The 55338-nt window shown below is 72.0% G+C and carries 58 protein-coding genes and 1 pseudogene (2 of these 59 only partly in view); 15 read left to right on the top strand and 44 right to left on the bottom strand.

Annotated features, from left to right (window positions below):
• From I003_RS0130050 to I003_RS0130040, 3 genes are all read right to left on the bottom strand, one after another.
• Positions 1-441 carry the 5' portion of an FHA domain-containing serine/threonine-protein kinase gene (locus I003_RS0130050; protein WP_051368658.1) on the bottom strand. 954 nt of this gene lie to the left of the window's left edge, so only the first 441 of its 1395 coding nucleotides appear in the window; it begins with the start codon at positions 439-441; its stop codon lies beyond the left edge, outside the window.
• Entirely contained in the window at positions 438-4013 is a 3576-nt protein-coding gene (locus I003_RS33990; protein ID WP_051368656.1) for a protein kinase domain-containing protein, read from the bottom strand. Before I003_RS33990 ends, I003_RS0130050 begins: the two co-directional genes overlap by 4 nt.
• A 150-nt stretch (positions 4014-4163) precedes the next feature.
• The gene (locus I003_RS0130040) at positions 4164-4688 is read right to left on the bottom strand and encodes an NUDIX domain-containing protein (RefSeq protein WP_027774807.1); all 525 of its coding nucleotides are present in this window, start codon (positions 4686-4688) and stop codon (positions 4164-4166) included.
• 242 nt (positions 4689-4930) lie between these two features.
• Between I003_RS0130040 and I003_RS0130035 the strand changes: the two genes are divergently transcribed.
• Entirely contained in the window at positions 4931-7255 is a 2325-nt protein-coding gene (locus I003_RS0130035; protein ID WP_027774806.1) for a beta-L-arabinofuranosidase domain-containing protein, read from the top strand.
• 17 nt (positions 7256-7272) lie between these two features.
• On the opposite strand, the gene I003_RS0130030 is transcribed toward I003_RS0130035, so the two are convergent.
• Positions 7273-8454, bottom strand: coding sequence for a zinc-dependent alcohol dehydrogenase (locus tag I003_RS0130030; protein WP_027774805.1), 1182 nt, complete (start codon positions 8452-8454; stop codon positions 7273-7275).
• Between the two features lie 218 nt (positions 8455-8672).
• On the opposite strand from I003_RS0130030, the gene I003_RS0130025 reads away from it, so the two are divergent.
• Both I003_RS0130025 and I003_RS0130020 read left to right on the top strand, forming a co-directional pair.
• Positions 8673-8996: a hypothetical protein gene (locus I003_RS0130025; protein WP_027774804.1), complete on the top strand. Its 324-nt coding sequence runs from the start codon at positions 8673-8675 to the stop codon at positions 8994-8996.
• A gap of 165 nt (positions 8997-9161) precedes the next feature.
• Positions 9162-10982 carry a thiamine pyrophosphate-requiring protein gene (locus tag I003_RS0130020; RefSeq protein WP_027774803.1) on the top strand — a complete coding sequence of 607 codons (1821 nt, stop codon included), beginning with the start codon at positions 9162-9164 and terminating at the stop codon, positions 10980-10982.
• Positions 10983-11045: 63 nt separating this feature from the next.
• Here the strand turns inward: I003_RS0130020 and I003_RS0130015 are convergent, their stop codons facing one another.
• The 14 genes from I003_RS0130015 to gvpO (I003_RS0129950) form a co-directional block, all read right to left on the bottom strand.
• Entirely contained in the window at positions 11046-11399 is a 354-nt protein-coding gene (locus I003_RS0130015) for an ANTAR domain-containing protein (protein ID WP_027774802.1), read from the bottom strand.
• A 153-nt stretch (positions 11400-11552) separates the two neighbouring features.
• Positions 11553-12449: a short-chain dehydrogenase/reductase gene (locus tag I003_RS0130010; RefSeq protein WP_051368655.1), complete on the bottom strand. Its 897-nt coding sequence runs from the start codon at positions 12447-12449 to the stop codon at positions 11553-11555.
• Between the two features lie 10 nt (positions 12450-12459).
• Positions 12460-14109, bottom strand: a complete 1650-nt coding sequence (locus tag I003_RS0130005) for a phytoene desaturase family protein (RefSeq protein ID WP_027774800.1) — start codon at positions 14107-14109, stop codon at positions 12460-12462.
• Entirely contained in the window at positions 14102-14605 is a 504-nt protein-coding gene (locus tag I003_RS0130000) for an SRPBCC family protein (RefSeq protein WP_027774799.1), read from the bottom strand. The genes I003_RS0130005 and I003_RS0130000 overlap by 8 nt, the downstream gene beginning before the upstream one ends.
• A 290-nt stretch (positions 14606-14895) precedes the next feature.
• Entirely contained in the window at positions 14896-15186 is a 291-nt protein-coding gene (locus I003_RS0129995; protein ID WP_027774798.1) for a gas vesicle protein K, read from the bottom strand.
• Positions 15183-15452, bottom strand: a complete 270-nt coding sequence (locus tag I003_RS0129990) for a gas vesicle protein (RefSeq protein WP_078564582.1) — start codon at positions 15450-15452, stop codon at positions 15183-15185. Before I003_RS0129990 ends, I003_RS0129995 begins: the two co-directional genes overlap by 4 nt.
• Positions 15449-16213 (bottom strand): GvpL/GvpF family gas vesicle protein, encoded by a 765-nt coding sequence (locus I003_RS0129985; RefSeq protein WP_027774796.1) that lies wholly within the window; start codon positions 16211-16213, stop codon positions 15449-15451. Before I003_RS0129985 ends, I003_RS0129990 begins: the two co-directional genes overlap by 4 nt.
• A complete protein-coding gene (locus I003_RS0129980) occupies positions 16210-16563 on the bottom strand; it encodes a gas vesicle protein (protein WP_027774795.1) in 354 nt (117 codons plus the stop codon). The genes I003_RS0129985 and I003_RS0129980 overlap by 4 nt, the downstream gene beginning before the upstream one ends.
• Positions 16560-17564, bottom strand: a complete 1005-nt coding sequence (locus tag I003_RS0129975) for an SRPBCC family protein (RefSeq protein ID WP_027774794.1) — start codon at positions 17562-17564, stop codon at positions 16560-16562. Before I003_RS0129975 ends, I003_RS0129980 begins: the two co-directional genes overlap by 4 nt.
• The gene (locus I003_RS0129970) at positions 17557-18168 is read right to left on the bottom strand and encodes a hypothetical protein (RefSeq protein ID WP_027774793.1); all 612 of its coding nucleotides are present in this window, start codon (positions 18166-18168) and stop codon (positions 17557-17559) included. The genes I003_RS0129975 and I003_RS0129970 overlap by 8 nt, the downstream gene beginning before the upstream one ends.
• Complete coding sequence (locus I003_RS0129965) at positions 18165-18428, bottom strand: gas vesicle protein GvpG (RefSeq protein WP_027774792.1); 264 nt, start codon at positions 18426-18428, stop codon at positions 18165-18167. The genes I003_RS0129970 and I003_RS0129965 overlap by 4 nt, the downstream gene beginning before the upstream one ends.
• 2 nt (positions 18429-18430) lie before the next feature.
• Entirely contained in the window at positions 18431-19207 is a 777-nt protein-coding gene (locus I003_RS0129960; RefSeq protein ID WP_027774791.1) for a GvpL/GvpF family gas vesicle protein, read from the bottom strand.
• The gene (locus tag I003_RS0129955) at positions 19204-19659 is read right to left on the bottom strand and encodes a gas vesicle structural protein GvpA (RefSeq protein ID WP_027774790.1); all 456 of its coding nucleotides are present in this window, start codon (positions 19657-19659) and stop codon (positions 19204-19206) included. Before I003_RS0129955 ends, I003_RS0129960 begins: the two co-directional genes overlap by 4 nt.
• Before the next feature lie 49 nt (positions 19660-19708).
• On the bottom strand, positions 19709-20023 hold the full coding sequence (gene gvpO, locus I003_RS0129950; protein ID WP_027774789.1) for a gas vesicle protein GvpO: 315 nt from the start codon (positions 20021-20023) through the stop codon (positions 19709-19711).
• A gap of 183 nt (positions 20024-20206) precedes the next feature.
• On the opposite strand from gvpO (I003_RS0129950), the gene I003_RS0129945 reads away from it, so the two are divergent.
• Both I003_RS0129945 and I003_RS0129940 read left to right on the top strand, forming a co-directional pair.
• Positions 20207-21691 carry an Orn/Lys/Arg family decarboxylase gene (locus I003_RS0129945; RefSeq protein WP_027774788.1) on the top strand — a complete coding sequence of 495 codons (1485 nt, stop codon included), beginning with the start codon at positions 20207-20209 and terminating at the stop codon, positions 21689-21691.
• Between the two features lie 96 nt (positions 21692-21787).
• Positions 21788-22213, top strand: coding sequence for a CBS domain-containing protein (locus I003_RS0129940; protein ID WP_027774787.1), 426 nt, complete (start codon positions 21788-21790; stop codon positions 22211-22213).
• 189 nt (positions 22214-22402) lie between these two features.
• Here the strand turns inward: I003_RS0129940 and I003_RS0129935 are convergent, their stop codons facing one another.
• From I003_RS0129935 to I003_RS0129875, 13 genes are all read right to left on the bottom strand, one after another.
• Positions 22403-22711 (bottom strand): gas vesicle protein K, encoded by a 309-nt coding sequence (locus I003_RS0129935; RefSeq protein ID WP_037722272.1) that lies wholly within the window; start codon positions 22709-22711, stop codon positions 22403-22405.
• A complete protein-coding gene (locus tag I003_RS0129930) occupies positions 22708-22947 on the bottom strand; it encodes a gas vesicle protein (RefSeq protein ID WP_027774785.1) in 240 nt (79 codons plus the stop codon). The genes I003_RS0129935 and I003_RS0129930 overlap by 4 nt, the downstream gene beginning before the upstream one ends.
• Positions 22934-23788 carry a GvpL/GvpF family gas vesicle protein gene (locus tag I003_RS0129925; protein ID WP_027774784.1) on the bottom strand — a complete coding sequence of 285 codons (855 nt, stop codon included), beginning with the start codon at positions 23786-23788 and terminating at the stop codon, positions 22934-22936. Before I003_RS0129925 ends, I003_RS0129930 begins: the two co-directional genes overlap by 14 nt.
• Entirely contained in the window at positions 23788-24168 is a 381-nt protein-coding gene (locus tag I003_RS0129920) for a gas vesicle protein (protein WP_027774783.1), read from the bottom strand. Before I003_RS0129920 ends, I003_RS0129925 begins: the two co-directional genes overlap by 1 nt.
• Complete coding sequence (locus tag I003_RS0129915; protein ID WP_027774782.1) at positions 24165-25250, bottom strand: SRPBCC family protein; 1086 nt, start codon at positions 25248-25250, stop codon at positions 24165-24167. The genes I003_RS0129920 and I003_RS0129915 overlap by 4 nt, the downstream gene beginning before the upstream one ends.
• A gap of 5 nt (positions 25251-25255) precedes the next feature.
• Positions 25256-25885 (bottom strand): hypothetical protein, encoded by a 630-nt coding sequence (locus tag I003_RS0129910; protein ID WP_486584473.1) that lies wholly within the window; start codon positions 25883-25885, stop codon positions 25256-25258.
• Complete coding sequence (locus I003_RS33985) at positions 25882-26187, bottom strand: gas vesicle protein GvpG (protein ID WP_051368653.1); 306 nt, start codon at positions 26185-26187, stop codon at positions 25882-25884. The genes I003_RS0129910 and I003_RS33985 overlap by 4 nt, the downstream gene beginning before the upstream one ends.
• A gap of 1 nt (position 26188) precedes the next feature.
• Positions 26189-26962: a GvpL/GvpF family gas vesicle protein gene (locus I003_RS0129900; protein ID WP_027774780.1), complete on the bottom strand. Its 774-nt coding sequence runs from the start codon at positions 26960-26962 to the stop codon at positions 26189-26191.
• A gap of 3 nt (positions 26963-26965) precedes the next feature.
• A complete protein-coding gene (gene gvpJ / locus I003_RS0129895; protein WP_027774779.1) occupies positions 26966-27469 on the bottom strand; it encodes a gas vesicle protein GvpJ in 504 nt (167 codons plus the stop codon).
• Positions 27470-27483: 14 nt separating this feature from the next.
• Positions 27484-27843: a gas vesicle protein GvpO gene (gvpO, locus tag I003_RS33980; protein WP_051368651.1), complete on the bottom strand. Its 360-nt coding sequence runs from the start codon at positions 27841-27843 to the stop codon at positions 27484-27486.
• Positions 27844-28025: 182 nt separating this feature from the next.
• Positions 28026-28952, bottom strand: coding sequence for an NADP-dependent oxidoreductase (locus I003_RS0129885; RefSeq protein WP_027774778.1), 927 nt, complete (start codon positions 28950-28952; stop codon positions 28026-28028).
• A 220-nt stretch (positions 28953-29172) separates the two neighbouring features.
• Complete coding sequence (locus I003_RS0129880) at positions 29173-30204, bottom strand: LacI family DNA-binding transcriptional regulator (RefSeq protein WP_027774777.1); 1032 nt, start codon at positions 30202-30204, stop codon at positions 29173-29175.
• On the bottom strand, positions 30201-32672 hold the full coding sequence (locus I003_RS0129875; protein ID WP_027774776.1) for a glycosyl hydrolase 2 galactose-binding domain-containing protein: 2472 nt from the start codon (positions 32670-32672) through the stop codon (positions 30201-30203). The genes I003_RS0129880 and I003_RS0129875 overlap by 4 nt, the downstream gene beginning before the upstream one ends.
• Positions 32673-32864: 192 nt before the next feature.
• Between I003_RS0129875 and I003_RS0129870 the strand changes: the two genes are divergently transcribed.
• From I003_RS0129870 to I003_RS0129860, 3 genes are read left to right on the top strand one after another with little or no spacing between them, the layout of a single operon-like run.
• Positions 32865-34184, top strand: a complete 1320-nt coding sequence (locus tag I003_RS0129870) for an ABC transporter substrate-binding protein (protein ID WP_027774775.1) — start codon at positions 32865-32867, stop codon at positions 34182-34184.
• On the top strand, positions 34181-35065 hold the full coding sequence (locus I003_RS0129865; RefSeq protein WP_027774774.1) for a carbohydrate ABC transporter permease: 885 nt from the start codon (positions 34181-34183) through the stop codon (positions 35063-35065). The genes I003_RS0129870 and I003_RS0129865 overlap by 4 nt, the downstream gene beginning before the upstream one ends.
• A complete protein-coding gene (locus tag I003_RS0129860; RefSeq protein ID WP_027774773.1) occupies positions 35062-35892 on the top strand; it encodes a carbohydrate ABC transporter permease in 831 nt (276 codons plus the stop codon). The genes I003_RS0129865 and I003_RS0129860 overlap by 4 nt, the downstream gene beginning before the upstream one ends.
• Before the next feature lie 64 nt (positions 35893-35956).
• On the opposite strand, the gene I003_RS0129855 is transcribed toward I003_RS0129860, so the two are convergent.
• Entirely contained in the window at positions 35957-36679 is a 723-nt protein-coding gene (locus tag I003_RS0129855; protein WP_051368676.1) for an IclR family transcriptional regulator, read from the bottom strand.
• A 10-nt stretch (positions 36680-36689) separates the two neighbouring features.
• Between I003_RS0129855 and I003_RS33975 the strand changes: the two genes are divergently transcribed.
• Positions 36690-37766: an NAD(P)-dependent oxidoreductase gene (locus I003_RS33975; protein WP_486584472.1), complete on the top strand. Its 1077-nt coding sequence runs from the start codon at positions 36690-36692 to the stop codon at positions 37764-37766.
• Here the strand turns inward: I003_RS33975 and I003_RS0129845 are convergent.
• From I003_RS0129845 to I003_RS33960, 6 genes are read right to left on the bottom strand one after another with little or no spacing between them, the layout of a single operon-like run.
• The gene (locus I003_RS0129845; protein ID WP_027774771.1) at positions 37662-38378 is read right to left on the bottom strand and encodes a sulfite exporter TauE/SafE family protein; all 717 of its coding nucleotides are present in this window, start codon (positions 38376-38378) and stop codon (positions 37662-37664) included. The two genes, I003_RS33975 and I003_RS0129845, sit on opposite strands and share 105 nt — an antisense overlap.
• Positions 38375-39436 (bottom strand): dipeptide ABC transporter ATP-binding protein, encoded by a 1062-nt coding sequence (locus tag I003_RS33970; protein WP_051368647.1) that lies wholly within the window; start codon positions 39434-39436, stop codon positions 38375-38377. Before I003_RS33970 ends, I003_RS0129845 begins: the two co-directional genes overlap by 4 nt.
• Positions 39436-40410, bottom strand: a complete 975-nt coding sequence (locus I003_RS0129835) for an ABC transporter ATP-binding protein (protein ID WP_027774770.1) — start codon at positions 40408-40410, stop codon at positions 39436-39438. The genes I003_RS33970 and I003_RS0129835 overlap by 1 nt, the downstream gene beginning before the upstream one ends.
• The gene (locus tag I003_RS33965) at positions 40407-41420 is read right to left on the bottom strand and encodes an ABC transporter permease (RefSeq protein ID WP_486584471.1); all 1014 of its coding nucleotides are present in this window, start codon (positions 41418-41420) and stop codon (positions 40407-40409) included. The genes I003_RS0129835 and I003_RS33965 overlap by 4 nt, the downstream gene beginning before the upstream one ends.
• 10 nt (positions 41421-41430) lie before the next feature.
• On the bottom strand, positions 41431-42336 hold the full coding sequence (locus I003_RS0129825) for an ABC transporter permease (protein ID WP_486584470.1): 906 nt from the start codon (positions 42334-42336) through the stop codon (positions 41431-41433).
• On the bottom strand, positions 42266-43951 hold the full coding sequence (locus tag I003_RS33960) for an ABC transporter substrate-binding protein (RefSeq protein WP_078564581.1): 1686 nt from the start codon (positions 43949-43951) through the stop codon (positions 42266-42268). The genes I003_RS0129825 and I003_RS33960 overlap by 71 nt, the downstream gene beginning before the upstream one ends.
• Positions 43952-44163: 212 nt before the next feature.
• On the opposite strand from I003_RS33960, the gene kdgD reads away from it, so the two are divergent.
• Genes kdgD through I003_RS0129800 form a run of 4 tightly spaced genes read left to right on the top strand, consistent with a single transcriptional unit; the run spans position 44164 to position 48250 of the window.
• Positions 44164-45078, top strand: coding sequence for a 5-dehydro-4-deoxyglucarate dehydratase (kdgD, locus tag I003_RS0129815; protein WP_027774768.1), 915 nt, complete (start codon positions 44164-44166; stop codon positions 45076-45078).
• Position 45079: 1 nt separating this feature from the next.
• A complete protein-coding gene (locus tag I003_RS0129810) occupies positions 45080-45880 on the top strand; it encodes an aldehyde dehydrogenase family protein (RefSeq protein WP_027774767.1) in 801 nt (266 codons plus the stop codon).
• Positions 45858-47279, top strand: a complete 1422-nt coding sequence (locus I003_RS33955; protein WP_051368645.1) for an enolase C-terminal domain-like protein — start codon at positions 45858-45860, stop codon at positions 47277-47279. Before I003_RS0129810 ends, I003_RS33955 begins: the two co-directional genes overlap by 23 nt.
• Positions 47276-48250, top strand: a complete 975-nt coding sequence (locus I003_RS0129800) for a 2-hydroxyacid dehydrogenase (RefSeq protein WP_027774766.1) — start codon at positions 47276-47278, stop codon at positions 48248-48250. Before I003_RS33955 ends, I003_RS0129800 begins: the two co-directional genes overlap by 4 nt.
• A gap of 148 nt (positions 48251-48398) precedes the next feature.
• Here the strand turns inward: I003_RS0129800 and I003_RS0129795 are convergent, their stop codons facing one another.
• The 3 genes from I003_RS0129795 to I003_RS0129785 all read right to left on the bottom strand — a co-directional run bounded on the left by I003_RS0129795 (position 48399) and on the right by I003_RS0129785 (position 51577).
• Positions 48399-48953, bottom strand: coding sequence for a DUF4360 domain-containing protein (locus tag I003_RS0129795; RefSeq protein WP_027774765.1), 555 nt, complete (start codon positions 48951-48953; stop codon positions 48399-48401).
• Positions 48954-49297: 344 nt separating this feature from the next.
• Entirely contained in the window at positions 49298-49945 is a 648-nt protein-coding gene (locus I003_RS0129790) for a DUF4360 domain-containing protein (RefSeq protein ID WP_027774764.1), read from the bottom strand.
• 1032 nt (positions 49946-50977) lie between these two features.
• Entirely contained in the window at positions 50978-51577 is a 600-nt protein-coding gene (locus I003_RS0129785) for a TetR/AcrR family transcriptional regulator (protein ID WP_027774763.1), read from the bottom strand.
• Positions 51578-51681: 104 nt separating this feature from the next.
• Here I003_RS0129785 and I003_RS37220 point away from each other — a divergent pair.
• Both I003_RS37220 and I003_RS37215 read left to right on the top strand, forming a co-directional pair.
• Positions 51682-51810 (top strand): annotated as a pseudogene (locus I003_RS37220) (SDR family NAD(P)-dependent oxidoreductase); the annotation flags it as partial.
• Between the two features lie 47 nt (positions 51811-51857).
• Entirely contained in the window at positions 51858-51974 is a 117-nt protein-coding gene (locus tag I003_RS37215) for an SDR family oxidoreductase (protein WP_486584469.1), read from the top strand.
• Positions 51975-52247: 273 nt separating this feature from the next.
• Here I003_RS37215 and I003_RS33950 read toward each other — a convergent pair whose 3' ends face one another.
• The 3 genes from I003_RS33950 to I003_RS0129765 form a co-directional block, all read right to left on the bottom strand.
• Positions 52248-52919, bottom strand: a complete 672-nt coding sequence (locus tag I003_RS33950) for a restriction endonuclease (RefSeq protein WP_158689058.1) — start codon at positions 52917-52919, stop codon at positions 52248-52250.
• A gap of 226 nt (positions 52920-53145) precedes the next feature.
• The gene (locus I003_RS0129770; RefSeq protein ID WP_486584468.1) at positions 53146-54357 is read right to left on the bottom strand and encodes a glycoside hydrolase family 5 protein; all 1212 of its coding nucleotides are present in this window, start codon (positions 54355-54357) and stop codon (positions 53146-53148) included.
• 369 nt (positions 54358-54726) lie between these two features.
• Positions 54727-55338: the end of a family 43 glycosylhydrolase gene (locus tag I003_RS0129765; protein WP_027774761.1), read on the bottom strand. The gene runs 816 nt beyond the window's last position; the window shows 612 of its 1428 coding nt (coding positions 817-1428); its start codon lies off the right edge, out of view — the gene reads right to left on this strand; the stop codon is at positions 54727-54729.

Genomic DNA, 55338 nt, shown 5'->3' with positions numbered 1-55338 from the left:
GGCGCAGTACATCCGGGTCGGCTCCAGCGTGGTGGCGCCGGTGACGGTCTCCACCCGCAGCAGCGTCCGGCCGATGCGCACCTCGTCGCCGTGGGCGAGGTCGCGTTCCGGGAACTCGGTGCGCGCCGCCTGGCCGGGTTTCTGGTCCGGCCGGCGCCTGCCGATCTCCTCCCCGTTGACGAAGGTGCCGTTCAGGCTCCCGAAGTCCCGGATGCGCACGTCGGGCGGGTTGATGTCGAAGAGGCAGTGGTGACGTGAGACGCGCCGGTCGTCCTCCGGCAGCCTGGGCCTGCAGTCGGAGGCCCTGCCGAGCACGCAGGTCGTGCGTTCGGTGAAGTGGAAGGCCCGTTGCGCCGACGGGCCTTCCCGCACCGACAGGATGACGGCTGCCCGGTCCTCGCCGGCCGCCGCGATCTCCGCGGCCTCCCGGTCCTCGCTCATGCCGTGTCGCCTTCAGGAGCGGGCGGCGTGGGTTGCGGCGTCGGCTCTTCAGGGAACCGGTACTCCCAGTCCAGCTCCCAGACGCAGGTGACGCCCCTGCGGTCGGTCGAGGTGACGAGGTGGCCGTTGTCGCTGATCCCCAGCCACATGACCTCCCCCTCGTGGTCGTCCAGGCTGCGCAGGCAGGCGCCGGTGCCGAGGTCCCACACCCGTACCAGACCGTCGCCCCCGCCGGTGACGGCGAAGTGGCCGTCATCGGCGACCAGAACCTGGTGGACGGGAGGGCGCACCGCGTTCCTGACGACATGCCGGCTCCGGCCCGAGGCCAGGTCCCAGATGCGCAGCGTTCCGAAGCCGTCGACGGACGCGCCGGTCGAGCCGTCCGCGGAGGCGTCCACGCGCACGGAGGCTGCCACGGCACCGGGGTGACGTTCGTGGCCCGTCAGTACGTGGCGGCACGTTCCCGCCGGTGCGTCCCACACCTCCACCCTGCCGTCCCCGTGGGTCGACAGCAGCAGGTTCCCGACGACGTTCCAGGAGATCAGTGAGTCGCTCCCGCTTCTCAGCTCCTGGAGGCATTCCCCGGACCGCACGTCCCAGACCCGCCGTTCCCCGGGCAGCCCCTGGGAGTAGGCGATGTGCCCGTCGGCGCTCACGGCCACGTCGAAGACCGTGCCGGTGTGGCCGGCGAGCGTGCGCCGGCACTCGCCGGTCACCAGGTCCCACACGCGGATGACAGCACCGTCCGAGGTGAGACCGGTCCGGCCGTCGGCGCTCACCGCCGCCGCGTGAAACCGCTCCGCCTCGCTGCGCAGCACGTGCAGGCAGCGTCCCCGCTCCAGGTCCCAGACCCGTGCGGTGCCGTCCAGGTTGCCCGTCGACAGGGCGATCCGGTCGTCCCCGCTGAGCGCGAGCGCCCCGACATATCCGCCGTGCCCCTGGAGCAGGTGGCGCAGACCGCCTTCCCTGAGGTCCCACACCTGGATGTCATGACTGTCCGTGCTGCGGTTGAGCAGGATCGGGGTCTGATGGCCCACCACGCGCGGCGGGTGACCCACCAGGGGCGGGGCGGCGGCCAGCCACGCCCCCGACAGGGTGGTGCGCTGCCCGGTCCGTGCCACCTCCCGCCAGCGGTCGAGCAGCGGACGGTGCCGGCGGTATCCGGGCACGGCCCGCGCCCGCCGGATCTCCCGGGCCGCGGCGCCGAAGCGGCCCTGGGCGATCATCGTGGCCGTCCGGTCCAGGGCCTCGCGCACCATGCCGCTCTCCCGGAGCCGTCCGGCGACCGGGCGCGGGCGGGGGTGGCTCCAGGCGGCGGCCGGACCCGCCCCGGTCCATTCCCGCACGGTGACGGTGCCGTTCCGGTCACCCATGAGGACGGTACGGCCGTCGTCGCCGAAGGCCAGCGAGACGGGGTCGCCCTGCTCCTTCCAGGTCTGCAGGCACCGCCCGGTGGCCGTCTCCCAGAGTTCGACGGTGTGGAACCGGGCGAACAGCGCGTGCCGGCCGTCGGCGCTCACCGCCAGGATGTCCGCGGGTGCGCCGGGGCGGGTGATCGCGCGGCCGGTCCCCGCCGCGAGGTCCCAGACATGCACCGTGCCCCGGGCCTGGCCGGTCCACGGTTCCGTGGTGAGGAGGGTCCGGCCGTCGGAGCTCAGCGCGGCACGGGAGAAGTGGCCCCTCACGGCGCCCAGCAACCGGCCGGTACGCGGCTCCCACAGCCAGGACGAGAGCTTTCGGCGGTCGAGCGCGAACGCGACGTGCCCGTCCGCGCTGAGGAACGCGCTGCGGACCCCGTCGTCCGGCGGTTCGTCGTCCAGCGACCGCAGGTACCGGCCGGTCCGGGCGTCCCAGACGCGGATGATTCCGGTGTCGTGTCCGGTCAGTACCAGCCGTCCGTCCGCGCCCATGGCGACGCCGCGCGCGTCGTCGAGGCCGTCTCCGGTGCCGTCGTCCGTGCCGTCTTCGGTGCGGACGAGGTGGTGACGGAGCCGGCCGGTGCGCAGGTCCCAGATCTGCGCCGGCCCGTGGTAGTCGCCGGTGACGGCCCGGCGGCCCGCCGCGTCGATCCCCAGGAACAGGACGCCGTACCGGGCGTCGGTCACCGTCACGGTCCGCACGCAGCGGCCGTCGGCGAGGGCCCAGACGCGGACCGTGCCGTCCGAGGACGCGGATACGGCGGTCCGGCCGTCCTGGCTCAGGGCCACCGCGTTGACGTCCCGGGTGTGTCCGGTCAGGGCCCGGGGCGAGGCGACGCGGGGGAGGCGGTCGGCCCGGTCGAGCGCCGCGGCGACGTCCGCCGAACCGGGCCACCGCCGGGCGGCGGCCCGCAGAGCCTCCCGGGCGGCCTCGGCGTCGCCGCGTTCCAGATGCACCAGGCCCAGCAGATACTCGCCCGTGCCGTCCTCGGAGCGCGCTGCGCGGACCCGCTCCAGGTCGGCGACGAACTGGGCATCGGTGATCCGTGCGGCACGCCACAGATACAGGCCCCGGTTGAACACCGTAGGGGGGTGGTGGGGGTCGGCTTCGGCAGCCCGCTGCCACAGCTCCTCCGCCTCCCCGTCCCGGCCGAGGTCCAGCATCGACAGGGCCTGGTTGCACAGCTCGTCGGCGAGGCGCTCCGCGGTCCGCGGCTCGGGGCGCGGGTACGGCTCCCCGCACGCCTCGCCGTAGACGGCTGCCGTCTCGGCGGCCAGCTCGCCCATGTCCCGGGGCCGGTCGGCGGGATCCCGGGCGAAGCAGCGTTGCAGCAGGGCGACCAGACCGTCCGGCAGGGCGTCGTCGTCCGGGTCCGCGACGTAGGCGGCGAGCACGTCCGCGGCGGTCTGCCCGTACCGGCACGGCGGGCGCTTCATGAACATCTCCAGCACGGTCAGCGCCCATGACCAGGTGTCCGTCGCCCGGGTGAGCCGGGGCCTCGGCCGCCCGGAGTCCGCCGTCCAGACGGCGGCCTCCGCCTGCTCAGGCGAGCAGTACGCCGGGGTCATCCCCCCGAAGCCGGCGAGCACACTGGCGCCCGGCGGGGCCGCCGTGCTCTCCCCGGCCGCGGCACGGGCCCGGGCCAGACCGAAGTCCGTCACCTTCGCCGTGCCCTCGCGGTCGAGGAGCACGTTGGCGGGCTTGACGTCCTGGTGCACGAGGCCGTGCCGGTGGGCGTGCTGCAGTCCCCACGCGGTCTGGACGGCGATGTCGAGGATCCGGCGCAGCCGTTCCCGGCGACCGCCCGTGGACAGACGCCCCTCCCGAACGGCCTCGGCGAGGCTGCCCCCGTCCAGCCATTCGGCGAACACCCGGGGCACGCCCCCCAGTCTGCGCACGTACACGCAGTTCGCGGTGTGCGGATGCTCCCCCAGCCCCACCCAGGTGGCGGCTTCGGCCTCGAAGTCCCTCAACCCCCTCGCGGTGGCCACCAGTTCGGGCCGGGGCGCCTTCACCGCGAGCTCCACGTTCCACCCGCTGTGCAGCACCCGGTAGACAAGCCCCATGCCCCCGCTGCGGATCACGTCCCGGACCTCGTACAGACCGAGAATCACCTCACCCGGCCGCCACACGGCCGGCACCTGACCGTCCATCACCTGCCGCTCCCCTTCCGGACGACGACACGAACACTAAGGGAGAGCGGATCCGGCGTCCCGCGCCGCGCACGGTGAACCGGGCGGCGCCGGGCGTCACTTCGGCCGCCGGGTGATGCGGGACGTCTCCCACCGGCACGGCGGGACGGGTCAGGCCCCGCGCATCCGCTCGTAGCGGGCCAGCAGTGCCCGCCCGTCCGCGGCGAACGGCCAGTGCGGGTCGGCCAGGCGTGCGGTGAGTTCGTCCCACGGGAGCCACCAGCCCTCGGCGACCTCTTCCGGCTGAGGGACGATCAGGCCGTGGCGCGCCGGCTCGTACACCGTCTCGTAGAGGTGCGCCAGGTAATTGGTGTGCGTGTCCGTGAACCAGTGCCGGCCGACCGGCCGTACCGTGCATTCCTTCACGCCGAGCTCCTCGGCCAGCTCCCGTTCCGCGGCGGTGTCCGGCTCCTCGCCCGCCGCGATCACCCCGCCGACCCACACGTCGTGCAGACCGGGGTACACGTCTTTGGTGTCGGTGCGGCGATGCATGTACACCTGTCCGGAGGCGTCCCTGACAAGGATCTTCACGGCGGCGTGGGGCAGGTTGCGTGCCCGCATCCGGCTTCTGGGCGCACTGCCGACGACCCGGCCGGGCAGCTCGTCCTGGGCGTACAGGGCGACGATCTCTTCCATGTCTCTCCTCGCTGGGGGATCTCCACCAGTACCGTCCCCGGGCAGCCGCCCGCCTGCGGATCGAGCGGCGCGGCCGGGCGCTGAACTCCGGCGGGAGTCACCGGGGGACAAGGGACCGCGGCCGGGGGTATTGACGGCGCACCCCCTCCCCTCAATCATCCTTGACTGAGGTTCCGAACACAGTTCGGTATATCGAACCCACTCGACCGCCTCTGCGGGCCTTATCCCGGAAAGGACGGACCATGTCCTCCTCTGTCAGCAGGCGCCGGTTACTGCAAGCCGCCGGCGCCGCGACCATCGCCTCCGCCGCCTCCGCCCTCGGCGCCCCGCCCGCCCTGGCGGCGCAAGCCGCTGCCCGGGGCGACATCGGGGTCTCCGCGTACCCCTTCGACTTCGGGCAGGTGCGGCTGACCGCGAGCCGGTGGCTCGACAACCAGAACCGCACGCTGAACTACCTGCGCTTCGCCGACGTCGACCGGCTGCTCTACAACTTCCGGGCCAATCACCGGCTCTCCACCAACGGGGCCGCCTCCAACGGCGGCTGGGACGCGCCGGGGTTCCCCTTCCGCACCCACATGCAGGGGCACTTCCTCACCGCCTGGGCACACGCGTACGCGGTGACCGGGGACACGACCTGCCGGGACAAGGCGGAGTACATGGTCGCCGGGCTGGCCGCATGCCAGGCCAACAACGGGGCCGCCGGATTCAGCACCGGGTACCTGTGCGGCTTCCCCGAGTCCGACTTCACGGCGCTGGAGGACCGGACCCTGTCCAACGGCAACGTGCCGTACTACGTCATCCACAAAACCCTGGCCGGACTGCTGGACGTGTGGCGCCTCCTGGGCAGCACCCAGGCCCGGGACGTGCTGCTGAACCTCGCGGGGTGGGTCGACTGGCGCACCGGCCGGCTGAGCGGCGAACAGATGCAGGCCATGCTGGGGACCGAGTTCGGCGGCATGAACGCCGTGCTGACCGACCTCCACCTGCAGACCGCCGACTCGCGGTGGCTCACCGTCGCCCGGCGGTTCGACCACGCCGCGGTCTTCGACCCGCTGGCCCAGGGCCAGGACCGGCTCAGCGGGCTGCACGCCAACACCCAGGTGCCCAAGTGGATCGGCGCCGCCCTGGAGTACAAGGCCACGGGCACCACCCGCTACCGGGACATCGCCGTCAACGCCTGGAACTTCTGCGTCGGCTCACACACCTACGTCATCGGCGGCAACAGCCAGGCGGAGCACTTCCGCCCGCCGAACGCCATCGCCGGCTACCTCGACGAGGACACCTGCGAGAGCTGCAACACGTACAACATGCTCACGCTCACCCGGGAGCTGTTCACGCTGGACCCGGAGCGGGCCGAGCTCTTCGACTACTACGAGCGGGCCTGGCTGAACCAGATGATCGGCCAGCAGAACCCGGCCGACGACCACGGCCACATCACCTACTTCACCCCGCTCAACCCCGGCGGGAGACGCGGCGTGGGCCCGGCGTGGGGCGGCGGCACCTGGAGCACCGACTACAACAGCTTCTGGTGCTGCCAGGGCACGGGTCTGGAGATGCACACCAGGCTGGCGGACTCCGTCTACTTCCACAGCGACACGACGCTGATCGTGAACATGTACGTGCCCTCGGTGCTGGACTGGTCGCAGCGCGGCATCACGGTCACCCAGACCACGTCGTATCCGGTCGGCGACACCTCCACCCTGACCGTCACCGGCGACGCCGGCGGGACCTGGACGATGCGCGTGCGCATCCCGGCCTGGACCACCGGGGCGACCGTCAGCGTCAACGGCGCCGTGCAGGACATCGACGCCACGCCCGGCAGCTACGCCGAGCTGACCCGTTCCTGGGCCTCCGGCGACACCGTCACCGTCCGCCTGCCCATGCGGATCGTCATGCGCGAGGCCAACGACGATGCAAACGTCGCCGCCGTGACCTACGGACCGGTGGTGCTGTCCGGGGACTACGGCAACACCTCGCTCTCCTCACTGCCGTCGCTGGACACGTCGTCGATCACGCGGACGGGCGGCGACTCGCTCGCGTTCACGGCGACGGCCAACGGCTCGACCGTCGACCTGGGCCCCTTCTACGACGCACACGGCCACAACTACACCGTCTACTGGAACACGGGCGGCGGGAGCGGCAAGGACACCGTCCGGCTCGTCAACGCCGCCAGCGGCCTCGTCCTCGGCATCCAGGACATGTCCACCGCCGACGGCGGACGCGCCCTGCAGTGGCACGACTCGGGCACGGCGGACCACGACTGGGAGATGGTCCCCGACGGCGACGCGGTCCGCTTCCGCAACGCCCACAGCGGCAAGGTGCTCGGCGTCCAGGACATGTCCACGGCGGACGGCGCGGCCGTCCTGCAGTGGGCGGACAACGGCACCGCCGACCACAGGTGGACGATGGCCGACCAGGGGGACGGCACCTACGAGATCCGCAACGGGCACAGCGGGAAGCTGCTCGGCATCGAGGGCCACTCCACCGCCGTCGGCGCCTTCGCGGTCCAGGACGCGGACAACGGCACCGCCGACAACAGGTGGCGGGTGGTGCGCGACGACGAGTAGTGCGGCTCCCGTGCGGATCAGGGCGTGAGCACGACCTTCACCGCTCCGTCGGCCTTCTTCTGGAACATGTCGTACGCGTCGGGTGTGCGCTCCAGCGGCATGTGGTGGGTGGCGAACGAGTCGACGCCGAGGACGTCCTCGTCCTGAAGCAGCGGCAGGATGTCCGGTACCCAGCGGCGGACGTTGGCCTGCCCGAAGCGAAGCTGGATCTGCTTGTCGAAGATCTTCAGCAGCGGCATCGGGTCGGCCGCGCCGCCGTAGACGCCGGTGACCGAGACCGTGCCGCCGCGGCGCACCATGTCGAGCGCGGTGTAGAGGGCGGCCATCCGGTCCACACCGCCCTTCCCGGCCACCTGCTCCGCCAGCTTGCCGGGCAGCAGCCCGCCGATGGTCTGCATCAGCTTGCCCACGGGGCTCCCGTGCGCCTCCGCCCCGACCGCGTCGATGACGGCGTCGGGCCCGCGCCCCCGGGTGCGGTCACGGACGGCCGCCGCCACGTCCTTCTCCTCACGCAGATCGACCGTCTCGGCGCCGCGCTCACGGACGCGCCGCAGCCGCTCGTCGACCAGGTCGACGCCGATGACCTGTCCGGCGCCCCGGTGCAGTGCGATCCGGCAGCACATGTCGCCGATCGGGCCCAGCCCGAGGACCGCGACGCTTCCGCCCTCGGGGATGCCCGCGTACTCCACCGCCTGCCACGCGGTGGGCAGCACGTCGGAGAGGAACAGGTAGCGGTCGTCCGCCGGCCCCTCGGGCACCCGTACGGGACCGTAGTGTGCCTGCGGCACCCGCAGGTACTCGGCCTGTGCTCCGGGGACGGCGCCGTAGAGCTTGGTGTAGCCGAAGAGCGGGGCGCCCATGCCGTGCTCGCGCACCTGGGTCGTCTCGCACTGCGTCTGCAGCCCCTGCCGGCACATGGGACAGTCGCCGCAGGCGATCTGGAAGGGCACGACGACCCGGTCGCCCGGGGAGAGGTTCGTGACCTCGTCGCCGACCTCCTCGACCACGCCCATCGGCTCGTGCCCCAGGATGTCCCCGGGGGTCATGAACGGCGACAGGATCTCGTACACGTGCAGGTCGGAGCCGCACAGTCCGGTCGAGGTGATCCGTACGACCGCGTCGGTGGGATGCCGGAGGGACGGATCGGGAACCTCCTCGACCCGCACGTCCCGCTTGCCGTGCCATACGACAGCCTTCATTCGACTCACCTCCGCGGTCGGTACATGGGGCCCCGCCCGAGTACCCGTATCCGCGCCCGTGACCCGCGCACCCGCGAAAACGGCTGCCACGTGCCGTTGCGCCACCGATGGCCGTTCTGCCCCTCCGTGCCCACGGGGGCGCTTCTTGCCCGTTTGATGTCGCCCCGGGGGTGGCACACGATGGTGTGGTCCGACCGTACGAGCCGCAAGGAGGCACCATGCCGAGTGGATCCAGCCGCAAACGGGAGCGTCAGTACGAGCACGTCAAAGAGAGCGCGCAGAAGCGCGGGACCGGCACCAAGCGGGCGAAGGAGATCGCTGCCCGCACGGTGAACAAGGAGCGAGCCCGCACCGGAGAGGCGCGCACCGCGAGCCGTACGTCCACCAGGGACATCTCCTCCGGCAGGCGGGGCGGTCTGCGCTCCCACTCCGGCCCCGGGGGACCCACGTACGACCAGCTCTACGCCGAGGCCCGGCGCCGCAACATCCACGGGCGCTCGTCCATGAACAAGGCTCAGCTCAAGCGCAAGCTCGGGCGCTGAGAGCCGCGGCCGGGACTCCGGTCGTCACCCGCACGGCCGAGTGCGTGCGTCTTCGTGCCGGTAGTCCTCCGGCCCGCCGCCCGGCCCCGGTGCGCCCCGGCCGCCGGCGAACCGCCGCCGGGTGCTCTCTCCCGCTAGGGCCTGCACGACCGAAAGGGCGACTGCATGTCGACCAAAGTCTCCGACTACCTCCTCGAGCGCCTGCGCGCGTGGAAGGTCGAGCACGTCTTCTCCTATCCCGGTGACGGCATCAACGACCTCCTCGCCGCGTGGGGCCGGGCCGACAACGATCCCCGGTTCGTCCAGGCCCGGCACGAGGAGATGTCCGCTTTCCAGGCCGTCGGCTACGCCAAGTTCTCCGGCCGGGTCGGCGTGTGCGCGGCCACCTCGGGCCCCGGTGCGATTCACCTCCTCAACGGCCTTTACGACGCCAAACTCGACCACGTGCCCGTCGTCGCCCTCGTCGGCCAGACGAACCGCAGTGCCATGGGCGGGTCCTACCAGCAGGAGGTCGATCTCCTCAGCCTCTACAAGGACGTCGCCTCGGACTTCTGCGAGATGGTCACCGTCCCGGAGCAACTGCCCAACGTGCTCGACCGCGCCATGCGCACCGCCATCGCCCGCCGCACCGTGACCGCCCTCATCATCCCCGCCGACGTACAGGAACTCGACTACTCCGCTCCCGAGCACGCGTTCAAGATGGTGCCCTCCAGCCTGGACATGGCGAACTACGCCCCCGTCCCGGCCGATGCGGACCTCGCGCGCGCCGCGGAGTTGCTGAACGCGGGCGAGAAGGTCGCCGTCCTCGTCGGCCAGGGGGCGCGCAGCGCCCGGCGGGAGGTCATGGAGGTCGCCGACCGGCTGGGGGCCGGCGTGGCCAAGGCGCTTCTCGGCAAGGACGTGCTTGATGACGATCTTCCCTACGTCACCGGCGCGATCGGCCTGCTGGGCACACGGCCCTCGTACGAGCTGATGCGGGACTGCGACACGCTGCTGGTCATCGGCTCCAGCTTCCCCTACAGCCAGTTCCTCCCCGAGTACGACCAGGCGCGCGCGGTGCAGATCGACGTCGACCCGCACATGGTCGGGCTGCGCTATCCGTTCGAGGTCAACCTCGTCGGCGACGCCCGCGCGACGCTGCAGCGGCTCCTGCCGATGCTGCGGCAGGAGCAGGACGGCGACTGGCGCAGGACGATCGAGCAGAAGAACGCGCGCTGGTGGGAGGTCATGGAGCGGCGTGCCGCGGTCGAGGCCGACCCGATCAACCCCGAGTACGTGGTGCACAGCCTGAACGGCCTGCTGCCGGAGAACGTCATCCTCACCGCCGACTCCGGCTCGGCCGCCAACTGGTACGCCCGCCACCTGCGGCTGCGCGACGGCATGCGGGGGTCGTTGTCCGGCACCCTGGCCACCATGGGCCCCGGCGTCCCCTACGCGATCGGGGCGAAGTTCGCCCTCGGCGGGCGCCCCGCGATCGCCCTGGTCGGCGACGGTGCGATGCAGATGAACGGCCTCACCGAGCTGATCACGATCCAGAAGTACTGGCAGGACTGGGAAGACCCGCGGCTGATCGTGGCGGTGTTCAACAACCAGGATCTCAACCAGGTCACCTGGGAGATGCGCGCCATGAACGGCGCACCCCAGTTCCTGCCCTCGCAGTCCCTGCCCGACGTCGCGTACGCGGACTTCGCACGCTCCCTGGGCCTGGGCGGCATACGGGTGGAGAAGCCGGATGAGGTGCAGAGCGCCTGGGAGAGGGCCCTGGCCGCCGAACGGCCCTACGTCCTGGACTTCCGTACCGACCCGGCCGTGCCCCCCATCCCTCCGCACGCGTCCTTCGAGCAGATCGAGGCCGCCGCGGTGTCCGTGCTCAAGGGCGACAGCGACCGCGCCGCGATGGTCCGCCAGGGCGTCAAGTCCAAGGTCCAGGAGATGCTCCCGGGCGGCGGTCGCCGCGAGGACCCCGGCACCGGCCGGGAACAGTGACGCGCCGCGGTCGCGGGGTCCCCGGGATCGCCGGGAGTTCCCGCGACCGCGGCGACGCGCGGCTCACTCGCCGGGCGTGCCGCGCCGGCCGCCCCGGCGGAATCTCTTCATGGCTTCGCGCAGGGGGATGCGCAGGTCTTCGGGGACCGGCGTGCCTGTTGCGGTGGCGATGAGCGCTTCTGCGACCTGCCGCAGCGGGACGTTGGCGTGCTGGGAGGTCTCCAGCAGCACCTGCCAGGCTTCGTCCTCGTCGGCCCCCAGCAGGGCGATCAGCATGCCGCGTGCCTGGTCGACCAGCGGCCTGCTTTCGATGGCCTGTTTGAGCTGAGCGTTCTCCTCGCTCAGTTCGATCAGCCGTCGTGATACGTGGGCGAGCAGGTCGGAGGAGATCTCGTCGTCGTCGACTGCGTTTTCCACTTTTACGGCGAGGCGGCGGGTGGGAAGCCCGTCGGGAGAACTGGTCGGTGAAGATGGCATAACGACTCCCCTTCCCCGGCCTGGCACTTTCATGGCCCCAGGGGCCGGGGTGACGGGTGCTCCGCATATCTCCGGCGAGCACGGGCGAAGCGATCACCGGTGACCCGGCGCGTCGGCGGCGCCGCCTGCCCCCAGGGGCCCGGTCTGCCCGACCGGCCGGCCCTCCGTGCCGCTGAAACGCAGCCGCGCCCGGCGCGCGACCAGCGCGGGCCACGCGACCCGGCCGGCCTGGACGGCCCGCGTCCAGGAGGGAACGTAGACGGCGGTACGCCGGTGCTCGACGGCCCGCGCGAGGCGGGCGGCGGCCGCGTGGGCGGAGGAGACGTGGCGACCGGGGGGCGGGAGCAGGGTGCGTACCTCGCGCAGCGCGGGTACCTGGTCCGGCTGATCGATCATGTCGGTGCCGGTCCAGTGGAGATAGCCGATGCCCACCGTCATCCCGCGGTGCGCCGTCTCGGCGCGCAGGGCGTGCGCGAACGCCTCGACTCCTGCCTTGGCGGCGCAGTAGGCACTCATCAGGGGCATCCCGGCCAGCGCGGCGGTGGACGCGATCTGCAGGTAGTAGCCGTGGGTGAGCACAAGATCGGACTGGAAGGCGGCGGCGGTGTGTGCGCTGCCGGTGAGGTTCACGTCGATCACCCGGCGCCACGTTCCGAGGTCCGCCGTCTCGAACAGCCCGGCCTGCGCGATGCCCGCGTTGGCGACCACGACCGACGGGCGGCCCAGCCGGCCCCGTACCGCCCGCGCCGCGTCCCGCAGCGCGTCCGCGTCCGTGACGTCCACCTCGAAGGTGAGCGACGGCGTCGGCAGGGTGCTCGCCACCGCGTCCAGAGCCGTGCCCTCGTGGCCCAGCAGGGCGATGCGGGCACCGCGGCCGGCCAGTTCCCGGGCCAGGGCCGCGCCCACTCCCCGGGCCGCCCCGGTGATCACGACGGTACGGCCCGCCAGCGGACTCCGCCCGCGCGACCTGCCTGCGGCGGTCGGCCTCATCGCTGCCTCCTCATCGCCCCGGGGCCCGTCGCGGCGCCGAGAACCCTTCGTTCCCCAGACCGCCGTGGCCCGCGAAGAAACGCTGCACTGCCGTCAGCGCGGCCGGCGTCCGGCGCCGCAGCGCCGCCCGCGCGGCATTGGCGCCCGGGGCGCCGTGGACGCCGCCGCCGGGGTGGACGCCGGCGGAGGCGAGGAACAGCCCGGGCACGGGGGTCTCGGGCCGGCCGGTGCCCGGGCCCGGCCGGAAGAAGAGCTGCTGGTGCATGGCCGCCGTGCCGCCGTTGATCGCGCCGCCGTTCAGGTTGCGGTCGAGAGACTCCAGCGTCGGCGGCGCCAGGACCCGGCGGGCGCGTACGAGGTGGCGGAAGCCCGGCGCGAAGCGCTCGACCTGCCGCTCGACGCGGTCGGCCATGACCTCCTGGTCCCACCGGTTCCAGGTGCCGCGGACGCCCTCCTCGCCGGCGTCGGACCGGATATGCCGCGGGAGGTGGGTGTAGGCCCAGGCGGACTCGGTCCCGGCGGGGGAACGGGTGGCATCGGAGGCCGTCATCTGGCCGAAGAGCAGGAAGGGCCGGTCGGGCACCTGGCCCATGGCGAGCTGGGCGGCGAACCGGGTGAGTTCGTCCACGCCGTCGGCCAGGTGCACGGTGCCCGCGCCCACCGCCCCGGCGCACTGCCAGGGCACCGGCCCGTCGAGGGCCCAGTCCACCTTGAAGGTGGCGAAGTCCCACTGGAAACGGCGTACGTCCGCCAGGAGCTGCCGGGGCAGGTGCTCCGCGGCGACCAGCTCTCCGTACAGCGCGGGCACCGAGACGTCGGCGAGCACCGCGCGGGAGGCCGACGCGGGTTCGCCGTCCGCGGTACGCACCCCGACCGCCCTGCCGCCGCGTACCACGACCTCCGTCACGCGCCGTCCGCAGCGCACCGTGCCGCCGCGCCGCTCAAGCCGGGCGACCAGGGCGCGGGTAAGCTCACCGGACCCGCCGACCGGGACGGGGAAGCCGTACGACTGCCCGAGCATCGTCATCAGCCAGCCGAACCCGCCGCTGCCCGCGGCCTCGGGCGGCAGATCGGCGTGCAGCGCGTTGCCCGCCAGCAGGATCCGCCCGCCCTCGCCGCCGAACTCCTCCTCGCCGAACCGCCGCACGGGCAGCACCAGCCTGCGGGACAGGCGCAGCGCGCCCGCCGCACCGAGCCGGCGGGCCAGCCGCGCCGTCGCCCGGACGGGCGGGAAGGGGGTGAACAGCGCTGCCAGAATGTCCGGGCGGAGGTCCTCCCACAGGTCGTACAGACGCCGCCACGCCGCACCGTCCCCGGGGGCGAACGCGTCGAGTGACGCGGCGGTGGCCTCGGGCCTGCGGTCGAGCACGGCGCACCGGCCGTCGGTGAGGGGGTGGGCCACCACGCCGGGCGCGTGGCTCCAGCGCAGCCCGTACTCCTCCAGCCCGAGCCCGCGCAGGATCGGGGACGCGGCGGCCAGCGGGTAGAAGGAACTGAACACGTCGTGGACGAAGTCCGGGTGCACCCCCCGGTCGTGGCGCACCGCACCGCCGGGTACGGACTGCTCCTCCAGCACCGTCACGCTCCAGCCGGCATCCGCCAGCAGGTTGGCCGCCACCAGCCCGTTGGGGCCGGCCCCGACCACCACCGCGTCAGCCACGGGTCCCCGGCCGCCCGTTCGCCCGCGAGGACCCGGAGCCCGCCGCGACCGGGGCGGCGGACTCGGCTTCCGCCTCGCAGATGTGGGCCAGGCGGGCGAGCATCGCGCGGTGGCGAAGCTGGATCAGCGCCTCGGCTGCCGCGTTGTGCAGCGTGCCGGCCGCACCGCGCAGCGGGTGCTCGTCCACCGTGACCAGCGTGTACGAGCCCCATCGATGCACCTCCAGGGCGATGCGGGCCGTGCCCAGCGCGCCCGCGTGCGCCTCCAGCTCCAGCACGGAGCCCTCGACCGCGCGGCGGACGACGGTCTCGTTGGTGAAACGGAGCGGCCCCAGGCGGATCTCGTACCCGATCGCCGAAGCGACCTCCGGCCACTGTCCGCGCACCGGCTCGGACGACGCCGTGCCCACCACCCACTCGGCGTACCGGCCGCCGTCGGCGAGCACCCTCCACACCCGCTCCGGATCGACCTTGATCAATCGATGCCGCCGTGCCATATCCGCCTCCCGATGCTCCGCCGTGCCCGAGCCGGGCCTGCTGTCACCTCCGGGTTCCCCGATGAGGCGCGACGCAACATCGCTCCCGGAGACCCGCCCGGCACGCTTCGGGTCCGGTGGCGGCCCCGGGCGCCGGGGCCGCCGTGTCGTCACCGACCGGCGACGACACGCCCGGCAGGGGGTGACCGGCTCCCTCCGGGCAGCTCTGCGGAGGAACGCTCGGTGACCGTGGGACCGCGCCGGGCCACCTCCCGCCCCGGCCCGCCGCGCCGGCGTGGGCGTGCGCGGCGTCAGCGCGGATCGCCGACCTCGTCGATGAGGCCGCCCAGCGGGCCGAGGTCGAGACCGAGGTCGGCCCGTGAGATGCCGTGGCGTGCGCACAGTTCGTCCATCGCCTCGTCCAGGCGCAGCAGGGTCGTCCCGAGGCTTTCCTCCTGCTCGGCGCTGAGGCCGCCGGCCTCGAAGCGTCGCAGGGCCTGCCGCTCCATGAGCTGGCGCAGCAGCTCCACGACCGTCAGCACGAGGGCGGCGAGGTCGTGCTGCGCGGTCTCCGGGTCGAGGTCGAGCCGGCGGTCCGTCACGGCGCCTCCTCGCGGTACGCGGCCAGGGGCAGGCCGTCGTCCGGTCCCGGGGCCCCGGGTGCCGCCGTCCCGGCGGAGACGAGAAGTGCGTGCAGCCGGATACGGACCAGGTCGACGCCGGCGACGCCCAGGACGAGGTCGCCGGAGATGACGACGCCGGCGCCGAGGAGCCGGTCCAGCAGGTCGACCAGGCTCGTCGGCCGCGGGGCCACGGGCCCCGTGGCCGGATGCGGGGCGGGGGCCGGGGGCCGGGCGGGGGCCGTCACGGCGCCGTCCCCGGGGTGGCGAAGGAGTAGGGCGCCCAGGGGCCGTTGACCTCGACGCGGACGCCCGGAACGGACGACTCGTGTGCGCGCGTGACGAACTCCTGCTCGCGCTCACGGGCGACGAGGTACGAGACGTTGAGCACGTTCCTGCCGCCCCCTCCGCCGATCCCGCCGTGCTGCGGGCGCAGCGGCCGGTCCTCCTCGGCGACCCGGGAGAGCTGCGCGTGCAGCAGCCGGCACAGGCGCGCGGCGCGTACGAAGTCCTGCTCCTCGCGTTCCCGGCTGTGTATGCGGCGGCGCAGGTAGTCGCGGCCGGACGGGCGGGGTGAAGGCTGCTGCCGGGCGGCGGGCCGGGCCACCGTCGCGGGCTCTTCCAGATAGACCTTCACGCCCCACTCGGTGAGCCCGGCCAGCCGGCGCAGGGCGGCGTGGAGGCGGTCGTGGTCGTCGGCGAGCAGGCGCCGTACGCCGTCCTCGCCGCGGTAGACCACGGCCATCCGCAGCGGCAGCACCGCTCCCCGGGCCGAGACGGCGTCGACGACTCGCTGGTGGGCGCGCGCGGTGCGCTCCAGCCAGCCGATGTCCTCCAGGTGGGCGCGCAGCGGCTCCTCGTCGAAGTCCGCGGCCGGCACGGGACTCCACACACCCGCCAGCTCGCCGTGCTCCCTCAGGCGCACCGGTTCCCCGGCGACGCCCGGCAGCGGCGAAGGCACCCGGATGCCGCGGCCCGTGACGGCGTACAGGTAGGCGAGCCGTGTCATGTGCCCGCCTCCTCCCGGCCGCCGGCGGCCGCTTCGAGGGCGGCGATGCGCGTTTCCAGCCGCTCGTTGCGGGCCTGCAGCTCCTCCGTGTGCCGGCCGTCCTCGCGGCGGCGGGCGCGGGAGTTGAGCGCGGGGTCTTCCTCCCACCAGTCGATGCCCATCTCCTTGGCCTTGTCGACCGAAGCCACGACGAGCCGGAGCCTGACCGTGAGCAGCTCGATGTCGAGCAGGTCGATCTTGATGTCCCCGGCGATGACGATGCCCTTGTCGAGCACGCGCTCCAGGATGTCGGCGAGGCCGGCGCCGTTGCCGGCGGGGTAGGGCTCGGGCAGGCGGGACGCCGTGGTCATCGGCCGGCCCGCTCGTACTCGTCCTCGTACGCGTCCTCGTCCTCGTGTTCGGCCTCGTGGTCGTGTTCGGCCTCGTACGCCTCGTCTTCCGCCCCGGCTTCGGCGTCGGCCTCCGCGTCCTCGTACATGTCCTCCGGCGGCCCCTCGTCCGCGTACCGCGCACCGCTCTCGGCCGCCTCCTCGTCCTCGACCGCCTCCTCGTGGCTGCGCACGAGTTCGCCGTCGCGGATCTCACCGCGCCAGCCGCCGCTCGCCTCGCCCTGCATCGACAGGTGCCGGGCGAAGTGCTTGAGGTCGAGCCGCACCCGGCGGCCCTGGGCGCGCCAGATGTTGCCGGTCTTCTCGAACAGGCCGCTGGGGTAGTACTCGACGATCAGCAGCACGCGGGTGAGCGCGGGAGCCAGCTCGTGGAAGGAGACGACGCCCTTCGTGGTGCCCTTCGCGCCTTCCGAACTCCAGACGATGCGCTCGTCGGGGATCTGCTCGGTGGTGGTGCTCTTCCAGCTCCGGCTGGAGACGAAGATCTTCGCCTGCCATTCCGAGCCGGTGTCGCCGGTGGCCGAGGCGCTCTTCACGCCCTTGGCGAAGCGGCTGAACTCCTCGTACTGCGTCCACTGGTCGTACGCCTCGCGTACCGGGACGCCCACGTCGATCTGCTCGACGATCGTGGTCGGGCGGCTGCCGCCCTTCGCGGACCGCTTGCCGCCCCCGGTGAGCGCGCCGAGCTTGCCGAGCACACCGTCCTTGATCTTGCCCGCGCCCGCCTTCAGCGCCTTCTTGCCCAGCGAGCCGCCGCTCGGGAGCACGTCGCCGAGGCCGGGGCCGCGGCCCTCGGCGGCGTCGTTCAGCCGCGAGGTGGTCTCGCCCAGTCTGCGGCCGGCGTTCAGGGCGGCGTGCTGCAACTGCGCGGTGGCGTAGGACTGGAGGGCGGAGACCAGGCGTTCGGTCTGCGGACTGCCGGCCACCGTCTTCACCAGGGACGGGGTCTTCGCGTCAGTCACGGCGACCGCCTCCTCTCGTGCCCGCGGACGTGGCGCTGCCCGCCTTCTTCCCGGCGGACGAAGCCGTCCGCCGCGCGCCCGAAGCGGCCTTCTTCGCCGGCTTCGCCGCCGGCGCGGCCTTCCTGCGCGGCGCCTGTTTCCCGGCCGCCTTCTTCTTCGACGGCGCCGTACCGCGCCCTTCGGTGTCGTCCACGCTCCGTTCCGGGCGTTCGCCGTCCTCGTCCTGCTCGTCACGCGCGTCGTACGCGTCGGCCCCGCCGGCGTCGTCGTCGCGCTCGTCCCGACCGCCGGTCACCCGGTCCTGCAGACCGCGGGCACGCTCTTCGAGCCGGTCGGCGAGGCCGCCGACCCGGCGCTCCAGCAGGGCCCCCGTCGCCGCCTTGCCGACGCCGCCGAGGTCCTTGCGCAACTGGTCGCGCACCTGCTTCACCTGCGGGTTGTCGGTCAGCCGCGCGGTGAGCCGGGAGCCCGCCGCCTGCGGGCCGAGCGGCAGTTTCCTGCCCGCGGCGGCGCCGGCGAGCGTCAGCGCGAGTTTGGCCTTTCTGGTACGTCCCAACACGTAGCCGGCGCACACTCCCAGCGCCAGCGGAAGCCGATTCGTCATAGCTCTGTCCGTCCTGTCTCGTCGAGGTACCGGACGGGCGACTGCTCCAGCCTGTCGAGCAGCTCGTCCTCCCTCCGGCCGAATTCCTCCTGGTCGATGTCCCCGGCGTCCAGCCGGGCCTCCAGCGCGGCCAGTTCCCGCTGGATCTCGCCGGGGTCGTAGTACCGGCGTTCCGCCTCGGCGGACACCTGGCGCAGCACCCACAGCGGGCCGCGTACCGGGGCCGCGGGCAGCTTCAGCAGTTCGCTCAGCAGGCCCACGGTCACTCCCGGCCGGTAAGGGCCGCGCCCCGTCCGGCATGCCGCCCCGCCGGCACCGGCTCGGCGGCTGCGAAGCTGTACGGCGGCAGCGGCCCGTACGCGCGCACGTCGAGGTGTGCCTCGGTCACGTCCAGCCGGTCCAGCGCCTCGTTGAAGCCGCCGACCTTGTCGTCGGGGACGAGAAACGAGATGTTCGCCAGCCACGCGTCGCTGCCGGGCCCGGGGCTCGCCCCGTCGGCGTACGGCTCCAGCGCCCGCTCGATCCGCCGGGCGTCGACGGCCTGCCGTGCCCGCACCGCCTCGGCGATCAACTCGCCGAACCGCACGCGCTCCCGGTAGTCGCCGTCGCCCCGTGCGCGCCGCGCCTCGTTGAGGGCGTGCAGCTCCGGCTCCTCGGCCAGCACCAGGCGCACCACTTCCTCCTCGCGGTGGGCCGCCTTGACGTTGAACTCCTGGTGGCCCTCCAGAGCGCCGAGCCGTTCGCGGAAGTGCTCGGCGCGCTCGGCCAGCACCCGCCGCACGGAGTCCTCGTCCTGCGCCAGGCAGCCGAAGCGCAGCGGCAGCACACTCCCCGCGGCGCCTGCGGCGATCAGCACCTCCTGATGGGCCATCAGATCACGGCGGCGCGGGCGGAGATCAGCGGGTGCCTCGCTGACCAGCGCGGCCAGCGCGCCCTCTCGGACGGAGCGCACGGTGCCCGGCGGTTCGCCGACGCCCGGGACCCGCTCCGGCGGCGGCGCCTGGTCCGCGGGCACGAATCCGTACACGTAGATGCTCATCCGTCCGTCTCCTTCCTGCGGCCGGCGGTGCGCCGGGCGGGCTTGGCACGCTCACCGGCCGGTTCGCCGCTGCGCTCACCCGAGCGTTCATCCGCGCGCTCGCGGCCCCGGGAGAACGACTCCGACAGGGTCTCGGCGGCACCGGCCAGCGCGCCCTTCGTCTTGGCGCTGGCACCGCTCTCCACGGTGCTGTCGAGGATCTCCGGCAGGCCCTTGCTCTTGTTCGGCCCTGCCTCCAGGTCCAGCCGGTTCGCGGCCTCGGCGAACCTCAGGTAGGTGTCGACGCTGGCGACGACCACACGGACGTCGATCTTCAGCAGCTCGATCCCGACCAGCGAGACGCGCACGAACGCATCGATCACCAGCCCGCGGTCGAGCACCAGTTCCAGGACGTCGTAGAGCCCCGAACCGGAACGACCACCGCCGGTCTGCTGCGCCGGTACCACGGTCATGTTCGCTGTCCTTCCGTCGCGTGTCGGCCGCTCCCGTCCGGCCGGCCCGTCATGCGGGATCCGGCCGGCCGCGCTCGTAACGGCGGATGCGCCGGTAGCCCGTGACGCTTCCGCCGGAGTCGGTGCCGACCTCATAGGTGGCGAGCAGGCTTGTGGTGTCCGGAACGCGCGGCACCTCCACCACTTCGAGATGCAGGGTCCAGCCGTCGTCGCCGTTCCGGCTCAGCGAGCTGACGGCCTCCGGCGTCATCCCCGTGAGCTCGACGAACCCCTCGCGCACGGCAGCCGCCAGGGCCGCCGGCCGGACCGCACCGCGGTCGTCGCCGGAACCTGTCTCGTCCTTGCCGTCTCTTTTCGCACTCATGACCCGCTCCGTGTGACCCCCTGGGCGGCGGTCAAACCTCGCCCCGTGCGACGGACTCGGGCTCAGGCGGGGCGGACGGCCGGATGTCGCTCCCCTGTCCGGGGGTACGCGGACGGTCCTGCGAACGGGTGATGCGGCCCGTCAACGCACGGTCACCGACGATCAACCGGATAGGACGGAGCCATGGACCACTCGCGCGCGCCAGTTCTCGAAGCACTCGGCCGCTACCACCGCGACAGCCTGCTCCCCTTCACCCCGCCAGGCCACAAGCAGGCGCGCGGCGCGGATCCCGAGGTGCGCGACGTGCTGGGGGACGCCGTGTTCGCCTCCGATGTGCTGGCGATCAGCGGGCTGGACGACAGGCGTGCCTCGGGCGGCGTGCTGCTCGAGGCCGAGCGGCTGATGGCCGACGCCGTACGGGCCGAGCACACCTTCTTCTCCACCTGCGGCAGCTCGCTGTCGGTCAAGGCGGCGATGCTGGCGGTGGCGGGCCCGCACGAGGAACTGCTGGTGGGCCGGGACGCGCACAAGTCCGTGGTCTCCGGGCTCATCCTCTCCGGGCTGCGGCCGGTGTGGGTCGAGCCGTGCTTCGACGAGGAGCGGCACCTGGCGCATCCGCCGTCCCCGGCGGCGTACGAGCGGGCCTTCGCCGAGCACCCCGACGCCCGCGGTGCCCTGGTGACCAGCCCGACGCCGTACGGCTCGTGCGCCGACCTGGCGGCGCTGGCGGACATCTGCCACCGCCGCGGGCGCCCGCTGCTGGTGGACGAGGCGTGGGGCGCCCACCTCCCCTTCTCCGACCGGCTGCCGACCTGGGCGATGGACGCGGGCGCGGACGTGTGCGTGACGAGCATTCACAAGATGGGCAGCGGTCTGGAGCAGGGCTCGGTGTTCCACCTGCGGGGCGATCTCATCGACCCGGCGGTCCTGGGGTCCCGCGCCGACCTGCTGGGCACCACCAGCCCGTCGGTCCTCATCTACGCCGGCCTGGACGGCTGGCGCCGGCAGATGGCCCGGCGCGGGCCCCGGCTCCTCGGCCGTGCGCTGGACCTGGCCGCGACCGTCCGCACGCGGATCGAGGAGATTCCCGGCCTCCACGTGGACGGCCGCCCGGAGTACGTCGGCACCGGTCTCGCCGCTGACCTGGACCCGCTGCCCGTCGTCGTCGACCTGGCCGGCCTGGGCATCTCGGGCTACGCCGCGGCCGACTGGCTGCGCCGGCACCACCGGCTCAACACCCACCTCGCGGACCACCGCCGCATCAGCACCCAACTCACCCACGCCGACGACGAGTCGACCACCACAGCCCTGCTGCAAGCGCTGCGGGACCTCGCCGCGCACGCCGCGGAACTCCGCCCGCCGGCGCCCGTCACCGTGCCTCCCGCGGCCGAACTGCGCCTGGAACAGACCTGCCTGCCGCGCGACGCCTACTTCGGTGCCGTCGCGGACGTACCGCTCGCCGAGGCCGCGGGCCGGGTGGCGGCCGAGATGCTCACGCCCTACCCGCCGGGGATCCCCGTCGCCCTGCCCGGGGAACGGCTGAACAGCGCGGTACTGGACTATCTGGCCGGCGGGATCCGCGCCGGCATGTACGTCCCGGACGCCGCCGACCCCCGGCTGCGGACGGTCCGGGTGCTCGCCGGCGACCGGCCCGCGCCCGCCGGCTGACCCGGCGGACGGTGTCTGGACTGCCCGCTGCCGGGTACCGGGACGGTCCGGCTCGACGGCACCGGGCCGTCGAGCCCGTAGCCGAAGGAGACAGCCATGACCGACCAGCAGGTTCACGAGATCATGACCGCGGCCCCGGTCGCGGTGGGCACGGGCACCGCGGTACCCGAGGTCGCCCGCAGGATGCGCGACGACGACATCGGCGCCGTCCTCGTCACCGAGGGTGACAAGCTGCGCGGGGTGGTCACCGACCGCGACCTCGTCGTACGGGTCCTCGCCTCGGGCCGGGACCCCGGCCGCACCCCCGTCGCCGACGCGTGCAGCCAGGGGCCGGTCAGCGTCGGGCCCGGCGAACGGGTGGACCGCGCGGTCGAGTTGATGCGTGAGCACGCGCTGCGCCGGCTGCCGGTCGTCGACGACGGCGGCGGCCTCCTCGGGGTCGTCTCGCTGGGAGACGTGGCCGTGGAACGCGACCCCTTGTCCGCCCTGAGCGACATCAGCATGGCGACGCCCAACAACTGACCCGCCCCGCGCCGGGCGCCGCCGCGGCAGCGCCGCGGGGCCGGACCCGTCGCCGCCGGGTACGGCCCCGTTCCGGGTCGTCGGCGGGAATGCCGCGTTGGTCTTCCAGCGGTGGAGGGGCCCGCGGCTGCTCGCCGGCCACGCGACAGCCGGGCGGCGGCCGCGCCGTCACCGTGACCCCGCGCGCGCTCAGCGTTCGAGCAGGGTGCCGAGCGGCCCGAGGTCGAGGTTCAGGTCGTCGCGGGTCAGCCCGTGCTGCGCGCAGAGCTCGTCCATACGTGCGTCGAGCAGCATCAGAGTCGTACCGATCCGTTCCACCTGCTCGTCGGTGAGGTCGTCCTGATCGCAGCGGCGAAGCGCCTGCCGCTCCATGAGCTGGCGGAGCAGTTCGACGACGGTCAGAACGAGGGAGACCAGGTCGCGGCCGACCTGGTCGGGGTCGAGATCCAGCCGGCCGGCCGCCGGCCCGCGGGCCGGCGGGTGCGAGGTCACCGTCACAGCGGACCACCGTCTCCCCACGGCGCGGGCACACGCTCGTTGACGGACGACAGCAGCGCGTGCAGGGAGACCCGTACCAGCGGCACCTCCGCGATCGCCAGTACGAGGTCGCCGCTGACCACGATGCCGGTGCTGAGCACGCGGTCGAGCAGATCCACCAGCGGTACCCCGATGGGTGCGCCGCTCTCCGGCCCCTCCCAGGGGACGATCTCGCCGACGTGTTCACCGACCGGCATCGGTCACCCCTTCGTCCACGAACGAGTACGGCACCCACGGGCCGGTCAGCTCGATCTCGACGTCCCGGCACCGCGGACTCCGCCGCAGCCGCCGTACGGTGGCGACGACCTCACCGGCGCGCGTCTCGGCGACGAGATAGGCGGCGTTCAACAGATGCGCGCCGCGACCGGGGGTGAGGTGGGTGTCATGCGGACGCAGCCGCCGCCCGGCGACGGCGAGATCGGCGAAGGCCCGCTCCACCACCTCGGCGGCCCGCAGACCGGCCTCCTGCCGTCGCTCCCGCTCATGCCGTACACCGCGCAGCCTGTCCAGATACGCGTGACCGGGGCGGCGGGCCGGCACGTCCTCGCGGTCCGCGCGTTCCGGCGGGTGCCCGTCGGTCGCGGCGGGGCGCTCGGCCGGCCGCGCATAGACCTTCACGCCCCACTCCGCCCGGCCGGTGATGCGGCGGAGGGCGGCGGTCAAGCGGTCACGGTCGGCGCGGAGCGCGGTCGCGGCCCGCGCGTCGCCACGGTAGATCGTCGCCAGCGGGAAGGGGAGGACCGGTGCGGCGGCGGCCGCGGCGGCGATGACCTCGTGGTGGGCGCGAGCGCAGCGTTCCAGCTCCGTACGGTCCGTCAGCCGCTCGCGCAGGGCGTCCTCGCCGAACTCCGCGGCCGGCACGTCCTGCACCACGGCCGTGAGCTCGCCGAACCGCAGCAGCCGTACGGGCCTGCCGGGCGCCTGCCCGGGAAGTGCGGCCAGGGCGGCCCCGTCACCGCCGCGGCAGACGGCGTAGACATACGTGGCGGTTGCGGCGGGTGCGTCCGGCGGGGCCGTCGCACGTACCGTCCCGGTCATCAGTGGTGCCCCTTCCGTACGGCCTTCCAGCCCTCCCGTTCGCGCGGGTGTGGGGCGCCGTTCGCGCCCGCCTCCAGCTCCGCGATTCGCTCGCGCAGTCGCTGGTTCTCCTCCTCGACCGCCTCACGATGGGCGCGGGTGGAGAGCGCCGGGTCGGTCTCCCACCAGTTGATGCCGGCCTTCTTCGCCGTCTCGACGGACGCGACGAACAGGCGGAGGCGGATGGTCAGCAACTCGATGTCGAGCAGGTCGATCTTGATGTCTCCGGCGATGACGATGCCCTTGTCGAGCACGCGCTCCAGGATGTCGGCCAGGTTGGCCGGTCCCGAGGGGGTGGAGGGAGAGTGGGAGAGGGGTCGATCAGCGGTGCGGTCCGTCACGCCCGTCGGCCCCCTCGCCGCCGCTGGCGGCCCTCGTCCTCCTCGTCGTCTTCATCCTCTTCCTCTTCCTCATCCTCTTCCTCATCCTCTTCCTCATCCTCTTCGTCCTCCTCGTCCTCCTCGTCCTCCTCGTCTTCGTAGTCCTCGTCCTCGTCCTCGTCGCCCTCGTCTTCTTCCTCGTCTTCCTCGTCCTCGTCCTCGTCCTCGTACGACTCCTCGTCGTCCTCCCCCTCGTCCTGCTCTCTTTCCTCCTCCTCCAAAGCCTCCTCGTGGCTGCGGACGACCTCCCCGTCGCGGATCTCACCGCGCCAGCCCTCCGCGTCCTCCGACTGGAGCGTGACGTAGCGCTGGAAGTGCTTGAGGTCGAGCCGGAGCCGCCGGCCCTGGGCGCGCCAGATGTTGCCGGTCTTCTCGACGAACCCGGACGGGTAGTACTCGACGACCACGGTGACACGCGTCAACTCGTCGTCCAGGCGGTGGAAGCTCACGGCACCGCTGGTCGTCCCCTTCGAGCCCTCGGACGACCACACGATCCGCTGGTCCGGAACCTGCTCCGAGACGGTCGCGTCGTAGGTGCGGCTGGAGGGCCAGACGCGCACCTTCCAGGTGGACTTGGTCTCGTCCTCCTCGTCCCGGGTGACGTTGCTGACGCCGTTCATGAAGCCGCCGAACTCCTCGAACTGCGTGAAGTGGTCGTAGACCACGCGCAGCGGCCGCCCGATGTCGACGTGCTCGATGATGTTGATCGCTTTGAGGTCGCCCGGCTTGCTCCCGCCGTCCTCAGCGCCGAGGGCTTCCTTCGCCTTGCCCGTGACCTTGTCCTTGGCCTCCTTGGCCTTCTCGACGGTCAGTGCCTTGACGGGATTCTCGCCCTTGGCGGCGCGGGCGGCGGTCTCGGCGAGGGGACCGCCGCCGCGCGCGAGTTTGCCGGGGTCGGCGAGGTCGGTGAGCTTGTCGGTGGCCTTACCGACCGCGTGCTTACCGAGGGCCCCCAGGTAGTCCTTGACTCCGGCGCGCAACTGCTCCAGCGGCGTGGAGGCGGGACCGTCGTCTGTGTCGGGGCTCTTGCGCTGTGGTGTCATGACCGCTACCTCCTGCGCGGCCGGTCGGCCGACTTCTTGCCGGTGTTCTTGCCCGCGCCCTTCTCGGTGCCCTGGGTCTTTCTCCTCGCGGTGCCGCGGCTGCCGTCGCCGTCGTCCCCGCCGTCGCGGGAGGGGCCCTTCTTCCGTGGCCCGGCCGCGGCGGAGCCGGCCTTGCGCTCCTGCTCCCTACGGCCCGGGGGCCGCCGTTTCGCGGCGGGGGCACGCCGGTCGCGCTCCTCGCCCTCCTCGCCCTCTTCGCCCTCTTCGCCCTCTTCGCCCTCCTCGCCCTCCTCGCCCTCGGTTTCAGGCGTGCCGCGCTCTGCCCCCAGCACGCCCAGGCGGTCCGTACGCTCGCGAAGGGAGTCGGTGAGGGACGTGATCCGGCGGTCGACGAGCGAGCTGACCGCGGTCCGGGCCGCCGTCATCATCTGGTCCTTGACCTGGCCGGACAGCCCGTCGACCGGGGATTTCTCGGTGATCTTCCCGGCCCCCTTCTGCAGCAGGTCCCGGGGCGTGAGGCGGCCCCCCGCGACGATGGCGGCGAGGGTGAGTGCGGCTTTGGCCTTCTTCGTCCTGCCGAGGAGGTAGCCTCCGGCGACTCCGGCGAGCATGGTCTTCTTGCAACTGTCCGTCATGACCCACTTCCTGAACTCGGAGGGTTGTCGGAATCGCCGGGATTTCCGGGAATGCCGGGCGTCACCGGGAGGGTGGTGCCGGACTGCTCCAGCAGGTCGAGGAGGCGCTCCTCCTCGCGTTCGAACTCCTCCTCGCCGAGCTCCCCCGCCTCGTACGCCCGGTTCAGCTCGGCAAGCTGAGCCCGCAGCGTGTCCGGGTCGTACAGTTCGCGGTCCGCGACGTCGAGCAGCCGGTTCGCCACCCACTCCACGCCCCGCACCGGTGCCAGCGGCAGAAGCAGCATTCCGCTCAGCAGACCCATGTCAGCCCCTCACCGCCGTACGGCCCGGGGCGGCACCGGCGGCGGCACGGCTCCCCTCCCGGGGGACGAAGCTGTAGCAGGGCAGCGGGCCCGTCAGCCTCAGCTCCACCCGGTCCCCCAGCTCGGCCGCCCTCCGGTCGACCAGCTCTCTGCACCGTTCCGCGTGCGCGCGCGGCACGAGAAAGGAGGTGTTGAGCACGCACCCGGGGACTTCGGCGCCCTGGACACACTCGTCGGCGAGGTCCGCCAGTTCCTGCGCGACGCGGCCGGCGGCCTCAGCGGCGCGCCGGCGGAGACCCTCGGCGATCGCCGAGCCGAGTCGTACGTTGCCCTCGTAGGACGGCCGGCCGCGCACGTCCGCGGCCAGCCGCCGCACCGCGGCGTCGTCCCGGACGAGGGCTTGCACGCCACCCTGTGCCGGCATCGCCTTGAGGTTCATCTCGGTGCGGCGCTCCAGCCGCCGCAGGGTCGCGAGGTGCGCCGAAGCCTCCGCGTCGAGGGCACGTCGCACGCTCTCCGCGCCGTCGGTGACCGTCCCGAACCGCATCGGCAGCACGGGGGCCACCGCGCACAGGGACAGCAGCAGATCCTGGTGGCCGGTCAGATCGCGCCTGCGCGCCCGCAGATCGGGGGGCACATCGCTGACGACCGCCGCCAGCTCGCCCGCGGGCAGCAGCCGGACCGGGGCCGGCGGCCTGCCCACGCCGCGGAGGCCGGGTGGCAGTACCAGACCGGCCTCGACGACGGCGTACACGTAGAGCGGAGAGGGCGCCACCGCTCACGCCGCCCTGGAGCGCCGGCTCGAACGGCCGGAGGATGTCGAGGCGGTCTTCCTGGCCGACTTGGAGCGGGTGCCCGATCCGCGCTTGCGCGGCGGGGCCTCCTCCCTCTCCTCCTCGTCCTCCCCGTCCTCGTCCTCGTCGTCGTCCACGCCGATCGCCTCCTTGACCTGGCTGCCGATGGCCTTGACCGTCTTCTTGGCGCCGCCCGCGACAGCACCGCCGGTGGACATGCCGGAGAAGAGGTCGGGGAGACTCCTGGTGGAGGGGTCGTCGTTGAGATCGAGGCGGTTGCAGATCTCGGCGAAGCGGAGGTAGGTGTCGACGCTGGCGACCACGATGCGAGCGTCGATCTTGAGAATCTCGATGCCCACGAGCGACACCCGGACAAAGATGTCGATGACCATGCCGCGGTCGAGGATCAGCTCGAGGACGTCGTAGAGGGTTCCGGCGCGCGGGACGCAGACCGCGGCCTCGGCGTACGTGGTGGTGGTCGTCGGCATAGGCTCTTCCTCTTTCAGGGGGCGACGTAGATGCCGTCGGTCGTCCCGCCGCCGCGCCGGTAGCGCCTGATTCGCTCGTACTCGACGAGGCGGCCCCCGCTGTCGAGTTCCACCGAGTAGGTCGCCAGCAGACTGGTGGTATCCGGGATCCGCGGTACCTCGAGCACGTCCACGTTCACCCGCCAGCCCTTTTCTGCGCGGCGCACGGCCGACACGCCCTCGGTCCGGTGGCCGATGAGGCGCGCCAGACTGCGGCGCGCACGACGGGCGGCGTCCTCGGGCCCCTCGACCGCGTCGGCGGTCTCGGATGCGGAGGATCGCTTCGAGGGGGACTTCGTGGCGGGACGGGCCCGCCGATCACTTTGCTCGGACACATGCTCAGTCTCGTGCGGTGGTGTCGTTCCCGCACGTGGCGATGGTCCATCCGGGAACGGAGAGCGGCCGGGTAGGCGCCGGTGGGACCACGGAGCGACAGCGTGCCCGGCCCGCAACCGAACCGGGCCGGGCACGCTGCGGAGCCCGAAGGAAGCGGGGAAAGGCTCAGGCGGTCGCGCGGTCAGGGCACCAGCACGATCTTGCCGAGGGTGTGGCGGCGTTCGAGTTCCCGGTAGGCATCACGCACCTGCTCCAGAGGGTAGGTACGGGCGATGGGCAGGTCGAGGTCGCCGTCGGCGATCCGGCCGCCCAGCTCCGCCAGCACGTCGGCACTGGCCCCCTGGGCGTTGGCGTCGGTCCGGGTGCCGTAGCGCTGGGCGTCGGGGTAGTTGATGATGGTATCCACCCGCTCGGGCCGGATGCCCAGGTCCTCGACGGCCATCCGGACGTAGTCGGCGCCGAACGTGTCGATGAACGCGTTCGGGGCTCCGTTCGGCGCGGCCTGGCGGACGCGCTCGGCGGCGCCCTCGCCGTATGCGACCGGGGTGATGCCGTGCGCGGCCAGCCAGTCGTGGTGGTGCGGGCCGGCCAGGCCGATCACCGAGGCGCCGGCGTCGCGGGCCAGTTGCGCGGCGAGCGTGCCCACACCGCCGGACGCGCCGGCGACCACGACGGTGTCGCCCGGAGCGGCACCCACCGCCCGCACCGCGGCGTAGGCGGTGGTGCCGGCGACGGGGAGGGCTCCGGCGGCCTCCCACGGGACGCCCGGGGGCCGGAGCGTGATGTTGGCGGCCGGTACCGCGACGTACTGGGCGTGGCTGGCGCGGTCGTCGGAGTACCCGATGACCTCGTCCCCCACTGCGACGTTCCGTACCTGCTCGCCGCGTTCCTCGACCACACCGGCCAGGTCACTGCCCTGACCGGAGGGGAAAGTCGCCGGCCACAGCGCGTCCAGCAGGCCCTCCCGGATCGCGCTTTCCCCCGGGTTGATTCCGGCGGCCCGCACCCGGACCAGTACCTCGTCCGGGCCGGGGACCGGGCGCTCGACGTCCACGACCCGCAGGACGTCCACATCACCGTAGTCATCGAACCTCACCGCTCGGGGCATGTCGGACTCCCTCGGTCAGCGACGGTCGTTATGCGTACACATGTCCGCATATGGCCACTATGAGCCGACGGCGCCGGAGTGCACCACCCGGCGGCCACCGCCCGCTGTCCGTTCACCCGATCGGCCGAACGAGCCGTCGTCGTAGACGGCGCGGAGGGAGGGCAGGGTGCCGCCCCGGACCGCAGAAGTCCGCACGGCACCCGGCACCCGGACCGGTACGTCAGCCGCTTGGCGGACCCGTCGAGCCGCGCGGCGTGAGGGCCGGAGTCGGCACCTGCCGGGACTCGGCCACGCCGGTGGTCATCAGGTCGAACAGCGCCCGCGCCACCTCAGCGCCGAAGCCGTGCACGTCGTGGCTCATCGCGGAGAGCGTGGGGTGGGTCAGCCGGCACAACTGCGAGTCGTCCCAGGCGAGGAGCGAGAGGTCCGCGGGCACCGACAGGCCCATTTCGGAGGCGACCGACAGGCCGGCGACGGCCATGATGTCGTTGTCGTAGAGGATCGCCGTGGGCCGCTCGGAGGAGGCCAGCAGGGTACGGGTGGCGCGGGCGCCGTCCTCACCGGAGAAGCCGGTGGGCGTCTGCAGGCCCGCGTCCAGGCCGAGTTCGCGGACGGTGGCCGCGAATGCGGTGGTACGGATCGCGCTGTGGCCCAGCTCCGCGGCGCCGCCGACGTGGGCGATGCGCCGGTGGCCGAGGGCGGCCAGGTAGCGCACGGCTTCCGCGACGGCGGTGGCGTCGTCCGTCCACAGCGAGGGGAAGCCGCCGGTCAGCGACGGGTGGCCGACGGCGATCGCCGGCATGCCGAGTGCGCCGACCCCCGCCACTCGCGGGTCGTCGGTACGGAAGTCCACCAGGATCGACCCGGCCACCTGCTTGGACTTCCACCACCGCTCCTGCTGCGCCAGCTCCTCGTGCACGTCGCGGACCAGCCGCAGCAGCAGCGAGCACGACCGCTCCGCGAGCACGCTCTCGATCCCGGAGACGAACTCCATGTAGAACGGCTCCAGGCCGAGCAGCCGGGCCGGGCGGCAGATCGCCAGGCCGACGGCGTCGACGCGGGAGCTGGACAGCGAGCGGGCGGCGAGGTTCGGCGCCCAGCCCAGCTCGCGGGCGGCGGCGAAGATCCGGTCGCGGGTGGCGTCGGCGAGGCCCGGCCGGTTGTTGAAGGCCAGTGAGACGGCGCCCTTGGAGACCCCGGCGCGGGCGGCGACGTCCTTGATCGTCACCCTGACCGGCGGGCCGCCGCTCACGCGGGCTCCACGCAGAAGAGCGCGGCACGCACGGCGGCGACGGCGGGATCGTCCCCGTCCGGCGCGCCGGTGGCCGCGGGCGCGGTCCAGCCGCGGACGGCGATGGTCGCGCGTTCGCCGGGCAGCAGCGTCAGCAGACCCCGGTCGGCGGTGGCGGCCGGGTCGAGCCGGTCGGGCTGCAGCAGCAGGTCTCTGAGGAAAGTGTGGGCGGTGACCACGACGTCGACCCTATCCGGGTCTCCGGCCCCGGCGCGTACCACCGCGACGCCGAACTCCGGACGGGGGTAGGCGAAGTCCTTGTCCCGCACCGGGAAGTGCAGGGCCCGCAGCCCGTCCGTCTCCGCGACCAGCAGCTCCTTCCCGGACGCGGCCGACGGCGGCAGCCCGTCCGGTACCGGCACGACGGCGACGGACCGCGGCCCCGCGGCGAACGCGACCTCGGCCCGGGCGACCACGCCGGCGTCGACCGCCGTGCGCCGCAGCGTGAGCGTGCCGGACCAGGCTTCCGCGGCCTGGTTGACCACGGCCACCTCCAGACCGCCCGCCGGCCCGCCCCCCTCGCGTACGGTCAGCAGCCGGTCGGCGTAGAGCCGGCGCAGCTCGTGGTAGAGCGGCTTGAGGCGGCCGTCGCCGTCGACGGCGGACCAGGAGGTGACCGGCCAGCAGTCATTGAGCTGCCAGAGCACCGTGCCCGCGCACACCGGCCAGTGGGACCGCCAGTGCTCGATGCCGGCGGAGATCGCGCGGGCCTGGTTGACCTGCATCAGATAGTGCCAGCGGGCGAAGTCGGCGGTCCCGTCGGGGACCGCGAAGTGGCGGGCGAGACCGCGCTCCAGCTTCCCGTTGCCGTCATCGGCCTTCTGGTGGTGGAGCATGGCGGGCGAGCGGGCGGCGAGCTGCGGACCGTCGCCGAGCGCCCGGCGCAGGGTGGCCCAGGCGGGCGGCGCCTGCCAGCCGAACTCGGCGGCGAAGCGCGGGACGGCGGTGCGGTAGTCGGTGTAGTCGGCGCGGTTCCACACCTCCCAGTCGTGATGGTTGCCGTGCGCCGGGTCGTTGGGGTGGTGGCCCCAGGACCCGGACCAGGGGCTGCCCGGCCAGTACGGGCGCGTGGGGTCCAGCTCGGCGACGACCCGCGGGAGCACGCCGAGGTAGTAGCCCTCGCCCCAGGAGTCGCCGGCGAGTTCCTCCTCCCAGTCCCAGTCGCGGAACCCCCACAGGTTCTCGTTGTTGCCGCACCACAGCACCAGCGACGGGTGCGGCATGAGGCGGACGACGTTGTCGCGGGCCTCCGCCTCGATCTCCCCGCGGAGCGGCTGCTCCTCGGGGTAGGCGGCACAGGCGAAGGGGAAGTCCTGCCAGACCATGAGGCCGAGTTCGTCGCAGGCGGCATAGAAGTCGTCGCTCTCGTAGATGCCGCCGCCCCAGACGCGTACGAGGTCGACGCCGGCGTCCGCCGCCTGCCGCAGCCGCTCGCGGTAGCGGGCGGGGGTGACGCGGGACGGCAGGGCGTCGTCGGGAATCCAGTTGACGCCGCGGGCGAAGAGGGGTTCGCCGTTGACGACGAGGGTGAAGCGGGAGCCGTGGGCGTCGGCGGAGGTGTCGAGGCGGACGGTGCGGAAGCCGACGCGGCGGGTCCAGGAGTCCAGGGGCGGGGCGGCGGCGGTGGTGCCGTCGTGGAGGGTGACCTCCAGCTCGTGAAGGGGCTGGCCGCCGTAGCCGCGGGGCCACCACAGCTCGGGGCGGTCGACGGTGAGTCCGAGAGCGGCGTCCGTGCCCGCCACCGCCGCCGTGGCCTCGGCGCCGCCGACGCGGGCCCGGACGGTGAGCGGGCGGTGCGCGCCCGCGGCGGTGCGCTCGATGCCGAGGTGCACCTCGACGCGGCCGGTGCCGTCGGCGTCGACCGTCACCAGCGGGCGAACCCGGGCCAGCCGCGCGGTGCTCCAGCGCTCCAGCCGGGCCGGCCGCCAGATGCCGGCGGTGACCAGCGCCGGGCCCCAGTCCCAGCCGAAGGAGCAGGCCATCTTGCGGATGAACGGGAAGGGTTCGGGATACGCGTTGGGCCGGTCGCCCGTCCGGGCGCGTACCGCCTCGGCCTCGGCGTAGGCGGAGGTGAAGGTCACTGTGAGCGGGCCGGAGCCGCCGGTGACGTCGAAGCGGTAGCCGCGGTGCATGTTGCGGGTGGCGCCGAGCGGCTCGCTTCCGAGCGTGAGCGCGGCGGCGGTGTCCAGGCCGTCGAAGACGAGATCGGTGCGTTCGTGCGGCCCCGCGTAGGGCGCGATCTCCGTCTCGTACGTCCAGTCCCGCCGGCCGACCCAGGCGACGTCGGTCTCGTTGGTGCCGAGGTACGGATCGGGGATGACCCCGGCGGCGAGCAGGTCCGTGTGGACGCAGCCCGGCACCCGCGCCGGCATCCGGTCCCTGCCGTGCCGCAGGGTCCAGCCGTCGGTGAGCGGGATGACGTCCTTCATGGGTGCTCCAATCTCGCGTCTCGCGCCAACGTAGCCGCCCCTCCCGGCCGTGTCCATAAACCGGTCAAGTTGTTTCAGTGTCAGAGAGGTTGACGTCACCGTCGAGCTAGGGGATGGTTCCTCGTCAAGAAAAGGAGCCTCACTCTACCGGTTTAGCATCGCGGGCCGGGCTCAGGAACGGAGATGGTGACGATGAACGGAAGGGCGCTCGCCGGTGCGCTGCTGGCCGCCGCACTGGCGACGACCGCCGGCTGCACGGGCAGCGGGGCCTCGTCGGAGAAGGAGGAGGCGAAGGCGGTCGAGGACCCGGAGAAGGTCTCCGGCACGATCGAGGTCATCACCCATCGCACCGATCTCGTCGAGGACGGCACGATGGACGAGTACGCGGCCGAGTTCCGCAAGACGTACCCCCACGTCAAGGTCGAGTTCGACGGGGTCACCGACTACGAGGGCGAAGTCAAGACCCGGATGAACTCGGACGACTACGGCGACGTGCTCATGATCCCGGGCACCGTGAAGAAGAACGACTACCCGCGCTTCTTCGCCTCGCTGGGCAGGCAGTCCGAGCGCAGCGAGAAGTTCCGCTTCACCGACTACTCCACCGTCGACGGCGAGGTCTACGGCGTCAGCATCTACGGCAGCGTCCCCGGCTTCGTCTACAACAAGCGTGTCTGGGAGCAGGCCGGCGTCTCCGCATGGCCCACCACCCCGGCGGAGTTCCTCGACGACCTCAGGGCCGTCAGGGACCGGACCGACGCCGTCCCGTACTACACCAACTTCAAGGACGCCTGGCCGCTGGCCCAGTGGTGGCCCGCGCATGCCTCCGCCACCTGCGACGAGCGGGCGGACGTCGAGGTGGTCGAGGGCGACCCCTTCGCCGAGGGCGGCACCGTACGCACCGTGGACACCCTGCTGTACGACATCGTGGACGAGGGCCTGGCCGAGAAGGACCCGACCACCACCAACTGGGAGGGCTCCAAGCCGCGGATCGCCACGGGCGAGATCGCCACGATGTTCCTCGGCTCCTGGGCCGTCGTCCAGATGCGCGACGCCGCCGAACAGGCCGGCACGGACCCGGACGACATCGGCTTCATGCCGTTCCCGCAGCAGGTCGACGGCGCGTTCTGCGCCGGCCTCTCCCCCGACTACCAGCAGGCGGTGAGCATCCACTCCGGGCACAAGGAGGCCGCGCGCGCCTGGGTCGACTGGTTCGCGGAGAAGTCCGGTTACCCCGAGGACAACATGAACGTCTCCACCCTGCGCGACGCCCCCCTGCCCGGCGTGCTCGCCGAGTTCGAGAAGCAGGACGTGCGGCTGCTGGAGCTGGACCAGTCCAAGGGCGCCGAGCTGAAGGAGCTGGACGACGCCTCGGAGGTCGGCATCGATGACCCCGACTACCGTCAGGAGCTGGTCGACATCGCCCGCGGCGCGAAGGACGGCAGCCCCGACGACCTCTTCGCGGGCCTCTCCGACCGCTGGACGGGCGCCGCCGAGGAGCTGGGTTACCGGTGAGTGCGCTGAGGCGCCGGCTGCGGGGCGGTGTGGTGCCCTGGCTGTTCCTCGCCGCCCCGCTTGCCCTGCTGATCACGTTCACCTACGCGCCCGTCGCCAACATGGTCGCGTACAGCTTCACCGACTGGGACGGGCTGAGCCCGGAGCTGAACTACGTCGGCACGGAGAACTACGCCGACCTCTTCACCCGGTCCGAACTCTTCGAGGTCTTCTTCGTCAGCGGCTACTACCTCGCCGCTTCCGCGGTGCAGATCGTGTTGGCACTGTACTTCGCCACCGTGCTCAGCTTCAACGTCCGCTTCCGCAACCTCTTCAAGGGCATCCTCTTCTTCCCGTACCTGGTGAACGGTGTCGCCATCGGCTTCGTCTTCCTCTACTTCTTCCAGGACGGCGGCACCCTCGACGCGCTTTTCGGCCTCTTCGGCGACGAGCCCGACCGCGCCTGGCTCGGGGACTCCACCTCCGCCAACCTCTCGCTGGCCGGAGTGTCGGTCTGGCGCTTCATGGGGCTGAACTTCGTGCTGTTCCTCGGCGCGATCCAGTCCATCCCGGGCGAGCTGTACGAGGCCGCCGAGCTGGACGGCGCGAACCGCTGGCAGCAGTTCCGGCACATCATCGCGCCCGGCATCCGGCCGGTGATCAGCCTCAGCGTGATCCTGGCGATATCCGGCTCGCTCGCGGTCTTCGAGATCCCGTACATCATGACGGGCGGCGCGACCGGCACCGAGACGTTCGTGATCCAGACGGTGGACCTGGCCTTCACGTTCAACAAGACGGGGCTGGCCTCGGCGGCGGCGGTGGTGCTGCTTGTGATCGTGCTCGCGGTGACCTGGGTGCAGCGGACGCTCGTACCGGACGACAAGGCGGGTGACCTCGTATGAAGGCGGTCGTCGCCGCACGCGCGCTGACCTATCTGTCACTGGCCGGGGCCGCCGTGGTGGTGGTGCTTCCGCTGCTGGTGGTCTTCCTCACCTCGCTGAAGACCCAGGAGGAGATGGCCGGCGACGGCGGGGCGCTCTCGCTCCCCGGCAACCTGCTCAACTTCGACAACTACGCGACGGCCTTCGAGGACGGCCGGATGCTCTCGGCGTTCGCCAACACCGCGGTCATCCTGGTCTTCGCGATCGCCGGCACGGTCGTCATCGGCTCGATGACGGCGTACGCCATCGACCGCTTCCGGTTCCGGTTCCGCAAGCTGGTGGTGGGGCTCTTCCTGGTTGCCGCGATGGTGCCGGGAGTGACCACACAGGTGGCGACGTTCCAGATCGTCGACAGCTTCGGGCTGGTCAACAGCAGGCTCGCGCCCATCGTGCTCTACATGGGCACGGACATCGTGTCGATCTACATCTTCCTGCAGTTCATCCGGTCCATCCCGGTCTCGCTCGACGAGTCGGCACGGCTGGAGGGCGCCAACTCCTTCACGATCTACCGGAAGATCATCTTTCCGCTGCTCAAGCCGGCGATCGCGACGGTCGTCATCGTCAAAGGCGTCACGGTCTACAACGACTTCTACATCCCGTTCCTGTACATGCCCTCCGACGACCTCGGGACGATGTCCACGGCGCTGTTCCGCTTCAAGGGCCCGTACGGCGCGCACTGGGAGACGATCTCGGCCGGCACGATCCTGGTCATCCTGCCGACGCTCGCCGTCTTCCTCTTCCTCCAGCGCTACATCTACCACGGGTTCATGAGGGGGGCGACGAAGTGAGCCGACCCCGTAGGCGGTTCACGACCGGGCGGGGCCCCCGGTCCGGGCCCGGGCGTCCGGCCGGCTATCTGATGCCCTTGCGGCGCAGCGTCTGGGCCAGCTCGTGGGCGTGCTGCAGCATCGTCTCGGCGACGTGGGCGACCTCGCGGTCGGACGCGCGCGACGCCGGCATCGAGCAGCTGATCGCGTCCGTGGCCGGGATGCGGTAGCCGACGGACGTCGCGACGCAGCACAGCCCCGGGGTGTTCTGCTCCCGCTCCAGCGCCCAACCGCGGGCCTGGCTCGCCTCCAGCTCGGCGTGGAGCGCGGAACGGGTGGGCACCGTGTGCTCCGTGAGCCGCGTCAGCGGCTCGTCGGGGAGGATCGCGTTCACCTCCTCCGTGGTGCGTTCGGCCAGCAACGCCTTGCCCAGCGCGGTGGCATGGGCGGGCAGTTGCCGCCCGACCCGGGAGACCAGGCGCTTGGGCTCGGTGACGTCCCGGGTGGCCAGATAGATGATGTGGGGTGCGTCCAGACGCGCGTAGTGCGCGGTGTAGCCGGTGGCGGCGCGCAGGCTTTCGAGCTGCTGCACGGCGAAGGGGAGCGCGGGGTCGTGGTCGAGATAGGCGGTGCCGGCGAGCAGGGCGCGCGGTCCGACGCCGTAGGTCTGCTCACCGTCCGCCGTCTCGATCCACTTCAGGGACGTCAGCGTGCGCAGCAGCGCGTAGAGGCTGGAACGCGGATATCCGGTGCGCTCCTGGAGCTGGCTCAGACTCAGCGCCTCGGCGGACTCGGCCAGCACCTCCATGATCCGGGCCGTGCGCTCGGCCGACTTGACAGGGCCGCGGCCGGTCTTCGACTCGGGCACCTCTGTCGCGGTGTCGCTTTCCGCCACGTTGTCTCCCCTGGAAAAAGTGCTCTCCATCATACGGGACGGGCATCTGATGGTGACCGCCTTCTACGCATACAGCTCGCATCCGCATGCGAAACCGACGCTGGATGATTCTTCATACGCAGTCATTGTCTTCATTCGTGGACTCATGACAGGATGCCACCATGCCCCCTTCAGCTTCACGTGCCCCGGGAGCCTCGCCCGCGTCCCCGGGAAGCGCCGGATCGCCGAGCCGGCGGTGGTGAGCGCGCCGCTGCACGTCCTGGTCACCGAGCCCGTCATGGGCCGTTTCCGGGACGTGCTCACCGCGGAGGGCGGCGGGCCCGCGCACCGCTGGACCTTCGCGTACGGAGACGGGCCGGCGGCGCGCGCGGCGGCGGTGACGGCGGACGTCCTGGTGTGCTCGGCCGCCTCCGCCGAGCTGCTGGCCGGGATGCCGCGGCTCAGGCTGGTGCACGTCGCCGGCGCCGGCTACGACAAGATCCCCCTCGCCGCGCTCGGCCCCGGCGTCCAGGTCGCCAACACCTTCCACCACGGCCGCTCGATCGCCGAGCACGTGATCATGGTGTCGATGATGCTTCTGCGCGATGTCGCCCGCGCCGAGCGCACCATGCGGGCCGGAATCTGGCACAACACGGTCGTCGACGACTCCTGTCCGTTCGGCGGCGTCCTTGCCGGCCGGACCCTCGGCGTCCTCGGCCTCGGCGAGATCGGCACCGCGGTTGCACGGACCGCCGCCGCGCCACACCGAGGAGACGTTCCGCGGCCGGGCCCGCGACATCCGGGACAACGTCGACGCGCTCGCCGGGGGACGACCGCTGCACAACAGCGTCGCCCCCTGAACCGCCCGGGGGTACGGCCTCACCGGGGTCACCCGGCCACCGGGGCATCGGCACCCTCAGATCACCTGCGTGCCGATCAGCAGCACGGCCCCCAGCGCCGACATCACGAGGGCGGACAGGCGCAGCCGCCGCTTGTCGAGGAGCCGGTTGACGTGGCGTGACAGCACGTAGCCCACGACGGGCCCGGGCGCCAGCAGAGCGGCCATCGCCAGCGTGTCCGTGCCGATGGAGCCGGTGAGAGCGAGCATCACCACCGACAGCATGGAACCGATGAGGAAGAAGCCGCTCATCGTGCCGCGCAGCACCGGGCCGTCCTTGCTCTGCCACACCAGCGCCATCGGCGGTCCGCCGATCGACGTCGCCGTGCCCAGCAGCCCGGACGCGGAGCCGGCCAGCACCAGGTTCTGCCGGCGCGGGCGCGGCGCCCAGCCCAAGGAGGCGAGGACGACGCCGAACAGCACCACGCCGGCGAGCAGCAGCGCGAGGCCGCGCGCCGGCAGCGTCGCCACCAGCAGCGCCCCCGCCACGGTGCCCGGCACCCGGCCCACCAGAGCCCAGCCGGTGCCGCGCAGGTCGATGTGCTCCCGTTCGGCGAAGGTCACCATCAGCGTCACCATGACCGCCAGCATGATGAGGGTGCCCGGGATGAGGGCGGGGTCGACGAGCGCCACCACCGGAGCGGCGAACATCCCCATGCCGAAGCCGATGGACGCCTGCAGGCAGGACGCGAACACCACCGCGCCCGCGATCACGAGATAGCCGGTGAGCGTCACCGGGCCCCCCGGCCCGCCGTCACCGGCTCGGCCCCCTCCCCCATCGGGTGGAAGCACGCGGCGGCATGCCCGCCGCCGTCCGGTCCGGGGGTCAGCTCCGGCGGTGCCGCGGCGCACTCGTCGGTCGCCTTCCAGCACCGGGTACGGAAGCGGCAGCCGGACGGCGGGGAGAGCGGGGACGGAAGCTCGCCGTCCAGGATGATCTGCCTGCCGCGCCCGCTGCCGTCGAGCGAGGGGGCGGCGGACATGAGCGCGGCGCTGTACGGGTGCCGGGCATGGCCGAAGACGGCCTCGGTGCCGCCGTGTTCCACGATCCCGCCGAGGTACATCACCATCACCCGGTCCGCGACGTGCCGCACCACCGACAGGTCGTGGGAGATGAAGACGTAGGAGACGCCGAGCTGCCGCTGCAGCTCGTTCAGGAGGTTGAGCACCTGGGCCTGTACGGACAGATCGAGCGCGGACACGGGCTCGTCGCAGACGATCACGTCCGGGTCGAGCGCCAGCGCGCGGGCGATCCCGATCCGCTGCCGCTGGCCGCCGGAGAACTCCTGCGGATAGCGGTTCTCGTCGCCGGCGCGCAGCCCGACCAGGCCGAGCAGTTCCCGCACCCGCGCGCCGCGCTCCTTGGCGGAGCGGAACAGGTCCTTGTGGGTGCGCCACGGCTCGCTCACGATGTCGCCCGCCGTCATCCGGGCGTTGAGGGAGGCGAACGGGTCCTGGAAGACCATCTGCACCCTGCGCCGCCACCGGAGCAGCCCGGCCCCCTTGAGCGTGAAGGGGTCCACCCCGTCGAAGCGGACGGTGCCGCTGTCGGGCCGCTCCAGCATGAGCAGCGTGCGGGCCAGGGTGGACTTCCCGCAGCCCGACTCCCCGACGAGGCCGAGGGTTTCGCCGCGTCGCAGATCGAAGGAGATGCCGTTCAGCGCGCGCAGCCGCCGCGTCCGGCCACCGCTGCGGACGGGGAACGTCTTGGTCAGGTCGCGGACCTGGAGCAGGGGCTCGCCGGCCGGATCGGCGGTGCCGGTTGCGCCGGCCGTGTCGGCTGTGTGGGTCATCACTTCACCTCGGCAGAGAAATGGCAGGCGGCCGTGCGCCCGGGCGCGACCTCGGCGGGCTCCGGCCGGCGGGTACGGCACAGGTCCCGCACCAGCGGACAGCGGTCCTGGTAGACGCAGCCGGACGAGATGGAGTGCAGGTCCGGCGGGGCGCCTCCGATGGACGTCAGTTCCTCCCCGCGGGCGGCGTGCACCGGCACCGAGTCCAGCAGGCCCCTGGTGTACGGGTGCCGGGGCCGGTCGAAGACCTCCCGGACGGGCCCGGACTCGACCACGTTGCCCGCGTACATCACCACGACCTCGTCCGCCTGCTCGGCGACGAGCGCGAGATCGTGGGTGATGAGCACGACGCTCATGTCCCGCTCGGTACGCAGCTCCCGCAGCAACTGCATGATCTGCGCCTGCACGGTCACATCGAGCGCGGTGGTCGGCTCGTCGGCGAGCAGGACGGACGGCGAGAGCGCGACGGCGACGGCGATCAGGAGCCGCTGGCGCATGCCGCCGGAGAACTGGTGCGGGTAGGTGTCGACGCGCGTCTCCGGCTCGGGGATGCCGACCCTGGCCATCAGGGCGACGGCCTCCCGCCTGGCCTGCTTGCGGGAGAGCCCGCGGTGGATCCGGAACGGCTCGGCGAGCTGGGTGCCCACCGTGTAGACGGGATTGAGCGCCGTCAGTGCGTCCTGGAAGACGATCGCCAGGTCGGGCCCGGCCATGGCACGGCGGGTCTGCTCGTCGGCCGCGACCAGGTCGGTGCCGTCCAGGACGACACGGCCCCCGGCGACCTCGGCGGTGGGGTCCAGCAGGGAGACGATGGCCTGGGCGGTCATCGACTTCCCGCAGCCGGACTCGCCGAGCAGCGCGAGCGTCCGGCCGCGCCGGGCGCTGAAGCTCACCTGGTCGACGGCGCGTACGGTGCCGTGCGGGGTGCGGATGTCGACGCTCAGGCCGTCGACCTCGAGGGCGGTGCCGGTCACGACTGTGCCTCCTGGGGTGCCGGTGCGGTACGGGCGCGGTGGCGGGTCCGGCGCGGCAGCGTCAGCCGCCAGCGCTGGGCGGGGTCCGTGGCCAGCCGCGCCCAGGCGGCCAGCACGGTCGCCGACACCGTCGTGACGATGATGGCCAGGCCCGGGAAGAACGTCAGCCACCATGCAGTCTGCAGGTAGCTGCGCCCCTGGGAGACCATCAGGCCCCAGCTCACGTCCGGCGGCTGGATGCCGATGCCGAGGAAGCTCAGCGAGGACTCCGCGAGCATGACGTAGCAGAACTCCAGGGTGGCCAGAGTCAGCAGGGTCGGCAGCACGACGGGGAACACGTGCCGCCGGATGATGGCGCCGCTGGAGGTGCCGAAGGTCCTGGCCGCGTCGACGAAGAGGCGGCTTTGCAGTTCGGCGGACTCCGCCCGGGCGGTGCGGAGGTAGACCGGGATGCGGGTGAGGGCCAGCACCAGGACGAGGTTGGCCACGCCGGGCGAGAAGACGTACAGCACGACGACCGCCATCAGCAGGGACGGGAAGCTCATGATGATGTCGGCGACGCGCATCGCGAGCGTCTCCCGCAGGCCGCGGTGGTAGCCGGCCCACATGCCGATCAGCGCGCCGATCGCCAGCGCGAGTGCCACCGCGGGGACCGCCACGCTGAAGGTGGTGCGGGCGGCGACGACGAGCCGCGCCAGCACGCTCTGGCCGAGCGGGTCGGTGCCCAGGACGCCCAGCCACCCGTCGTCGAAGGAGAACGGGGGCTGGTTGGTGCTGTCCAGATGCTGCTCGGTGGCGGCCGATCCGACCAGCAGCGGGCCGAACACCGCGATGAGCACGACCAGCGACAGCACCGCCGCCGCGGCGGTCGCGACCCGGTCGCGCAGGAGCATCCGCCACAGGCTCACCCGGCTGTCGCGGTCCGGGGCGGAGGGCCCGGCACCGGCGGCGGGAGCGTCGGAGCCGGAGGCGGTACGGCCGCCCGCCGTCTTGTCGGACAGGGTACTCACGGCGTCCTCCTCAGACCGTCGCCGTCTCGCGGACGCGCGCGTCGAGCAGCGCGTAGCAGACGTCGATGACGATGTTGAGCACGAAGATGGTGACCGCGGTGAGCAGCACCGCCGCCTGCAGCACCGCGAAGTCCCGGCCGGTGATCGAGTCGATCATCAGCTTCCCGATGCCCGGCCAGCCGAAGATCGTCTCGACGACGACCGCCCCGTTGACGAGCGAGACGGCGAGGTCACCCGCGACGGTCAGCGCGGGCGCCGCGGCGTTGCGCAAGGCATGGTGGCTGACCACCCGAACGCTGCCCGCGCCCTTGCTGCGGGCCAGCCGCACGTACGGGGCGGACAGCGCGGAGACCATGGCGCCGCGCACGACCTGGGTGAGGACGCCCAGCGGGCGGATCGCCAGGGTGGCGACCGGCAGCACCCAGGACAGCATGCCGTCGCTGACGCCGGAGGTGGGCAGCACCCCGAAGCCGACGGCGAAGATCCACACGCCGGTGATCGCGAACCAGAAGTCCGGCACGCTGGCGGCGGTCATGGAGAGGAACGAGGCGATGCGGTCGGCCGGGGAGTTGGGGCGAAACGCCGCCCAGCTCCCGATGACCACGGCGCCGGCCACGGCGATCAGCATGGTGGCGCCGGCGAGCTGGAGGGTGGCGGGAAAGGCCCGCAGCGCCATCGTCGCCGCCGACTCGCCGGTGCGCAGCGACTCGCCGAAGTCGAGCTGGAACACGCCGCCGAAGTAGTCGGCGATCTGCTGCCAGATCGAGTCGTCGAAGCCGTTGCGCTCGGTGAAGGCCGCGCGCTGGGCGGGGGTGGCGGATTCGGGCAGGTACAAGGATGCGGGATCACCGGTGAGCCTCGCGAGCACGAAGACACCGAGAAGCACGGCGACCAGCGGCAGGATGCTGGTCAGCATGCGGCGGCGGAGGAAACGGAACATCGCTGTCCCCAGGTGGGAGTCGGTCGGCGGGTGTGAACTCGGCGAGCCGCATTTCGTCACCCGTTGCGGAGTTCGGTCGGTAGCGCACGTCCGGGGCGAGGGCGATGACGCCGTACATGTGGGCGACGTAGGCGTACTGGGAGATCTCCTCTGGCTCGTCGCTGAAGACCCCGGCGAGCGCCTGCTGACGTGCGGCCCCGGTCTTCGCCTCGGCGGCCCTGATCTTCCGGTCGAACGCCGCGGTGCCCCCGGAGCTCTGGAAGCCGTTGCTGAGCAGGTACTGGTCCATGCTGAAGGCGGCGTCGCCCGCCTGGTTGCCGTGCTGGATCAGCATCAGGTAGGGGCCCGCGTCCTCGGGGAAGGGACGTTCCTGGAACTGGGTGCTGCCCGCGGTGTCCTTCATCTCGATCTCGACGTCGAGGCCGAGGTCGTCCAACTGGTTCTGGATGACCTGCACGGTCTCGTCGACCTTCGGGAACAGCGCGGTCCTGCTGATCAACCGGATCGGCTCGTCCACGTCGACCCCGTCGGCTTTCGCCTCGGCCAGCAGCTTTCTGGCCTTCGCCAGGTCGGTCGGCCAGGGTCGCAGGCTCTCGTGGTATCCGACGACTCCGCGGGGCACGAGCTGGGCGGCGGGCTTCGCCTTCCCCTGGAACAGCGAGCCGACGATGCCCTCGCGGTCGATCGCGTAATTGATCGCCTGCCGCACCCGCCGGTCGTCCAGCGGCGGCTCGGTGACCTGCATCCGCAGGGCGGTGGTCTCGTTGTTGGGGTACTGCTCGGCGGCGTCGCCGGCGCCGTCCTCGGGGCTGAGCGCGGTGGCGACGTCGACCTCGTCGTTGGCGATCATGGCGGCGCGGACGCTGCCCTCGGTGCGCCACTGGTAGTCCACGTTGCCGTAGGCGGGAGCCCGGCCCCAGTACCGCTTGTTGGTGGCCAGGGCGAGCCGCAGCCCCGGCTCCCAGTTGGCGATCCGGTAGGGGCCGGTCCCGATCGGCTCGCGGACCTTCTTCTCGTCGTCGGTGGAGGTGGGCACCATCTCGATGAAGGAGAGCCGCAGCGGAAGAATGGGATCCGCCTTCGGGGTGGCCACCGTGAGGGTGTGCGCGTCCGGCGCCGCGACCTTCAGGTCCGCGTCTCCGAAGACGTAGCCCTCGACGTTGCAGCCGAGTTCGGAGTTGACGGCGCGGTCGATGGAGTAGGCGGCGTCCTCGGCGTCGAAGCGGGAGCCGTCGCTGAACTTCACCCCCGTGCGGATCCGGTACGTCCACTCCGTAGCGGAGGTGCGCTTCCAGGAGGTCGCCAGTTTCGGCTCCAACTCGCCGGTGCCGGGGTCGCGCTCGGTCAGCGGCTCGGTGATGTTGGACCGCACCACCACCCCGGTCGAGGTCAGGGAAGCCTCGCACGGCTCCAGCGTCGGCGGCTCCTCCGGCAGCACGACGCGCAGCGCGTCGCCCTCCGCCGTCACCGAGTCGCTGTTGGCCACGGTGCAGGCACTGGCCGCCAGCGCCGTGGACAGCACCAGCGATACGGCCGCACGCGGTCGGCGCCCACCGGCACGGGCCCGGCGGGAGTCGGGAACAGGGGACATGGGACTCCTCCACCGCGACAACTCCGTCCGTGTCCACGGATGTAGATGCCGTCTCGATTGGTGAACGCACGGTAGAGGGGCGCCCGGAGAGGCGTCAAGGGAATGCGCACACCTTGCACCCCATACACATATGCAGACATCGTTTTCATGCATGCGCTACATCTGTTAGCTTGACGATCGCCGCGTTCACCATCCGATCCTGGAGAACCCCCATGGCCCGTTTCTCGCCCGACGACCTACGCCGCGTGCTGGGCTCGGGTCTGCTGTCCTTCCCGGTCACCCACGCCACCGCGGACTACGCCTTCGATGAGCCGGCCTACCGCCTCCACCTGCAGCGGCTCACCGGCTACGACGTGGCGGGCCTCTTCGCCCCCGGAGGCACCGGCGAGTTCTTCTCCCTCACCCACACCGAGGTGGAGGCCGTCCTGCGGGCAACGGTCGCCGAGGCCCCCGACGGCCTGCCCGTGGTCGGCGCCGCCGGCTACGGCACGGCGACGGCCGCCGCCATGGCCCGGCAGGCCGAGGAGGGCGGTGCCGACGGGATCCTGCTGCTGCCCCCGTACCTGACCGAGGTCGGACAGGACGGCCTTTACGCCCACGTCGCGCGGGTGTGCGACGCCACCTCCCTCGGCGTGGTCGTCTACCACCGCGCCAACGCCCGCTTCACCGCCGGCACCGTCGCCCGCCTGGTGGCGGAGTTCCCGAACTTCGTCGGGTTCAAGGACGGCGTCTGCGACATCGACCTGATGGCCACGCTGCACGCCCGGCACGGCGACCGCCTCGTCCTCATCGGCGGCCTCCCCACCGCCGAGACCTACGCCCTGCCCTACCTCGAACTCGGCGCCACCACGTACTCCTCGGCGATCTTCAACTTCGCTCCCCGGTGGGCCGTCGACTTCTACGCCGCGGTACGCGCCCACGACAAGGACGAGGTCTACGCCCGGCTGCGCGAGTTCGTCCTGCCGTACCTGGCGATCCGCGACCGCGCCCCCGGCTACGCCGTCTCGATCGTCAAGGCCGGGCTCACCGTCTCCGGCCACCCGGCGGGCCCGGTGCGCCCCCCGCTGACCGACCTCACCGAGGACGAGCACGCCGAACTCGCCGAACTCGTGAAGAAGGTGATCTGACATGACCGGCCACGACACCGGCGGCGACCGCGGTGGCGGCGCGCTGACCGGCGCCATGGTGATCGGCGCCGCGCGCGTGCACGGCACCCACGGGACCGTGCACGGCGTCGGCCCCCGTACCGGGGAGCGCCTCTCCCCCGCGTTCGGCCTCGGCGGCGCGGCGGAGGCCGCCCGGGCCGCGGCCCTCGCCGCCGACGCGTTCCCCGCCTACCGGGCCACCGCGCCGCACGCCCGGGCCGCCTTCCTCCAGGACATCGCCGCAGAGATCGAGGCGATCTCCGCCGCACTGGTCGAGCGGGTCGTCCGCGAGACCGGCATCGAGCGCGCCCGGGTGCAGGGCGAACTCGCCCGCACCACCGGTCAGCTCCGGCTCTTCGCCGACCTGGTCCGGGCCGGGCACTGGGCCGGCGCCCGCATCGCCCCGGCGCTCCCCGACCGCACGCCGCTGCTCCGCACCGTGCTCGGCGCCCTCGAAGGCCAGCTCACCGCGACCGTCCACGCCGCGGACGACGACCGCGAACCGGCCGCGCCGCTGCTGGAGCTGCTGGAGGACAAGGTGGGGCGCATCGTCTTCAACGGCTGGCCCACCGGCGTCGACGTCGGCCACGCGATGGTGCATGGCGGCCCGTACCCCGCCACCTCCGACGGCCGCAGCACCTCGGTCGGCACCCTGGCGATCGACCGGTTCCTGCGGCCGGTCGCCTGCCAGAACGTCCCCGCCGAGCTGCTGCCCGCGCCGGTGGACGAGCCCCACTCCCTCGGACTGTGGAGGCAGGTCGATGGCGACCTCACCCGGGACTGACGGCGCCGCCGCGCCCACCGCCCCCGTCACCCCCGTCGTCACCGAACTGGTGGTCGTTCCGGTGGCGGGCCACGACAGCATGCTGCTGAATCTCAGCGGCGCGCACGGCCCCTACTTCACGCGCAACGTCGTCCTGCTGACCGACTCGGACGGCCGGGTCGGCGTCGGTGAGGTGCCGGGCGGCGAGGCGATCCGCCGCACCCTGCAGGACGCCGCCCCGCTGGTCACCGGCCGGCCCCCCGCGCAGCACCGGTCCGTGGTGCGCACGGTCGGCGCTCGGTTCCGGGACCGCGACCGCGGGGGCCGCGGCGCGCAGACCTACGATCTGCGCACCACCGTGCACGTCCTGGCCGCCCTGGAAGCGGCCCTGCTGGACCTGCACGGCCAGTTCCTCGGCGTACCCGTCGCCGAACTCCTCGGCGACGGGCCCCGGCGCACCCGCGTACCGGTCCTCGGCTACCTCTTCTTCATCGGCGATCGCCACCGCACCGACCTCCCCTACCGCGCCGAGCCGGGCGCCGCGGACGCCTGGAGCCGGCTCCGGCACGAGGAGGCCCTGACCCCCGGGGCCGTCGTCGCCCTCGCCGAGGCGGCCCAGGAGCGCTACGGCTTCAGCGACTTCAAGCTCAAAGGCGGCGTGCTGCCCGGCGAGCAGGAAGTCGAGACCGTCCACGCGCTCGCCGCACGGTTTCCGGACTCCCGGATCACCCTCGACCCCAACGGCTGCTGGCCGCTCGCCGACGCCGTCCGCCACGGCCGCGCCCTGCGCGACGTCATCGCCTACGCCGAGGACCCCTGCGGCGCCGAGGACGGCTACTCCGGGCGGGAGGTGATGGCGGAGTTCAAGCGCGCGACCGGTCTGACCACCGCCACCAACATGGTCGCCACCGACTGGCGGCAGCTCGGGCACGCGATACGCGCCGGTGCCGTCGACATCCCGCTGGCCGACCCGCACTTCTGGACCCTGGAGGGGTCGGTCCGCGTCGCCCAGCTCTGTGAGGCGTGGGGGCTCACCTGGGGCTCGCACTCCAACAACCACTTCGACATCTCGCTGGCGATGTTCACCCACGCCGCCGCTGCCGCCCCCGGAGACATCACGGCCATCGACACGCACTGGATCTGGCAGGACGGCCAGCGGCTGACCGTCGACCCACCGGTCATCGAGGGCGGGGGGATCGACGTCCCGGCCGCCCCGGGCCTCGGCGTCACCGTCGACCACGACCGGCTGGAGGCCGCGCACGAGCTCTATCTCCGCCAGGGCCTCGGCGCCCGCGACGACACCGTCGCCATGCGGTACCTCGTGCCCGGCTGGCGCTTCGACCCCAAGCGCCCGGCGCTCGACCGGGAGCCGCCAGCCCGCCCGGTCCCCGGCGCGGGCGGGCAGGGAACCGCGTCATGACCCGCCACGGGAGTGCCACACCCGGCCGCGTCCTGCAGGCCGGCCCGCTGGGGCCGTCGCTCGCCGAGACCCTGCGCACCTCGTACGACGCCCTGGAACTGCCGGACGAAGGCCCGGAGCGCGCCGGGTTCCTCGCCGCGCACGGCGAGGACATCGTCGCCGCCGTGACCTCGGGCCGCTTCGGCGTCGGCACCGGCCTGATGACCGCGCTGCCCCGCCTCGGCGCCGTCATCAACTTCGGGGTCGGCTACGACACCACGGACACCGCACTCGCCCGCCGGCGCGGCGTCCTGGTGAGCAACACCCCCGACGTGCTCACCGACTGCGTGGCCGACACGGCCCTCGGGCTCACCCTCGACCTGCTCCGTGGGCTCTCCGCGGCCGACCGCTTCGTACGCGCGGGGCGGTGGCCCCGCGACGGCGGCTTTCCGCTGATGCGCAAGGTCAGCAGCGCCCGGGTGGGCATCCTGGGTCTCGGCCGCATCGGCCGCGCCATCGCCACCCGGTTCGCCGCGCTGGGCTGCCCCGTCGGCTACCACAGCCGCAGAAGGGTGCCCGGTGCCGCCTACGCGTACGCCGGCTCCCCCGGCGCGCTGGCCGCCGCGTCGGACGTACTGATCGTGTCCACGTCCGGCGGTGCCGGCACCCGAGGGCTCGTCAGCCGCGCCGTGCTGCGCGCACTGGGCCCCGAGGGCTGCCTGGTCAACGTCTCGCGCGGCAGCGTCGTCGACGAGCACGCCCTGGTCGAGATGCTCACCGCGGGCGCCCTCGGCGGCGCCGGCCTCGACGTCTATGCCGCCGAACCGCACGTCCCCGAGGCCCTCTTCGCCCTGGACAACGTGGTGCTCCTGCCCCACGTCGGCAGCGCCACCGTCCAGACCCGCGCGGAGATGGAACGCCTGACCCTGGCCAACCTCGCCGGCTTCCTCAACGACGGCACACTCGTGACACCCGTCCCCGAGACGGCCTGAGCGGCGGGGCGGGACACCCACGGCCCCGCACCCGCACGGCCGCCGGCACCCCCGCGTCCGCGGACCCGCCCCCGCGCCGGGAACCCGGGCCTGTCACACCCCGGGCCGCTCCCCCGGCGCGGGGGCGGGTATCCCCGCTATCCGCGGATCAGTCCTCGCCGGGCAGGCACTCGCGCCAGGCGACGTGGTACGTGGTCTCGATCTCTCCGTCCGTCGAGTCCATGGTCAGCAAGCTGGTGGTCGTCGACGGGTCCGACGTGCCCGCGTTGACGCGCAGCTCCGTGTTGATGTTGAAGTTGCGGATCTCCCCGCAGGGCGCCCAGACGAGCGACTCCAGGTCGGTCTCGTCCGTCGTGGTCCAGTTGTCGTCCATCGGCCCGGTGAAGTTGTGCGTGAACGTGTCGGTGTCGGGCGAGCCCTGGAAGTAGTACGACGCCTTCTCCATCCCGCTCGCGCCGTCCTCCAGGTAGGCGTACCCCCGGTAGTCGACGCTGGCGATGGCGTAGGTGAATCCCCCCGGCACCTTGACGGCCAAGTTGAGCTGGCAGTTCTTGCGGAAGTCCGTGGGTTGCGCACCCACCCCGACCACGGCCGCGTACTCGCTGTAGGTCACGGTGAAGGCCTGGTTGTCCTCCGAGACCGCGATGGCGGCGCTGCCCGGCTCACAGCCGGTGCCGTTGACGGTCAGGACGTCGATCGCCATCTGGTCGGCCGGTACGTCTTCGAAGTACGGCGGCGTCGCGATATCGTTGGACGGCGACGCGATGGGGCTGCTGACGGTCGCGGCCAGTAATGCTGCCAGGACACTGCCTGCGACAAGAGTCATGGTTCTCCAATCGGTCGGATGGGCCGTTTCCCGGGCACGGCAATGCCCACGAGCGGGCCATGCGGGCGGAATCTGGCGAGCGGGCGGCAAACGGGTCCGCTGGCCGGATTCCGTCAAGACACACACCGGCGGCATACCGGCGGCGAAATGCGGGACGGGCTGCTGTTCCGCGCCTTCTTCGAAGGCGTACCGCGGGTATGGTGCTTACCCGTCGCGGTATTTCAGCACTCCTTCCACGCCAGGTGGTATTTCGTGCTCACCGCGCTGTCGGTGGAGTCCATCGTCATCAGGCTCGTCGCCTGCCCGTCGGAGGAGCCCCGGTAGACCCGGAGTTCGGTGTTGACGTTGAAGTTCCGCTGCTCGCCGCAGGGCGCCCACACCAGCTCGGCCCACTCCTTGGAGTCGGTCACCTGCCAGTTGTTGTCGTACGGGCCCTCGAAGGTCTCGCTGCTCGTGGTCGTCTCCGGCGAGCCCATGTGGTAGTACGACGCCTGCTCCAGGCCGGACGCCCCGTCAGCCAGGTACGCGTAGCCCCGGTAGTCCACGCTCTGGATCGCGTACGTGAACCCCGCGGGGACGTCGAGCACCAGGCTGAGCTGGCAGTTCTTGCGGAAGTCGAGCGGGCTGGCGCCGGCCCCGGCCGCCGCCAGGTAGTCGCTGTAGGTCACGGTGAACGCCGTGTTGTCGGCGTTGGCCGCGACCGCCGCCGTACCGGCGGAGCACCCCGAGCCGTTGATGGTCTGGATGCCGACCTTGATCTGCTCGGCGGGTACGTCGGCCGGCTCCTCGCCGGCCGCCGCCGTCTGGGCGGAGAGGGTGGTGGCGACTAAGGCCGCCAAAGCTCCACCAGCAATCAACTTTCCGGACATGTTTCTCCTACTCCTCTGTCTCACGGCCGCACCGGAGCGAAACCGGCGCCGGCCGTACTGAATGGGGCACGAAAGAGCCGGGTCACGGCTCGTGAAAGCGCATGCACCGCTGGGCGGACCGAGACGATGCAGCCGCTGCTGAGGGCCACGCAGGGCATGACGGAAGTGCTCCCGGGCGCCCGGGCGGGCGCAAGGGTGGTGAAGGCTGAGAGCGGCTTCGGGGACTGGGAAGCATTCGTGCGGAACGCTGTGGGTGGGGGTGCCGTACCGAATGCGTCCCCGACCTCAGTGGAGCGTGAGGTGGGAGCGTTTCCATGCTAGAGCCGTGTAAAGCCTGTGTGAAGAGAATCTCACGGGAATGCAGAGGGAGTCCGAAAATAAGTTCTCATCCGACTTGACATTGTGTCGCAAAGTGTCAAGTCTACGCGGGTGGACGCTCGGAATACGCGACGGTAAGGAAACAAACACTTTGGACATACGCCAGGGGGCTGCCGGAGTCCGGCCAGAATCACGCGTATGCGCCGCGGGAGTTACCGGCGGAAAGGCCGTTCGGCCCATGCGCAGGCCACTCGGCGGAGTGGTAGCACCTCGTGAACTCCACGCGGGCGAAATGCTGCGAGCGGGTTGAACGGGCCGGCCGAAGACGAGGGAAGGCCCTTTCGGGCCGATCACCGGGAATCCGGCTGGTGCGCGTTCGCCGGTGACACCAGCGCCGCATCCGTCGAGGTTTGCGTCATACCCCAGGACTCCGCCACAGGCGACGACCGGCCGGCCCCGCCGATCGATGTCTTCCTGGGCAACTCCCGGACGACGGCCAGTGCCGCGGCATCGTCACGCACCTGCTGGGCGCGGTGGCGCCGGGCAGCTACCTGGTGATCAACGACGGCCTCGACACCCAGGGGGCGCGTGCAGGCCGGCGAGGTCGCCGCCCGCTGCGGAGTAGGCCGCAAACGGTGACCCCGGCCTCCGGAAGGACCCGGACGGCCAGCAGAAGTGCAAACGGTGCGGAACCGTTCGTTGGCGGCTGCCGGTTCAGTCGCCGGAGCGGTCCGGCAGGAGCTGATCCGCGAGCGATCGCGCCGTGGCGGTGAGTGTGGCCGCGTCCATCCCGGTCCGGCTCATGAACACGAGCCCTTGCTGCGCGGCCAGGAGGGCCCGCGCCAGCGCGACCGGATCCGCTCCGGCCGGCAGGTCGCCCTCGCGCTGGGCGCGGGCGACGCAGTCGGCGATCAGCGCGGTCGACGTCTCGTAGGTGCGGTGGGCGTGGTCGAGGACTTCCGGATCGGCGTGACCGAGTTCGCAGGTGCTGTTGGCCATCAGGCAGCCACGCCGCGCGCCGTCGCCGGCCGCGTCGTCGATCGGTGCCTCAAGGAGCATGCGCAGGGCGTCCAGCGCGCGTGGAGCCTCGGCGAGCGCTTCGGAAAGACGGCCATGGCTGTCTTCGGTGTAGCTGTGCAGCGCCCGGAGGAAGAGCTGGTGCTTGTCGCCGAACGCCGCATACAGGCTGCCTTTGCCCAGCCCGCTGGCCCGCATCAGGTCTTCCAGCGAGGTCGCGGCGTAACCGGCGCCCCAGAACTGATCACGGACGGCGTTGAGCACCTGCTTCTCATCGAACGATCGCGGACGTGCCATGCACACCAGCATACGAGTTTTTGACCGTTCAGTCCACCAAACATATGGTGGACCGCACGGTCAAGAACTTCTTGGCACGTGGTACCCAGGGAAGCGGGAAGCACATGGGAAAGCTGGACGGCAAGGTGGCGATCGTGACCGGCGGGTCGCGAGGGATCGGGGCGGCGTCGGCGCTGGCTCTCGCCGACGAGGGAGCCGACGTCGCGATCAGCTACTCGTCCTCGGCGGACCGGCGCGCGGTCGAGCACTTCCAGCCGGGGCGCGGCCCGCGACCACGGCGATGGGGCGGTACGGCAGGCCGGAGGAGATCGCCGCCGGCGTCGTCTTCCTCGCCGGCCCGCAGGCGTCGTACGTCACCGGCGCCGTGCTGAGAATCGACGGCGGATACGCCGCATAGCCGGCCACGCAACGGCCGGCGGCGGCCACGGGAGCACCCCACGCGCGCCGTCACCGACGCGGACCGGCTGCCCGGCTGTCGCCGGAGCCGCCGCAGCCGGCCACGGCGCACGCAACCGGCCCCGGCGGCGGGACGCCGCCGGCCGCCCGCCGTGTACGTCCCGGCCCGGTCCGGGACGCCCGGCAGTTGCCGCCAGTCCTGCCCACGCCGCTCGTGGCCGAAGAGACGCTGGTGGACGTGGTGGTGTACCTGGGTCGTGTCCGCGTCCGGCGGTCAGCCGGTGGGCCTTCTCGTGCAGGTTCGCCTGGGCTTGCCGTAGGTCTTCGTCCAGGTCTTCAGGTGCTGACGGTCGCCCTGGCCGCCACCGCGTGCCTGAATCACGTGGTCCAAGCGCGAGCCCTTGAGCCAGGAGGCGAAGAGATTGCGGCCGATGGCGATGATCTCGTTCTCTCGCGCGTACGCCTCGGCGTCGCCGGTGAACCTGGTGTTCGTCACGAGGATCGCCACATCGGCGCCGAAATCGGTCCGGGACCCCAACAGGCGCTGTATATCCCCGCTCACGACCGACCGGTGCGTGCCGAAGCGCTTGCACTGGACCACCATCGAGCGGCCATCGGGGAGCACCCCGGTCACGTCGACGCCTCGATCCCCGCGCCCGCCCACACGCTCCACTTCCGTGCAGCCGCCCTCGCGGAGCATCGCCGCCACCATCCGCTCGAAGTCGTCACCTGCGAGCTTGTCGACCTTCGCCAGCGTGCGATCGGCCTCTCGTACCCGCTGCTCGGCCTGGAAGACGGCATCCTGCCGACGAATCTCCCGGTGCGTGCGCCAGCCCCACCGGACCAGGGCGCCGATGCCACCGAGCACCACCACGCCGAGCACGACGAACCACAGCCGCACCCAGAGGACGACCGCCGTTACCGGTAACGCGACGACGGGGAGCACCAACCGCCTGCGCCGTCGTGGACGCCTCCGACCCATCTGCCCGCCACCCTTCGCTCTGCCGACCGCACCCAGAGTGACGGAACAGACGCACAGCGCGAAAGGGGGCCACGGTTCCCGGCAGGTCCGCTGGGACAGCCCTGATGGTCAGGGCCGTAGCACTGGGAGGCAGGCGAGGCAGCGGGTGGCCGGTCCGCCGAAACGGGGGGCGATGGCCCGGAACTGTTTGTCAGCCGCCGCCGACGCCGCTCATGATGGCGCTGAGGATGCCCGGTTGGGTCACGGCATGAGAACTCCGGTCGAACAGACCGAACCCGTACTGTCCGTTGTAACCGTTGTCCCAGTAGACGCTGACTGCTCCGTACTTCTTGGCTGTGGCAGCCAGGGTGCGTGCGAAGTCGGCACGGTATGTGTTGCTCGCCGTATCGAAGGACGACTTGTCGATCGCCCCGTACTCACCGACGACTACCGGATGACCCTGCGTGACGAACCTGTCATACACCTTCTTCAACTGCCCGTCCAGAAAGTCCTCCTGCCCCCAGGTGGACGTCTTCGACGGATCGGTCGCGGCCGGGCCCCACTGCGTGATGTTTCCGCTCTCCTCTCCGGTGAAGTCCCACGGATCGTAGTAGTGCACGGAGATCATGATCCGGTGCTCATCGCCGGGAATGGAAGGGGATCGATGCCGGTCGGTCGGAAGGACGAAGCCGTAGTCACCCACGGTGTAGTCGATGTTGGTGTTCCAGCCGGGGATGAGCAGCCACCGTGAGCTGTTGTGGCCGCCGGCCTGCCGTACCGTGTCCACGAATATCTGGTTGTAGTCGTTGATGTTCGAGTAGCACGGTTGAGTCGGCTGGCCGTACTGGCCGTCGAACTCCTCGTTCATGGATTCCAGGATCAGGTGCTCGTCGTAGTCCTGGAACGTGGCCGCGATCTGCTGCCAGACCTTCTGGTACTTGTCCTTGATCTCCGACTGAGCGGACGAGTCACAGATCAGCCAGGAACCGTCGATCGTCTTGTAGCCGTCGCCGTGCATGTTGATCACCACGTACATGCCCCGCCGATAGGCGTAGTCGACGACTTCCTGAACTCTGTCCAGCCAGGAGGAGTTGATCGTGTAATCCGGGGCGGGCCCTATGTGGCGCAGGTAGGAGACCGGGATCCGGATTGTTGTGAACCCGGACGCCTGCACCCTGTCGATGAGGGCTTGAGTAATCGTCGGATTGCCCCACGCTGTTTCACTGGGATACCCGTTGACGGTGGCTTCGAGCTGGTTCCCCAGATTCCAGCCCGCGCCCATGTCGGCGACGATCTGCGACGCATCCGGCTGAGCCGCCGTGTCGGCAGATGCCGGATGCACCGAGCCGCCTGACGCGAATGCGGCCACTGCCAGCAGGACGGCAGCCAGGACGGTCTTGATCCTCATTGCTCGTGCAGCCATGGACGTTTCCCCTCTTCCGGTCCGAGTCCGCCGTGGTCGATGGGACTTCAGCACACCTCCGGTGATCGGATCAGTGACCGCGCGCGCACCCGCGGGAGCCGGGAAAGCGCGCATCACAGGCGGGGCGATCGAAACGGATTCGACGGCCGGGAGGTGGGCGAACCCTCCTCGGAGCAGAGATGACGACCGTTGCCGCCGAAGTTCCGCTCGACGACCGCGGCGCGCGGCTTCCGGAATCCGTCGAATGCTTCGTCGAAGCGCTTCGACGAAGCATTCGACGGTATCCCTCCGATTCCCCCCGAAGAGGATAGGGTCACGTCGCGGTCATGACAATACGGCCACGACCCGACTCCCGGCGGGAGCGGCCGGCTATTCCAGGTAGAAGGTGGCGTCCGCGCGGTCGGTGGCACTGTTCAACGGCTGCACGTACAGCGCGTAGCCGTAGTGGCGCAGGTAGCGGCCCGGGGCGCTGACGGACTCGAAGCTCACCGCGACCGGGTCGGACTGGCCTGGCTGCCGGGTGAAGCTCGCACCGTTCGTGAACCCCGCCGTGCCGTCGTTCTCGTCCAGCCAGACCTCGTCGTTCCGGTTTCGCAGGTAGAAGCCGGGATTGCCGGTCGACTCCAGCGACACCGTGCTGCTTCCGGCCAGCCCGGTGACGATGCGGAACTGCGACTCGGCCAGGTTCGCCATGTCCGAGTCGATCCGTCCTCGGAACGCGTCCTGCCGGATGTACAGGTCCGGGAAGTTGTACGACCTGAAGCGGTACGGTGTCATCCCGTCCGGCACCGGAGTACCGAAGTTCGGTGTGCCGTCGGCGTTCCAGTAGACCTTCTGGATCCTGGTCCGCCGGTTCGGGTCATTGAGCGGATCGCCGCTGATGTCCCGGTAGCTGCGGTCGTGGTAGACCAGGATGTCGCTCAGCCCGTCCTCGGAGACCGTGAACGAGTTGTGGCCCGGGCCGTACTGGCTCGTCGCGGC

The organism is Streptomyces sp. CNQ329 (assembly GCF_000482585.1).
This window is presented reverse-complemented; position numbering and strand designations above follow the sequence as displayed.

Bases quoted from the DNA above. Each gene is read 5' to 3' on its own strand.
- I003_RS0130000 (WP_027774799.1), bottom strand. From the start codon at position 14,605: ATGGCACGGCGGCATCGATTGATCAAGGTCGATCCGGAGCGGGTGTGG.
- I003_RS0129855 (WP_051368676.1), bottom strand. From the start codon at position 36,679: ATGGAGGTGCTGGCCGAGTCCGCCGAGGCGCTGAGTCTGAGCCAGCTC.
- I003_RS0129870 (WP_027774775.1), top strand. From the start codon at position 32,865: ATGAACGGAAGGGCGCTCGCCGGTGCGCTGCTGGCCGCCGCACTGGCG.
- I003_RS0129800 (WP_027774766.1), top strand. From the start codon at position 47,276: ATGACCCGCCACGGGAGTGCCACACCCGGCCGCGTCCTGCAGGCCGGC.
- gvpO (WP_027774789.1), bottom strand. From the start codon at position 20,023: ATGAGTGCGAAAAGAGACGGCAAGGACGAGACAGGTTCCGGCGACGAC.
- I003_RS0129945 (WP_027774788.1), top strand. From the start codon at position 20,207: ATGGACCACTCGCGCGCGCCAGTTCTCGAAGCACTCGGCCGCTACCAC.
- I003_RS0129985 (WP_027774796.1), bottom strand. From the start codon at position 16,213: ATGACACGGCTCGCCTACCTGTACGCCGTCACGGGCCGCGGCATCCGG.
- I003_RS0129960 (WP_027774791.1), bottom strand. From the start codon at position 19,207: ATGAGCATCTACGTGTACGGATTCGTGCCCGCGGACCAGGCGCCGCCG.
- I003_RS0129910 (WP_486584473.1), bottom strand. From the start codon at position 25,885: ATGACGGACAGTTGCAAGAAGACCATGCTCGCCGGAGTCGCCGGAGGC.
- I003_RS33985 (WP_051368653.1), bottom strand. From the start codon at position 26,187: ATGGGTCTGCTGAGCGGAATGCTGCTTCTGCCGCTGGCACCGGTGCGG.
- I003_RS33970 (WP_051368647.1), bottom strand. From the start codon at position 39,436: ATGACCCACACAGCCGACACGGCCGGCGCAACCGGCACCGCCGATCCG.
- I003_RS0129930 (WP_027774785.1), bottom strand. From the start codon at position 22,947: ATGCCGGTCGGTGAACACGTCGGCGAGATCGTCCCCTGGGAGGGGCCG.
- I003_RS33990 (WP_051368656.1), bottom strand. From the start codon at position 4,013: ATGGACGGTCAGGTGCCGGCCGTGTGGCGGCCGGGTGAGGTGATTCTC.
- I003_RS0130010 (WP_051368655.1), bottom strand. From the start codon at position 12,449: ATGAGGCCGACCGCCGCAGGCAGGTCGCGCGGGCGGAGTCCGCTGGCG.
- I003_RS0129770 (WP_486584468.1), bottom strand. From the start codon at position 54,357: ATGGCTGCACGAGCAATGAGGATCAAGACCGTCCTGGCTGCCGTCCTG.
- I003_RS0130040 (WP_027774807.1), bottom strand. From the start codon at position 4,688: ATGGAAGAGATCGTCGCCCTGTACGCCCAGGACGAGCTGCCCGGCCGG.
- I003_RS0129795 (WP_027774765.1), bottom strand. From the start codon at position 48,953: ATGGCGATCGACGTCCTGACCGTCAACGGCACCGGCTGTGAGCCGGGC.
- I003_RS0129980 (WP_027774795.1), bottom strand. From the start codon at position 16,563: ATGACCACGGCGTCCCGCCTGCCCGAGCCCTACCCCGCCGGCAACGGC.
- I003_RS0129940 (WP_027774787.1), top strand. From the start codon at position 21,788: ATGACCGACCAGCAGGTTCACGAGATCATGACCGCGGCCCCGGTCGCG.
- I003_RS0129955 (WP_027774790.1), bottom strand. From the start codon at position 19,659: ATGACCGTGGTACCGGCGCAGCAGACCGGCGGTGGTCGTTCCGGTTCG.
- I003_RS0129785 (WP_027774763.1), bottom strand. From the start codon at position 51,577: ATGGCACGTCCGCGATCGTTCGATGAGAAGCAGGTGCTCAACGCCGTC.
- kdgD (WP_027774768.1), top strand. From the start codon at position 44,164: ATGGCCCGTTTCTCGCCCGACGACCTACGCCGCGTGCTGGGCTCGGGT.
- I003_RS0129810 (WP_027774767.1), top strand. From the start codon at position 45,080: ATGACCGGCCACGACACCGGCGGCGACCGCGGTGGCGGCGCGCTGACC.
- I003_RS0129790 (WP_027774764.1), bottom strand. From the start codon at position 49,945: ATGTCCGGAAAGTTGATTGCTGGTGGAGCTTTGGCGGCCTTAGTCGCC.
- I003_RS33960 (WP_078564581.1), bottom strand. From the start codon at position 43,951: ATGTCCCCTGTTCCCGACTCCCGCCGGGCCCGTGCCGGTGGGCGCCGA.
- I003_RS0129885 (WP_027774778.1), bottom strand. From the start codon at position 28,952: ATGCCCCGAGCGGTGAGGTTCGATGACTACGGTGATGTGGACGTCCTG.
- I003_RS0130030 (WP_027774805.1), bottom strand. From the start codon at position 8,454: ATGAAGGCTGTCGTATGGCACGGCAAGCGGGACGTGCGGGTCGAGGAG.
- I003_RS0130020 (WP_027774803.1), top strand. From the start codon at position 9,162: ATGTCGACCAAAGTCTCCGACTACCTCCTCGAGCGCCTGCGCGCGTGG.
- I003_RS0129825 (WP_486584470.1), bottom strand. From the start codon at position 42,336: ATGCTGACCAGCATCCTGCCGCTGGTCGCCGTGCTTCTCGGTGTCTTC.
- I003_RS33955 (WP_051368645.1), top strand. From the start codon at position 45,858: ATGGCGACCTCACCCGGGACTGACGGCGCCGCCGCGCCCACCGCCCCC.
- I003_RS0129875 (WP_027774776.1), bottom strand. From the start codon at position 32,672: ATGAAGGACGTCATCCCGCTCACCGACGGCTGGACCCTGCGGCACGGC.
- I003_RS0129915 (WP_027774782.1), bottom strand. From the start codon at position 25,250: ATGACACCACAGCGCAAGAGCCCCGACACAGACGACGGTCCCGCCTCC.
- I003_RS0129860 (WP_027774773.1), top strand. From the start codon at position 35,062: ATGAAGGCGGTCGTCGCCGCACGCGCGCTGACCTATCTGTCACTGGCC.
- I003_RS0129970 (WP_027774793.1), bottom strand. From the start codon at position 18,168: ATGACGAATCGGCTTCCGCTGGCGCTGGGAGTGTGCGCCGGCTACGTG.
- I003_RS0130035 (WP_027774806.1), top strand. From the start codon at position 4,931: ATGTCCTCCTCTGTCAGCAGGCGCCGGTTACTGCAAGCCGCCGGCGCC.
- I003_RS37215 (WP_486584469.1), top strand. From the start codon at position 51,858: ATGGGGCGGTACGGCAGGCCGGAGGAGATCGCCGCCGGCGTCGTCTTC.
- I003_RS0130025 (WP_027774804.1), top strand. From the start codon at position 8,673: ATGCCGAGTGGATCCAGCCGCAAACGGGAGCGTCAGTACGAGCACGTC.
- gvpJ (WP_027774779.1), bottom strand. From the start codon at position 27,469: ATGCCGACGACCACCACCACGTACGCCGAGGCCGCGGTCTGCGTCCCG.
- I003_RS0129925 (WP_027774784.1), bottom strand. From the start codon at position 23,788: ATGACCGGGACGGTACGTGCGACGGCCCCGCCGGACGCACCCGCCGCA.